41 protein-coding genes and 1 pseudogene are annotated in these 49004 nt (G+C 38.7%); 23 read left to right on the top strand and 19 right to left on the bottom strand.

The annotated features are described in order from the left end of the window. Positions 1-269 precede the first annotated feature (269 nt). From nspC to I3259_RS13685, 3 genes are all read right to left on the bottom strand, one after another. A complete protein-coding gene (gene nspC / locus I3259_RS13695) occupies positions 270-1388 on the bottom strand; it encodes a carboxynorspermidine decarboxylase (protein ID WP_255721170.1) in 1119 nt (372 codons plus the stop codon). A 78-nt stretch (positions 1389-1466) separates the two neighbouring features. Further along, on the bottom strand, positions 1467-2711 hold the full coding sequence (locus I3259_RS13690) for a carboxynorspermidine synthase (RefSeq protein WP_238030126.1): 1245 nt from the start codon (positions 2709-2711) through the stop codon (positions 1467-1469). Between the two features lie 40 nt (positions 2712-2751). Next, positions 2752-5661: a pyridoxal phosphate-dependent class III aminotransferase gene (locus I3259_RS13685; protein WP_238030125.1), complete on the bottom strand. Its 2910-nt coding sequence runs from the start codon at positions 5659-5661 to the stop codon at positions 2752-2754. A 780-nt stretch (positions 5662-6441) separates the two neighbouring features. Between I3259_RS13685 and nirB the strand changes: the two genes are divergently transcribed. From nirB to cobA, 4 genes are all read left to right on the top strand, one after another. Continuing rightward, positions 6442-8991 carry a nitrite reductase large subunit NirB gene (gene nirB / locus I3259_RS13680; protein ID WP_238030124.1) on the top strand — a complete coding sequence of 850 codons (2550 nt, stop codon included), beginning with the start codon at positions 6442-6444 and terminating at the stop codon, positions 8989-8991. Further along, positions 8988-9314: a nitrite reductase small subunit NirD gene (gene nirD / locus I3259_RS13675; protein ID WP_238030123.1), complete on the top strand. Its 327-nt coding sequence runs from the start codon at positions 8988-8990 to the stop codon at positions 9312-9314. Before nirB ends, nirD begins: the two co-directional genes overlap by 4 nt. A 112-nt stretch (positions 9315-9426) precedes the next feature. Further along, complete coding sequence (gene nirC / locus I3259_RS13670; protein WP_238030122.1) at positions 9427-10242, top strand: nitrite transporter NirC; 816 nt, start codon at positions 9427-9429, stop codon at positions 10240-10242. Positions 10243-10281: 39 nt separating this feature from the next. Then, entirely contained in the window at positions 10282-11136 is an 855-nt protein-coding gene (gene cobA, locus I3259_RS13665) for a uroporphyrinogen-III C-methyltransferase (protein ID WP_238030121.1), read from the top strand. Positions 11137-11228: 92 nt separating this feature from the next. On the opposite strand, the gene I3259_RS13660 is transcribed toward cobA, so the two are convergent. The 5 genes from I3259_RS13660 to I3259_RS13640 all read right to left on the bottom strand — a co-directional run bounded on the left by I3259_RS13660 (position 11229) and on the right by I3259_RS13640 (position 13869). Next, complete coding sequence (locus I3259_RS13660; RefSeq protein WP_238030120.1) at positions 11229-11633, bottom strand: MAPEG family protein; 405 nt, start codon at positions 11631-11633, stop codon at positions 11229-11231. A gap of 12 nt (positions 11634-11645) precedes the next feature. After that, a complete protein-coding gene (locus I3259_RS13655; RefSeq protein WP_238030119.1) occupies positions 11646-11933 on the bottom strand; it encodes an antibiotic biosynthesis monooxygenase in 288 nt (95 codons plus the stop codon). Positions 11934-11964: 31 nt separating this feature from the next. Next, a complete protein-coding gene (locus I3259_RS13650) occupies positions 11965-12417 on the bottom strand; it encodes an NUDIX domain-containing protein (protein WP_238030118.1) in 453 nt (150 codons plus the stop codon). A gap of 110 nt (positions 12418-12527) precedes the next feature. Next, a complete protein-coding gene (locus I3259_RS13645) occupies positions 12528-13019 on the bottom strand; it encodes a permease (RefSeq protein WP_238030117.1) in 492 nt (163 codons plus the stop codon). A gap of 58 nt (positions 13020-13077) precedes the next feature. Beyond that, positions 13078-13869, bottom strand: a complete 792-nt coding sequence (locus I3259_RS13640) for an SDR family NAD(P)-dependent oxidoreductase (protein ID WP_238030116.1) — start codon at positions 13867-13869, stop codon at positions 13078-13080. 188 nt (positions 13870-14057) lie between these two features. On the opposite strand from I3259_RS13640, the gene I3259_RS13635 reads away from it, so the two are divergent. Then, entirely contained in the window at positions 14058-14813 is a 756-nt protein-coding gene (locus I3259_RS13635; protein WP_238030115.1) for a siderophore-interacting protein, read from the top strand. 98 nt (positions 14814-14911) lie between these two features. Then, positions 14912-15157 carry a hypothetical protein gene (locus I3259_RS13630; RefSeq protein ID WP_238030114.1) on the top strand — a complete coding sequence of 82 codons (246 nt, stop codon included), beginning with the start codon at positions 14912-14914 and terminating at the stop codon, positions 15155-15157. Positions 15158-15235: 78 nt separating this feature from the next. Here the strand turns inward: I3259_RS13630 and I3259_RS13625 are convergent, their stop codons facing one another. From I3259_RS13625 to uvrY, 4 genes are all read right to left on the bottom strand, one after another. Beyond that, positions 15236-15709 carry a hypothetical protein gene (locus tag I3259_RS13625; protein ID WP_238030113.1) on the bottom strand — a complete coding sequence of 158 codons (474 nt, stop codon included), beginning with the start codon at positions 15707-15709 and terminating at the stop codon, positions 15236-15238. 124 nt (positions 15710-15833) lie between these two features. Further along, a complete protein-coding gene (pgsA, locus tag I3259_RS13620; RefSeq protein ID WP_005368388.1) occupies positions 15834-16391 on the bottom strand; it encodes a CDP-diacylglycerol--glycerol-3-phosphate 3-phosphatidyltransferase in 558 nt (185 codons plus the stop codon). 109 nt (positions 16392-16500) lie between these two features. Beyond that, a complete protein-coding gene (gene uvrC / locus I3259_RS13615) occupies positions 16501-18351 on the bottom strand; it encodes an excinuclease ABC subunit UvrC (protein ID WP_346015696.1) in 1851 nt (616 codons plus the stop codon). Beyond that, a complete protein-coding gene (uvrY, locus tag I3259_RS13610) occupies positions 18351-18995 on the bottom strand; it encodes a UvrY/SirA/GacA family response regulator transcription factor (RefSeq protein WP_008987315.1) in 645 nt (214 codons plus the stop codon). Before uvrY ends, uvrC begins: the two co-directional genes overlap by 1 nt. 938 nt (positions 18996-19933) lie before the next feature. On the opposite strand from uvrY, the gene I3259_RS13605 reads away from it, so the two are divergent. From I3259_RS13605 to I3259_RS13595, 3 genes are read left to right on the top strand one after another with little or no spacing between them, the layout of a single operon-like run. Beyond that, a complete protein-coding gene (locus I3259_RS13605) occupies positions 19934-20485 on the top strand; it encodes an ECF-type riboflavin transporter substrate-binding protein (protein WP_005368393.1) in 552 nt (183 codons plus the stop codon). 2 nt (positions 20486-20487) lie between these two features. Further along, the gene (locus I3259_RS13600) at positions 20488-22182 is read left to right on the top strand and encodes an ABC transporter ATP-binding protein (protein ID WP_238030112.1); all 1695 of its coding nucleotides are present in this window, start codon (positions 20488-20490) and stop codon (positions 22180-22182) included. A gap of 2 nt (positions 22183-22184) precedes the next feature. After that, entirely contained in the window at positions 22185-23027 is an 843-nt protein-coding gene (locus I3259_RS13595; RefSeq protein ID WP_238030111.1) for an energy-coupling factor transporter transmembrane component T, read from the top strand. 102 nt (positions 23028-23129) lie between these two features. Here the strand turns inward: I3259_RS13595 and lgt are convergent, their stop codons facing one another. Both lgt and I3259_RS13585 read right to left on the bottom strand, forming a co-directional pair. Next, positions 23130-23930 carry a prolipoprotein diacylglyceryl transferase gene (lgt, locus tag I3259_RS13590; RefSeq protein WP_238030110.1) on the bottom strand — a complete coding sequence of 267 codons (801 nt, stop codon included), beginning with the start codon at positions 23928-23930 and terminating at the stop codon, positions 23130-23132. 156 nt (positions 23931-24086) lie between these two features. Continuing rightward, entirely contained in the window at positions 24087-25595 is a 1509-nt protein-coding gene (locus tag I3259_RS13585) for a sensor domain-containing diguanylate cyclase (RefSeq protein WP_238030127.1), read from the bottom strand. A 283-nt stretch (positions 25596-25878) separates the two neighbouring features. Between I3259_RS13585 and I3259_RS13580 the strand changes: the two genes are divergently transcribed. From I3259_RS13580 to I3259_RS13560, 5 genes are all read left to right on the top strand, one after another. Beyond that, entirely contained in the window at positions 25879-26256 is a 378-nt protein-coding gene (locus I3259_RS13580; protein WP_238030109.1) for a hypothetical protein, read from the top strand. Positions 26257-26417: 161 nt separating this feature from the next. Further along, complete coding sequence (locus I3259_RS13575) at positions 26418-27767, top strand: TolC family protein (protein WP_238030108.1); 1350 nt, start codon at positions 26418-26420, stop codon at positions 27765-27767. A gap of 9 nt (positions 27768-27776) precedes the next feature. Next, positions 27777-29492 carry an efflux RND transporter periplasmic adaptor subunit gene (locus I3259_RS13570; protein WP_238030107.1) on the top strand — a complete coding sequence of 572 codons (1716 nt, stop codon included), beginning with the start codon at positions 27777-27779 and terminating at the stop codon, positions 29490-29492. Beyond that, on the top strand, positions 29492-32614 hold the full coding sequence (locus I3259_RS13565; RefSeq protein WP_238030106.1) for an efflux RND transporter permease subunit: 3123 nt from the start codon (positions 29492-29494) through the stop codon (positions 32612-32614). Before I3259_RS13570 ends, I3259_RS13565 begins: the two co-directional genes overlap by 1 nt. Positions 32615-32683: 69 nt before the next feature. Beyond that, positions 32684-33202 (top strand): copper-binding protein, encoded by a 519-nt coding sequence (locus I3259_RS13560; RefSeq protein WP_238030105.1) that lies wholly within the window; start codon positions 32684-32686, stop codon positions 33200-33202. A 118-nt stretch (positions 33203-33320) separates the two neighbouring features. On the opposite strand, the gene I3259_RS13555 is transcribed toward I3259_RS13560, so the two are convergent. The 3 genes from I3259_RS13555 to I3259_RS13545 all read right to left on the bottom strand — a co-directional run bounded on the left by I3259_RS13555 (position 33321) and on the right by I3259_RS13545 (position 35838). Beyond that, positions 33321-34229 (bottom strand): cation diffusion facilitator family transporter, encoded by a 909-nt coding sequence (locus tag I3259_RS13555; RefSeq protein ID WP_238030104.1) that lies wholly within the window; start codon positions 34227-34229, stop codon positions 33321-33323. 143 nt (positions 34230-34372) lie between these two features. Beyond that, on the bottom strand, positions 34373-34858 hold the full coding sequence (locus tag I3259_RS13550; protein ID WP_238030103.1) for a DUF1456 family protein: 486 nt from the start codon (positions 34856-34858) through the stop codon (positions 34373-34375). A gap of 77 nt (positions 34859-34935) precedes the next feature. Further along, complete coding sequence (locus I3259_RS13545) at positions 34936-35838, bottom strand: hypothetical protein (RefSeq protein WP_238030102.1); 903 nt, start codon at positions 35836-35838, stop codon at positions 34936-34938. A gap of 189 nt (positions 35839-36027) precedes the next feature. On the opposite strand from I3259_RS13545, the gene I3259_RS13540 reads away from it, so the two are divergent. The 5 genes from I3259_RS13540 (at position 36028) to budA (ending at position 43185) form a co-directional block, all read left to right on the top strand. After that, on the top strand, positions 36028-37221 hold the full coding sequence (locus I3259_RS13540; RefSeq protein WP_238030101.1) for a vWA domain-containing protein: 1194 nt from the start codon (positions 36028-36030) through the stop codon (positions 37219-37221). Next, entirely contained in the window at positions 37218-38684 is a 1467-nt protein-coding gene (locus tag I3259_RS13535) for a lytic transglycosylase F (RefSeq protein ID WP_238030100.1), read from the top strand. The genes I3259_RS13540 and I3259_RS13535 overlap by 4 nt, the downstream gene beginning before the upstream one ends. 675 nt (positions 38685-39359) lie before the next feature. Continuing rightward, positions 39360-40550: a NupC/NupG family nucleoside CNT transporter gene (locus I3259_RS13530; RefSeq protein WP_238030099.1), complete on the top strand. Its 1191-nt coding sequence runs from the start codon at positions 39360-39362 to the stop codon at positions 40548-40550. A gap of 238 nt (positions 40551-40788) precedes the next feature. Further along, positions 40789-42453, top strand: coding sequence for an acetolactate synthase AlsS (gene alsS, locus I3259_RS13525; RefSeq protein ID WP_238030098.1), 1665 nt, complete (start codon positions 40789-40791; stop codon positions 42451-42453). A gap of 12 nt (positions 42454-42465) precedes the next feature. Next, entirely contained in the window at positions 42466-43185 is a 720-nt protein-coding gene (gene budA / locus I3259_RS13520; protein ID WP_238030097.1) for an acetolactate decarboxylase, read from the top strand. A gap of 65 nt (positions 43186-43250) precedes the next feature. Here budA and I3259_RS13515 read toward each other — a convergent pair whose 3' ends face one another. Beyond that, complete coding sequence (locus I3259_RS13515; protein ID WP_238030096.1) at positions 43251-43919, bottom strand: hypothetical protein; 669 nt, start codon at positions 43917-43919, stop codon at positions 43251-43253. Positions 43920-44331: 412 nt separating this feature from the next. Further along, positions 44332-44565: pseudogene (locus I3259_RS13510) on the bottom strand (PhoD-like phosphatase N-terminal domain-containing protein). Positions 44566-45185: 620 nt separating this feature from the next. Here I3259_RS13510 and I3259_RS13505 point away from each other — a divergent pair. The 4 genes from I3259_RS13505 to I3259_RS13490 form a co-directional block, all read left to right on the top strand. Continuing rightward, positions 45186-46412 (top strand): NAD(P)/FAD-dependent oxidoreductase, encoded by a 1227-nt coding sequence (locus I3259_RS13505; RefSeq protein ID WP_238030095.1) that lies wholly within the window; start codon positions 45186-45188, stop codon positions 46410-46412. 140 nt (positions 46413-46552) lie between these two features. Then, positions 46553-47158 (top strand): S-(hydroxymethyl)glutathione synthase, encoded by a 606-nt coding sequence (gene gfa, locus I3259_RS13500; RefSeq protein ID WP_238030094.1) that lies wholly within the window; start codon positions 46553-46555, stop codon positions 47156-47158. 179 nt (positions 47159-47337) lie between these two features. Further along, positions 47338-47907, top strand: a complete 570-nt coding sequence (gfa, locus tag I3259_RS13495; protein WP_238030093.1) for an S-(hydroxymethyl)glutathione synthase — start codon at positions 47338-47340, stop codon at positions 47905-47907. A gap of 592 nt (positions 47908-48499) precedes the next feature. Next, positions 48500-49004 (top strand): alcohol dehydrogenase catalytic domain-containing protein (locus I3259_RS13490; protein ID WP_238030092.1); only part of this gene is annotated, 505 nt, incomplete at its 3' end.

Genomic DNA, 49004 nt, shown 5'->3' with positions numbered 1-49004 from the left:
GAACCGAGGTCCACGGATTTGCAATCCGCTGCATAGCCACTCTGCCAACGCGCCAACGTTGTTTCTGAAGAAGTTAACTTTTTCAGAATCTTTTGTCCTTTGCGAGTCACCCCGCTGCGGTACGTGGTGTAATTTACTGATTTTACAGAATCAGTCAACGAAAAATTATGACTTTTTATTTAATTGGTCATTTTCCATTACATCAACCTATATTTCAGCCCGTAAATGATCAAAAACCAGACAATCTTTAATTATTAACTTTGTCTCATTTACGAAATTGAAAAACGCGACAATGAAGACTCAAAGTCTTGATAAGTAAATTCGTTTAATTTTTCCACGCCACCATCGATTCTACGGCAATAAATACTAGGCATTCTTAAGCCATTGAACCAATTAAGCTTCACCATGGTATATCCCGCACTATCTGCTATGTGTAATTTCTGTCCAATAGCTAATGGCTGTTCAAAGTTAGCTACACAGAATTGGTCACCCGCTAAACAAGAACAACTGCCAATCACGTATTGATAACTCCCCTTTTCAGAAGCTTCACTAATTGTGGCGGGCTCATTATAAATTAATGTATCGAGTCGATGCGCTTCTGTCGCACTATCTACAATTGCCGTTTTCATTTTATTTTCGACAATATCAACCACAGTCACAACCAAATCTGCTGTTTGAGTAATAATGGCTTCGCCTGGCTCTAGATATAATTGGACATTAAATCGGGAAGCAAATGCTTTTAATGCAAGAGATAACTTTTCTAACTCGTAATCAGGCCAAGTGAAGAAAACACCGCCACCTAAACTCACCCAATCAAGTTTTTCCAAATAACGCCCGAACCGGTCTGATATAGAATCTAATAACGCAATAAACGCATCCGCACTTTTATTTTCACAGTTCATATGAAACATCGCGCCATCGAGATCATCAAACAATTCATCTGTTAATAGGTTTTCTTGCACTCCTAAACGCGAATACTGACGAGCAGGATCAGCTAAATCTTGCCCTGCACAACTTATCCCCGGATTTAAACGTAAACCAACTGACGCTTTGCCGTCAGCCAAATGGCGATGGGCTTGCAATTGAGAAACGGAGTTAAAAATAATTTTATTACAGTACTCTAGTACCTCTTCTACATCTTCTTGGCTATACCCAACGCTATAAGCATGAGTTTCACCACCAAATTTTTCAGCGCCTAACCTGACTTCAAATGGCCCACTACTGGTTGTACCGTCAAGATAAGGCTTCATGACATCAAACACACCCCATGTTGAAAAACACTTCAACGCGAGTACCAGTTTTACACCAGATAATTGTTTTAACTTTTTGGCTTGCTCTAAATTATCGATCAGCTTCTGCTCATCAATCATGAAGTAAGGGGTTTTCAAGATGGCTTTCTCTTCTTTTATGTAGAAATAAGAAAGCGAGCTTGGATCATCATAAAAGCTCGCTTAAATAGGATTGTCTTATTTTAAAATTTGAATATCAGGCTGACCGACGGGCAATTCTTGTACATGCCAATCTAAGCCAATTGTTGGCATTGTCGCTAAGAATGGGTCAGGGTCTAGCTGCTCCATATTGAACACACCTTTATCAGCCCATTTACCATTAAAGAACTGTAATGCGGCAGTAATAGCAGGAACACCTGTTGTGTATGAAATTGCTTGATGCTCTACATCTTCATACGCCACTTCATGATCAGCGTTGTTGTAGATAAACACACTGCGTTCTTTACCCTCTTTCTTGCCTTGTATCCAAGTACCTATACAGGTTTTTCCTGTGTAACCCGGCGCTAATGATGTCGGATCAGGCAATAACGCTTTTAAAACATGAAGTGGTTGTACAACAGTGCCATCATGCAGCGTTAGTGGATCTGGACTTAATAAGCCAATATCACGCATACAATTGAAGTAATCTAGGTATTTATCACCAAAGCCCATCCAAAACTCAATACGTTTTGCTGGAATAAATTCCTGCATTGAACGTACTTCATCATGCGCCATAGAATAAACTTTATGTTTCCCCACCAGCGGGAAATCAAATTCAAGCATACGGCTATGACAACCCACTTGTTTCCATTCACCATTTTCCCAATAGAAAGAATCGCCTTGGATTTCTAACATATTGGTTTCTGGATCAAAGTTAGTCGCAAACTTCTTACCGTGATCGCCTGCATTGACATCCATTACATCAATGCTGTCGATTTCATCAAACAAATGCTTTACTGCATACGCTGCAAAAACACTCACCACACCAGGATCAAAACCCGCACCTAAAATACCTGTAATGCCTGCTTGCTTGAATTTCTCACGGTAACCCCATTGCCAATCATAAGCTTGAGGCACTTGCTGACCTTCAGAGCATAAATCAACAGCAACAGAAGTATCGAGATAAGAAACTTTCGCTTCATAGCACGCTTCCATTATCGACATATTGACCCACGGAGGCCCTGCATTAATAACTAAATCAGGTTTCACGTCTTCAATTAAAGCAACTAATGCGTCAACATCGTCGGCATTGACAGCACGTGCTTGAATTGTCTTTGTCGGATCTTTTAAATTATTTTTCTTATCAATCGAGCTAATGATCTTTTCACATTTGCCAATTGTACGAGAAGCTAATGTAATATCGCCAAGTACGTCATTATTTTGCGCCGCTTTATGTGCGACAACCCAGCCAACACCACCAGCACCAATTTGTAAAATAGCCATTATTTATTTCCTTCTAAATTCATTTATCTGTGTGGTTGTATTACTGAGTCGAAGACAATAGCGATTGACCTAATTGAGAGACTTTATTCAATAAGGTTTTAAAATCGTTAATAGTTAAACACGGGTTTAAAATCGTGAACTTTAATGCCACTTTATCGTCAACAACAGTTTCACCCAGTACGGCTTGTCCTTGTACTAAGGCATCTATGCGCAATTGTTTATTCAGTTGGTTAAGTTGTTGCTCATTTAAGTTTGCTCCTTCACCTACAAAACGGAATAACACTGTAGATAAAGCAGGATCGGCCAATAACTCAAATTGCGGTTGTTGATTAACTAAATCGGCGACATGTTGCGTTTGATTAATAAGATGATCGTACATTTCACCTAATGCATCAGCGCCAACGCTTTGCATTGTCATTAACACTTTTAAAGCATCAAAACGCTTAGTTGTTGCTATTGATTTATCCACTAAATTTGGCAGTAAATCATCTTCACGATTAAGATAATCTGCATGGTGGAGCAGGTATTTAAAGTGCGCTTTATCTTTCACTAACACTGCACCACAGCTAATCGGTTGAAAGAAAAGCTTATGAAAATCAACGCTTAACGAATCAGCTTTTTCAATACCATGCAAACGACTTTGATGACGACTTAAAATGAGAGCGCCACCGTATGCACCATCAACATGGAACCAAAGATTGTGACGAGCAGAAATATCTGCCAATCCTGTAAGATCATCAATTGCGCCGTGATCTGTTGTTCCTGCTGTTCCAACAACTGCAAACGGAATAAGATCATCTACTTTTAATGCTTCAATCGTGGTAATTAAAGATGCTAATTGAATAGTGCCATCAGGATTAGTATCAACACAGACTACAGATTGTTCACCAAGCCCCATCAACGACGCTGATTTTTGCACCGTGAAATGGGATTTTTTCGAACATAATATACGTAGTTTATCCGCGTATGATGGCAAACCTTGTTGCTGAATATTATGACCAGAGATAGTGTCGGCAGCCCAATCACGTGCTAACAATAATCCCATCAGGTTGCTTTGTGTTCCCCCACTGGTGAATACACCATCCGCTTGCTGACCTAGTTGATAAACATCGCACAACCAATCAACGATTTTCTGCTCAACAAACGTTGCTGCACTGGCTTGATCCCAAGAATCCATTGACTGATTCAATGCTGCAATAAAAGCTTCTGCAGCAATAGCAGGGACAAGTGGCGGAGTATGTAAATGCGCAATACAATACGGGTGTTGCACCATAATTGAGTGCTTCGCGATAAGATCGCCTGTTTGATCAATCACAGCATCAAGTGAGGATTGCGGCTGATTTAGGTCAATGCCATTTATTAGCGTTTTTAATAATTGAGGATCCATCCCCGAATAAGGCTGATTAGTTTGTTCAAAGACTTTTTTCAGCACTTGAGTCGTTTGATTCAGCGCCGTTTCAAAACTCTCAGATCCGCCTTTACCCGTTTGAATAAAGTACTCCTTCCAATTAGCTTTATTATCCGACTCTAAAACCAATCCTTGTTCAGTCGGTTCAACATGTACCTCAATAGCCTCTTTAATCGTATTAATAACAAAATCAAGCTGTTCAAAACTAATAATAAGAGGCGGTAAAAAACGTAATACCGAGCCTTGACGCCCACCTTTTTCAATAATCAAACCGCGCTCTAATGCAGAGCGTTGAATTGCAGCAGTTAACTCAGGATCGGCGACTGGCTCACCAAACTTATTTTTACTACCATCAGATTGAACAATTTCAATGCCCAACATTAAACCTTTACCGCGCACTTCAGCAATACAACTGGTTTGAGCCGCCACTTTTTCTAAACCGCGACGCAGATACATACCGGCTTTTTGAGCATGCTCAACTAAACCATCCCGTTCAATTATTTCTAACGTTTTAGCCCCTGTTGCCATCGCTAACTGGTTGCCACGAAATGTGCCGGTATGCTCTCCAGGATTCCAACTATCAATCTCTTTATTAAAAATAAGGACTGACATTGGCAAACCACCGCCTACCGCTTTTGATAAACAAAGAATATCGGGCGTGATCCCTGATTCTTCAAACGCAAAATTGTGACCCGTTTTACCAATACCACATTGGATCTCATCAAAGATAAGAAGAATGCCATGCTCTTGCGTTATTCGACGCAATTCTCGCAGCCAAAAAGCAGGCGCAGGAATAACCCCGCCCTCACCTTGAACAGGCTCTACAATGATGGCTGCAGGTTTTTGAATTCCGCTTTCATCGTCACTCAGCATACGTTCGATATAACGTAAGCTTTGTTTTGCGCCTTCATCGCCAGACAAACCATACGGACAGCGCAATGAATATGGGAATGGCAGGAAATGTACATCAGCCATTAACCCTTGACGGCGAGATTTAGTGTTCAAATTTCCCATCATCGCCATCGTGCCATTGGTCATTCCATGATAAGCACCATGAAAAGCTGCCATGGTATTTCTACCTGTTGTTTGTTTGGCTAGTTTAATCGCAGCTTCTACAGCATCAGCCCCTGTTGGACCACAAAATTGTACACAAGCATTATTTGCAAACGACTCGGGGAGAAAGTTCAACAATTGCTTAATAAATCTATCTTTAACAACCGTTGTTATATCAAGAGTTTGATATGGTAAGCCTGATTCTAATTGTTCAACAATTGACTTATTAATTTCTGGATGATTATAGCCAAGTGCTAGCGTTCCCGCCCCAGCTAAGCAATCAACAAATAATTGCCCTCGGGTATCTTCAACTAATACACCTGCCGCTTTCGCGATTGCTAACGGTAAACGTCTTGGGTATGAGCGTACATCAGATTCATAGTGCTCTTGGCTTAATAACAATTCATCAAGCGTTAAGTCATATAAACCATTAACAACAGGCACTGTTGTAGATAGATCAGTGTCGCCAAAATTAAAAAGTGTAGACATATTTCGTTCCTGTCATCACTTAACTTTTGCACAAAAAACGTAACAAAAGATAAGTAAAAACTATATTAATAACGATATAAATACCGAGTTAAGATATTTTTAAAGATAAAATCACACTCAAAATACAAATGTGTAGAAGCAACAAGCATCTGCAACAATATGCATCGTAATATTCAGTGTGATTTTCGATCAGAAACGATCAAGGCTCCGTAATAATACGGTATTTCGGTAAATGAAAACCAAAATGAAATGAAAGTGATAACAGATTCACTGTTGGGTTCCTTAAATATGTGTCAGCTATTAAAAAACTGAACATCGTATTAATTCCCTTCTATTTATGCTGCTAAGCACAAATACCTACTGCGTAATTACTAAGTGAACTACTTTATTATCTTACTCAAGCGAAGACCGAGCAAAAATACCACAACATATTAATAAAAAACAATATTAACAAATAAAAAGATACAAACTTTTACAAACCATCAGCTCGGTTAATTTTCACACAATAGGGCCATGAAATGATTTAAAACAAGCTTTAACATTGCGCCCATAAAAGTATAAAAAACATAAATATCATTAAAATTCAATAATATAAAAAAACAACAAACAAACACACGAAAAGACGGCAATACATTTTTCATCAAGGTATAAATCTAATTCATTGATTTTATTTGAATACCTCTAAAGTAGTATTTAGAATGCCACTTGATTTAAATCATATTTCTTCACATTTTGTCTTAATACACTACAACCAATTTAAGGCATGGTGAAGTAGGTGTTATGAGTAAAGTTAAATTGGCAATTATCGGCAACGGTATGGTCGGCCACCGTTACATCGAAGAATTAATTGATAGATCGGATATCGAAAACTACGAAGTAACGGTGTTTTGTGAAGAGCCTCGTGTCGCATACGACAGAGTACATTTATCTTCATATTTCTCTCACCACACGGCTGATGAGCTTTCTCTTGTTAAACAAGGGCTTTACGAAAAACATGGAATCAATGTTTTGCTCGGTGAACGTGCGATTAACATTAACCGTGAACAAAAACTTATTCTTTCCAATACCGGCCGTGAAATTCGCTACGATAAACTCATCATGGCAACCGGATCTTACCCTTGGGTTCCACCCATTAAAGGTAGCGAAAACAAAGACTGTTTTGTTTACCGCACGTTCGAAGATCTTAAAGCGATTGAATTAACCGCTAAACGCAGTAAAAGTGGCGTTGTTATCGGTGGCGGACTACTTGGTTTAGAAGCGGCTGGCGCACTAAAAGCACTGGGCGTTGAAACCCATGTTATTGAGTTTGCTAATGTCCTTATGGCTGAGCAGCTTGATCCTCAAGGTGGTCAGCAGCTACGAAATAAAATAGAACAACTCGGCGTAAATGTTCACACCGGTAAAAATACCCAAGAGATCATCCCTTCTGGTCAAAATGCACGTAATACACTCCAATTTGCAGATGGCACTTCTCTTGAAGTTGATTTCATCGTGTTCTCTACCGGCATTCGCCCACAAGATAAATTAGCCACACAATGTGGACTAACAACAGGTCAACGTGGTGGTATTGCAATTAATAACGTTTGCCAAACATCAGATGCTGATGTTTACGCCATCGGTGAATGTGCCTCTTGGAATAACATGTTCTTTGGCTTAGTGGCGCCAGGTTACAAAATGGCACAAATTGCGGTTGGTCACTTATTAGGTGAAAAGCAGCAGTTTGAAGGTGCTGATATGAGCGCTAAGCTAAAGCTACTCGGCGTAAAAGTTGGCAGTATTGGTGATGCTAATGGTCGTACTGAAAACTGTAAAAGCTACGTCTATTTAAACGAGAAAGAAGAAGTCTATAAACGTATTATTGTTTCTGAAGATGGAAAATATCTTCTTGGTGCTGTACTTGTTGGTGACACATCAAATTACGGCAACCTTTTACAATTATCGCTAAACAATATTGAGCTACCAGAAAACCCTGACAGTTTAATCTTACCTGCTCATGCGGGTGCAGAAAAACCAGCCATGGGCGTGGAATCCTTACCAGAAAGTGCAGTGATGTGCTCCTGTTTTGACGTGACTAAAGGCAAGATTGCAGCAGCTGTTGCTGAAGGACACACAACATTAGGCGAAATCAAAGCCGTTACCAAAGCGGGTACAGGCTGTGGCGGTTGTTTACCTCTTATCACGCAAGTATTAAACAGTGAATTAGCAAAAGCCGGTATTGAAGTGAATAATCACCTCTGTGAACACTTCGCTTATTCTCGCCAAGAGTTATTCCACTTGATCCGAATTGAAGAGATAAAATCCTATGATGAGCTACTAACTAAATACGGCGAAGGTTACGGCTGTGAAGTATGTAAGCCAACCGTTGGCTCTATTTTAGCTTCTTGCTGGAACGATTATGTACTCACACCTCAAAATACCCCACTGCAAGATACCAACGACATTTTCCTTGGCAACATGCAAAAAGATGGCACTTATTCAGTGATCCCTCGTATGGCTGGCGGTGAAGTCACACCAGCAGGATTACTCGCCGTTGCACAAGTCGCTAATGATTATAATTTATATACCAAGATCACAGGTGCACAACGTATCGGTTTATTTGGCGCACAGAAAGATGATTTACCTGCCATTTGGCAACGTTTAATTGAAGCAGGATTTGAAACAGGACAAGCCTATGCCAAAGCGCTACGTATGGCGAAAACCTGTGTCGGAAGCACATGGTGCCGCTTTGGTGTACAAGATAGTGTCGGCTTAGGTGTTGAACTAGAAAACCGCTACAAAGGTATTCGTACCCCTCACAAAATGAAGTTTGGTGTATCAGGTTGTACCCGCGAATGTGCTGAAGCACAGGGCAAAGACTTAGGTCTTATTGCAACAGATGCAGGCTGGAATATGTATGTTGGTGGTAACGGTGGTATGAAGCCTCGCCACGGTGATTTACTGGCAGCCGATCTCGATCACGACACCTTAATCAAATACGTTGATCGCTACCTCATGTTTTATGTACGTACAGCAGACAAGCTACAGCGCACTTCAACATGGTTAGAAAGCCTTGATGGTGGTGTTGAATATCTACGTGAAGTAATTATTAACGACAAACTGGGCATTAACGATCAACTTGAAGCTGATATTGAAAAGCTGATTAACTCTTACCAATGTGAATGGTCAAATACGTTAGATAATGAACAACAACTAAAACGCTTTAGTCACTTTATTAACAGTGATAAGCGTGATGATAACGTCGTGTTTGTACCCAGCCGTGACCAACATCGCCCTGCATCTAACGAAGAAAAAGCCCACACCTACACCATTTCATTGGAGGAAAATGTATGAGTTCTTGGATCACTGCATGCCAATTAGACGATTTAATTCCAGGTACTGGCGTGTGCGCCCTTATTGAAAACAAGCAAGTTGCCATATTTCGTCCTGATCATAGCGAACAAGTCTTTGCGATAAATAACATGGATCCTTTTTCAAAATCCAATGTGTTATCTCGCGGGCTTATTTGCCAGCATAAACATGAATTATGGGTCGCTAGCCCATTAAAAAAGCAGCGCTTTTCACTGCTTGACGGTCGTTGTTTAGAAAATCCAGCCATGAGCATTGAAAGCTACAACGTCAAAGTTAAAGACGGCAATGTGTTAGTCCAACTGTAACGATAAAAATGGGAAGTAGCCTCAGTACTACTTCCCACTTTTTGGCATAAGTAACAAGCCAGTATCGAACTTATTTATGCCAAAGAGTTTAATTTTATACAGGGACAAAACTATGTACGCAGACACAATCAAAAAATGTTCAGCCAATGCCGCACGTATCGTTGAATTCGCAGATAAGGAAAAATTCGGGTTTTGGTTAAGCTCAGCCATGGCAGGTGCTTATGTTGGTCTTGGCATCATTCTGATTTTCACTTTAGGGAACATGGTTGATCCCTCTGTTCGCCCCCTTGTTATGGGAGCAACCTTTGGTATTGCTCTTACCCTAGTAATTATTGCGGGATCTGAGTTATTCACCGGACATACTATGTTTTTAACTTTTGGTGTTAAAACAGGCCAAATCACTGTCGCCGATACACTTCGTGTTTTACCACAAACTTGGATGGGAAACTTACTGGGCTCGGTTGGCGTCGCTTTACTGTTTTTCTACGCAGGTGGCGGAAAGCTATTACCTGATACAAATAGTTTATTAAATAACGTCGCTTTTGCAAAAACAGACGCTTCAGCATCGGTGCTTTTATTTAAAGGTATATTATGTAACTGGCTCGTTTGTTTAGCTATTTGGATGTGTCAGCGTGTTGAAGGCTCAGCTAAATTTATTGCTATTTGGTGGTGCTTACTTGCCTTCATTGCATCAGGTTATGAGCACTCTATTGCTAACATGACCATCTTTGCTCTTTCATGGTTTGGTCAACATAAGGAAGCATTCACCCTAGCGGGAATTGGTCATAACTTATTCTGGGTAACGTTAGGTAACACAATTTCAGGTGTTGTATTTATGGGCTTAGGCTACTGGTTCACTACACCTCGCAACCAACGCCCATATTTAGGCTCTGCACAGAAAACAGAACCCCAGCAGCAAGCCGCTTAATTGACGACCTAAAATAAAAATCAGCCTGGAGCTAATAGAATGACAACAAATGAAACTGTGTTTTCACTGCCAACCTCAGAAGAAAAACCTGCTGCTATCGGTAGAGTAATACTTGTTGGTGCAGGTCCTGGTGATCCTGATTTGTTAACAGTAAAAGCATTACGTTGTATTCAACAGGCTGATGTCATCGTCTATGATCGCCTTGTATCTAAGGAGATTGTTGAGCTATTCCCTCAACATTGTGAGCATATTTTTGTAGGTAAAGAAGCGGGGAATCACTGTGTGCCACAAGGTGATATTAACCAAATACTGGTAGCGCAAGCACTCAGCGGAAAATTAGTGATTAGACTTAAAGGCGGTGACCCGTTTATTTTTGGCCGTGGGGGTGAAGAACTAGAAGCCTTATTGCCGTTTAATATTCCTTTTGAAGTGGTACCTGGTATTACAGCAGCATCCGGTTGTGCGGCTTATTCTGGAATTCCATTAACCCATCGCGATCATGCACAAAGTGTTCAATTTATTACCGGACATCTAAAAGAAGGTAAAGATCAAATTGATTGGTCATCACTGGCTCGCGCTAACCACACATTAGTCTTTTATATGGGGTTAAATCAGAGCCATGTTATTCGCCATAAACTCAGTGCGTATGGCATGTCGCTGGCAACACCTATTGCTATCATTGAACGTGGTACCAGTTCACAACAACGAATACATACCGGTGATTTAGCACATTTAGAGACATTAGCCAAAGAGGCAGAAAGCCCAGCTCTTATTGTGATAGGCAGTGTGACGACCCTCACTCATCGCTTAAATTGGTTTCAAGCAAAACAAGAGATCAACACACAAAGCTATCCTAAAGTTTATCAGTATCAAGTAGCCCGTAAGGTAAGCTAACACAACCCAATAAAAAGGCACTTAAGACTAAACTTAAGTGCCTTCTTTAATACGTTTTGTAACTATTATTTTTACAATCAAAATAACTCAATTTACAGCCAAGCCATAACTGCGGTAACAAATAGTCCAATGAGACCCAATAAACTCACCACAAAAAAGATGCTGCGTAATATTTTCATATTAAAGTAATAACACAACATATGCCCTATTCGTCCGAATAAATAAACCACAGCGAAACCATTAATCCAGTGAGCAATGGGCTGAGAAAATAATGCAAACAGGACGAATACAATAAAGATCCCAAGGCTTTCATTGCTATTAGCTAATGCTCTATTAGCACGAAATAAAAAGCATTCATGATTAGCTTCAATAGTAAAACCGGGGATATGCTTTTGACTAAGAATAGCAATATCTAACACAATTAATTGCAATAGCAACAACAATCCCACAGAGCCAATAACCCAAATTGTCATTTTATAGGGAAACAAAAACTCCATAGAATTGTCCTTTTATTCGTTCTCGGTTTGCCACACCTCATAATGACGCTCAACATTTGAAGTGACTTTTCCCCACTTAGATGCTTTGACTCGCCTTTGATGATGTTCGAACGCAGTATTACTAGAAAACTCTTCGTAAACATCAAAATAACAAGGAGAATGTGAGCGCTGATGAACATTAAAAACTAAACAACCAGATTCTTGCTTCGTTAATTCGACATGCTTCTCAAGTGCTTTACTAACAATATTAAGTTCTTCTTCAGGAACAACAATAAATCCTTTTAATATCACTTTTCCCATCTTTTTAATTTCCTCAATAACTTGAAAGACTCTACTTAATATCTACTTTAAAAAGAGACTCAATCGGCCTATCTACAAAATAAGCCCATACATGATCAAAAACACGATGCTGATTGGGAAATGGCGTTAGTGCTTTTGCTTCTTCTAGTGTGCACCATTGATAATCTGTATGTTCATGGTTAAGTATTACGTCTTGATTGGGTGGGCATATAACGACGAAAACAGGAATAATTTGCAACACATTAACGTTAGCTTCAAAAAACTGTTGCAGATATTGGGCATTATAAAGATCTACCACTTCAATTTGGGTTTCTTCTTTAAACTCACGGACAATGGCTTGCCAACCTGTTTCATTACCTTCGATAGAACCACCAACATGGCACCAATATCCACCTTTCACACGCTTCATCAGTAGCATCTTCATTACGCCATCAATTTCTGATAACGCAACGCCCGCTACAATAGAAGAATCAATGGGGATCATCTCTTTATCTCCGTCACTAACAATACTTTCACCTTAGCAACTAATTAAGTGCAATCCTGACTAATCCCCATTAAATACTATGTACAAGTCCGCATTTTTAAATGATTTATTTACACAACTTCTTTCCAGCGCTGAAGCAAACTACTTTTCGTTTTTTGCTCTACTAATATCGTCACAAAAAATGCTAAAGCTGCAACAATGAATGAGGCATACATAACAGGGACAAGAATCACACCGAAATAATGCGTCCACAGTACTGCAAGAGCAACAAACCAACCAAATAAGAACATAGTGTTATTCAGTGAGATCGATAACAAACTAGAAAATTTAACCGCTGAAATTTGCGGCTGTAAATACGGCGCTTGTTTTAAGGTATGTGAGCTAAATATTTTAGCCGTAATGAAAGACAAGATAGCGCCAAGACCAAACGATAATGATACTGCTTGCCCCCACACTGATACTTCCGTTGTCGAAATTAAATCTAAAGACATTGGAACATGCAATTTATCCGCAAAAGCATGAGCAGCAACAAAGTAGTTAATCACAGCATTGATAACCGCACCTACCAGTGAATCTTTAAATGATATTTTTACAGAATTCATAAAAGCAACTTAAAACGGCCGCATAATGCAGCCGTTAATGATAAATATAAACTAAGGGTTAAAAGCTGACTTTATCAGCATCAAAATAATAACGTGCTGGTGCTATATTCATGCCCCCAGTCACAGGTAAACAAACACCTGTAATAAAACCTGCAAGATCACTTGCTAAGAAGCTTACTGCGTTTGCGATATCTTCAGGCTCACCCATGCGTTTAATTGGCTGAGTTGCTAAGAAGTTATCAATGAACTCTTGGTTCAAGTTGTTCTTCACCGCATCTGTTGCAATCATTCCTGGCAATACTGCATTACAACGGATGCCAAAACTAGCATATTGAATAGCTATTTGACGTGTCATATGGTTAATTGCATTTTTTGCAGTACCGTAAGAGATACTCGACATTTCAGCACTTAAAGAAGACAGTGATGAAATGTTTACAATGCTACCACCGCCATGCTTAACCATTGTTGGAATAATCGCTTTTGATGGAATGAATACGCTATTAATGTTAGCAAGCATATTCTTTTCCCAATCAACCAGTTCAGTATGAGCTAAATCACGATCTTTACGTAAATCAACACCACCAAAGTTGTTAATCAATACATCGATCTTTCCTTCTTTTTCAAGAATAGAGTCAATCAACGGCACGTAAGAATCGTTATCAAAAGCATTAAAAAACATGCCTGTTGCTTTACCGTTATTTTGTTTAATTTCTTCAGCTGTTGCTGTTGCTTCATCAATATTCCAATCAGCAACATAGACATTTGCACCTTGAGAGGCCAATAACTTACTACACGCTTTACCAATGCCTTGTGCGCCTGCAAGTACTAACACTGTTTTATTTTTAAACATAAACCACCCAATAATGAACATTGTTTTATTGCATGTATTATACCTATCCCTTCTAGAGAATAAATATAGATATTCACTCAAATATTTCCATAGCCTTTCCCAATAGACATGTAAAAACACGTAAATAACATACCTTGTTACACTCCACCCTGTTAATATAAATAAAAATCATTATCAATTACTAAAAAATGAATAACGAAGTTAGAGTGATAAACAACATACAAATTACACCGAATATGCAACGAATTACTTTACAAGGAGAATGCTTATCTGCATTTTCTAAAAATTGTGCGGGTAACTATATAAAATTACTGTTTGCCGAAAATGGCAGCACCGATATCAGTATTATGCCGAAAGGGCAACGTCCTATTATGCGTACATACACCATTAAAGAATTTCTGCCTGAAGACAACAGTATTAAAATTGATTTTGTTCGCCATAGTACACATCAAGACGATCACAGCTATGCTGCTAAATGGGCGAAACAAGCATCATTAGGCGATAAAATTAGTCTATTAGGCCCCGGTGAAATTAAAGATCTCAATCAAGATGCTGATTGGTTTTTTATGGTTGCTGACATGACAGCCATGCCATCATTAACGACAAAAATAAAAAGGCTACCAATCAATGCGAAAGGATACGCTGTTATTCAAGTTATTGATAAAGATGATATACAACCATTAATAGCACCTGAGAATATTGACGTCATATGGATAACAGCCACTGATTCGTTAGCTAATATCGTAAAGTCATTAGTTTGGAAAGATGGCAAAGTCTCTATTTGGGCCGCCTGTGAATTCGATACGATGCGTGAGCTACGACAATATTTCCGTAATGAAAAAAATGTTGAGAGAGAGTTCATCTACATTAGTAGTTATTGGAAAAAGGGGGTGTCAGAAGATGGTCACAAAGACATTAAACGGCGAGATGCTACAAACATATGAAAAGTCTTTAGCACTTATATAAGCAACAAATGGTACCAACGTTTTTTATAGTTATGAACTAGACTAATAAGCGAAATCTACTGATAACAGAGGCGTTCATGGCTACTCAAAAAACTAAAAGTTCAACGCATGAAAAAATGGAACACCGTTACGATGATGATGTAGAGCATAAACATAATAAAGATCATGAAGAATATCGCGCCCATGAGCCCTCTCATGGACATCATATTCACGGTGGAACAGGATCTGCACATAAAGATACACATCACCACCATTATACCACTCATCACCACCACCATTATTATGGTCCTGTCACCATTATTAATAGTGACGATGAAGATTAGCTTTCAATTAAAACAAGAAATCAACATGCAGATTATATACTTTCAACAAGAAAGAGTTTTAAATCTGCATGTTGAACATTAATGAGTACTATCTTTTATACACAGATTAGGATCTAACACTTGCTTATCAAACGCAGGAAAATAAGGTGCTTGTAGATACCCCCAAGCAGCAAGTAATAAAAGTACAAGGGGAATAAATAAATGCATGCCAGATATTAACAAAGCCAAAAATCCTGTTTTTACTTTCGTTGGTCGATAGACTTTTACGGCTTTAGGTGGAAAGCGCCTTTCACGAATTCCTGCGATAGCTCGCGGTATCAATATCCAACTCATAGTAAAAGCAAATAGTGGTACACCAACCATCACCAAATACCAAAAATAATCAGCGAGATTAAAACCTAACCATTCAAAGCAATGTGGACGAGATACAACATCATTAATAATAGGTATCAGCCAGCTTATATGAATAAAGTAAATGACTCCCCCAACGAACACCCCAGTTAAGATCCGAACCGTTTTTTCTTTCTTTGAGTATTCTTGCGCGTATTCCATTACGCTGATCCCTCATCCTTAATCGTTTAAATTTCACTCAATATAAACAAGAAAAGATGTCTTAACAAATACTGGAGATATAAAAAAGGCCTGATTAATCAGACCTTTTCAAAAAGAAGACTTACTAGTGATTTTCGGCGTTAAGCAAATCACCTTTGGCTGCTTTTAAATATTGCACCATTGACCAGTACGTTAATACCATTGCTACATACAAAGATACATAACCTAACCATACAACGTATTCATGCGGGTGCCATAACAACAATAATAGAGCAAACATCTGAGAAGCTGTTTTCACTTTACCTACCCAAGAAACAGCAACACTTGCACGTTTACCAATTTCCGCCATCCATTCGCGTAATGCTGAAATAATAATTTCACGGCCAATCATGGTCACAGCAGGGATCGTAACCCAAACTGAATGATAATGCTCAACCACTAACACTAAAGCGGTTGCTACCATGAGTTTATCAGCAACAGGATCGATAAAAGCACCAAATCGTGTTGTTTGATTTAATTTACGAGCAAGGTAGCCATCGAACCAATCGGTGACACCTGCGACCCAAAAAATTAACGCTGTTGCAAAAGCAGACCACTCGTACGGCACATAAAAGGCAATAACAAAAAATGGGATAAGCATGAGCCGGACGAAACTTAAGATGTTAGGTATTGATAAACGCATAATATTATTCTTATGTTCAAAATCAGAGTTTAATCTACTTCCCTAGCCTACTCCAAAGTCTGCTTAGGTGCGAATTTATCAGTAAATTAAACCAAAAAAGTGCAGCGAACTAATTATGTTGCAATGCATCGACTATTTTTTCTGCTAAAGCAGGGCTAATGCCTGGTACTTTGGCAATTTCTTCTTTACTTGCTTTCTTCAGCTCTTGCATACCACCCATATATTTGAGCAACGCTTGGCGTCTTTTAGGCCCAATACCTTCTACATCTTCTAGGCTACTACGCTTACGCACTTTTGCACGTTGCGCGCGGTGACCACTGATAGCATGGTTATGACTTTCATCACGAATATGCTGGATCAAATGCAACGCTGGTGAATCGCTTGGCATAGAAAACTCTTCACCTGTAACAAATATGAGCGTTTCTAAACCAGGCTTTCGTGTTGTACCTTTTGCCACACCCACTAACAAAGGTCGCTTTGGCCAATCAGCAATATAAGGTTTAACTACATCATACGCTGTTGATAACTGACCTCTACCGCCATCAATGAAAATTATGTCTGGAATTTTATCCAATTCCATATTTTTACCATAACGACGTTCTAAAACCTGCGCCATCGCTGCATAATCATCACCACCGGTAATACCAGTAATGTTATAACGACGATACTCTTGCTTTAATGGCCCTTCTTGATTGAAAACAACACAAGATGCCACAGTTTTTTCACCCATGGTATGGCTAATATCAAAACATTCCATACGCGAAATTGGCTTTAAGTTTAAAGCTTGTTGAAGAGCAAAGAAACGCTCTTGTATCGTTAAACGGTGATTAATTTTACTCGTCAGTGCGGTTTCTGCATTCGTCTTTGCCAATTTTAAGTACTGAGCACGACTCCCTCGTGGGTTGTATTTAAAACTGATAGTACGACCAGCCATTTCGGTTAGCGCTTTAGCAATCGTTTCGCCTTCTTCCCCCAACGTTTCACTTAATAAAATGACACTCGGGATCACTCGACCTTCCACTTGGTTGAAATAGTATTGGGTAACAAACCCTGAAAGGACTTCTGTTAACGTTGCATCAACGGGCACTTTAGGAAAATAACTACGACTACCTAAGATCTTACCTTGACGAATATATAATCCATGAATACACGCAAGCCCATTACTGTATGCTATACCAATAACATCAATATCATCTTCATTGTCTTGGCTTACAAACTGCTGCTCTTGAATACGCCTTAGTGCTTGAATTTGATCTCGATACTTAGCTGCTTGCTCAAACTCTAAAGCTTGACTTGCTTGCTCCATCTTCTCAACCATAATACTAATCACTTGGCGATCTTTACCCTGTAAAAATAACCGAACTAATTGTACTTGCTGTTGATATTCATCGTCACTGATCAAACCTTCAACACAAGGGCCTGAACAACGACCAATTTGATACATTAAACAAGGACGACTACGATTAGCATAAACGGAATCTTCACACTGACGAACAGGGAAAATTTTCTGCATCAAATGCAAGCTTTCTCGTACTGCACCTGCATCAGGATATGGGCCAAAGTACTCCCCTTTACGACGTTTAACACCACGATGAATCGACAAGCGTGGATGCTTACTCGCGCTAAGAAGAATATAAGGATAAGACTTATCATCACGCAGTAATACATTATATTTTGGTAAATACTGTTTGATGTAGTTGTGTTCAAGGATAAGCGCTTCAGTTTCAGTATGGGTAACCGTCACATCCACATTACAGATATTTTTTACCAATGCGCGAGTTTTTTCACCCGTAACATTAGTTCTAAAGTAGCTAGAAAGGCGTTTTTTTAAATCTTTTGCTTTACCGACGTAAATAACCACACCAGTGGCGTCATACATACGATAGACGCCTGGCTGGTGTGTTACTGTTTTCAGAAAAGCTTGAGAATCAAAACTTTTTTCGTTTGGAACATCTGACACTATAACGTCTCTGTATCAAGCATTCCATGTCGAATAGCAAGGTGGGTTAATTCAACATCACCACTAATATCCAGCTTGTTAAACAAACGATAGCGATAACTATTAACGGTTTTCGGACTCAAGTTTAACTGCTCCGAAATATCAGTCACCTTTTGCCCTTTTGTGATCATCATCATTATCTGAAGTTCACGCTCAGAAAGCTCTTTAAAAGGGTTCTCGGAATTTGATGCAAATTGACTTAACGCCATCTGCTGCGCAATTTCAGGTGAAATGTAACGCTGACCACTGTTTACCATTCTAATCGCATTAACCATTTCATCAGGCCCAGCCCCCTTCGTTAAGTAGCCTGCAGCACCAGCTTGCATTACTTTCGTTGGGAATGGGTTTTCAGTATGAATCGTTAAAACAATAATTTTTACATCAGGATTGAATCGTAAAATCTTACGGGTTGCTTCAAGTCCACCAATACCAGGCATATTCATATCCATAAGAATAATGTCGGCATGATTGCTACGGCACCATTTTACGGCTTCCTCACCACTGACGGCTTCCCCTACCACTTTAATACCACGGACATCTTCAAGAAGACGTCGAATCCCTGTGCGAACCAGTTCGTGATCATCTACAAGGAATACATTAATCAAGCTGTATCTCCAATGATTTGGCTCTGCACCCAGCCAGAATGGCAGGATAGCTACTACTAATACTACATAATTCTACCTTAACTTAACACTTCGCCAAATGCTGATTCTGTGTATCAGTGCAAAGTTTAGTATCAAGTTAAAGCTTGACAATAAATTGTTTCATTATTCTTTAATACACGCTTCAAAATAAAAAACGCACGCTAATTATTTCCTATTTCGAAAAAAAAATAAAGTGAAAAATATAATATTTCCAATTAGTTATAATTATCAATCAAATAACAGTTTGTTATATTACTTATAATTTATAAAATTTAGAACTAACGCTATATTTATAATGAGATTTGATGCCGCTACTCTATTGAGTGTAATTGATTATGTGATTTTTTTTACTTAAACGGCTAAATAAACGCAAAAAAACACTAATAACTAACACGCATCACACATCTAAAATCCCGACGACTCTTATTTGCCCATTAAAATTCCATTTCTAGCCTTATAAAAAGAACAACCAATATATTGTAAAAAATAAACCATCAATGAGAACTCTAACCCAATGAAAAATCGAACAAAATAACAGCAAGTTACCAGGTGAATTTGAATTGCCATTTTTTATTTAAACAAAGTCGTTCATTCTTTAGACGTCTAGATGTAAAGCATTCCCTTCATCAACTTAATAGAGTATTATGTGCGCCGCTTTTGGTTCTACTCTTATTTCGACTTCTCGAACTCAGAAATTAGGCCGACACCGCTCTTGTTTTATAATGGATTATTCGCGTTGAGTGGCAACACCTAGCATGACTTGCTTTCGGTTGCCGTCAACTTTGGCATGGCTGCTAAACCGGTGACATTTACTTAACCATAAAGCATACGCGAATCCAGTATTATATGTGTTGTTCACTATACGTTGAATAATTATCAAGAGTTTACAAGGTTTAGTTATGAGTCTTTCAGCCAAAACGGTTGTTTTGATTGCTATCGGTGCTGCACTTTACGGCATTGGTGGTTTACCTATGTTTGGTATTCCTGTTTTTGCAAACACAACTTTAAAGCCAGCTATGGCTGTACTAGCACTATTCGCTGTCCTATTTGGCCCATTAGTTGGTTTTCTCGTTGGTTTTATCGGCCACTGGGTTACTGACCTATTTGCCGGATGGGGTGTCTGGTTCACTTGGGTGTTAGGCTCAGGTATTGTCGGTATGATCATTGGCTTATATCCAAAACTAACCCGTGAACGCTTGGAAAAAGGCTTATTTTCTAAACTTGATTTCACTCTATTTGTAGTACTCGCATTCTTAGGCAATGTGATAGGTTATGGTTGCTCTGCCTTTTTAGACTCTATTCTTTATGCCGAACCTTTTGCCAAAGTCTTAGCCCAACTTGTCATTATTGCAGCAGGTAACACAACGTTAATTGCTGTTGTGGGGCACTTTATTTTGACATCTGTTGCTAAACGTAAACAGCAAAGCTACAACCTCAAAGAGGCATATTAAGCATGGCTATTCAATTTACTGATTTCTCATTTAAATATTGGGCACTTGAAAAGCCAACGCTAAAAAATATCAACCTCACTATTCATGCTGGTGAAAAAGTGGTGATTGTAGGTCCCAGTGGTAGCGGAAAATCGACATTGGGACAATGCCTAAATGGTTTAATTCCCCATGCAATTAAAGGTGATTGCGCTGGTTCTCTTACTATTAATAAAAAAGATACCCAGAAGATGGATCTTGATCACTGTACTAGTATGGTTGGTACCGTATTACAAGATACAGATGGTCAATTTGTCGGATTAAGTGTAGGTGAAGACATTGCATTTGCGCTTGAAAATCAAATGATCCCGCAAAAAGAAATGCATAACATAGTGCAAGCAACCGCTGACATGATTGATTTAAATTCAATCATAGATCACTCACCATTTGATTTAAGTGGCGGTCAAAAGCAACGTGTATCTTTAGCTGGCGTGATGGTTGATGACGTTGATATTTTGCTATTTGATGAGCCTTTAGCAAGTCTTGACCCTAAAACAGGCAAAGCCGCTATCGAGATTATTGATAATCTTCATAAAGACACAGGTAAAACAGTGATCATCATTGAGCACCGTTTAGAAGATGTTCTTCATCGTCCTGTGGATCGGATCATCATGATGAACCGTGGTGAGATTGTCGCAGATATGACGCCTGACGAATTATTATCAAGTACAGTACTTGAACAGCACGGTATTCGTGAGCCACTGTATATTTCAGCGCTCAAAGCAGCGGGCTGTACGCTTGCAAAAGATGATCACCCAGCTTATTTCTCTACTCTTGGGCTAGATAAATTTAAACCACAATTAGAACAATGGTTTCATCAAGTTGCACCAATAAAAGAACCTGAATTTAAGGATATCTTATTAAGTGTTAAAAACTTGTCTTACTCTTATGATGGCGTAAAAAACACCCTTAATGATGTTAGCTTTGATGTTCATAAAGGTGAATTTGTTTCTATCATGGGTAAAAATGGCTCAGGAAAGTCAACTATCACCCGTTTAATCATGGGAGTATTAGAGCAAGATAGCGGCACAATATCGTTAAATGGTAAAGATCTTGCCAATTGTTCTATCTTTGAACGTAGCCATAAAATTGGTGTGGTGTTACAAAATCCTAATCATATGATTTCACATCACATGATTTTCGATGAAGTAGCCTCTGGGCTTCGTAACCGTGGTGTTGACGAAAACACAATAAAAGAAAAAGTAAATCACATGCTTGAGTTATGTGGTTTAGGTCGCTACCGTGAATGGCCCATTGATGCGCTGAGTTTTGGTCAAAAGAAACGTGTAACTATTGCTACGATGCTTGTGTTAGAACCTGAATTGTTGATCCTAGATGAACCAACAGCAGGACAAGATTACTATCACTACACCACAATGATGGCGTTCATTAAAGAGCTGAATGAAAAGCTTGGTATCACCATCATTATTATCTCTCATGATATGCATTTAGTACTGGAATACACGCAACGTGCCATTGTTATAGCAGATAGCCAATTACTTGCTGATGACAGTGTTTACCGTATTTTTAGCCAACCATCCCTACTCGATAAAGCTAACTTAACAGTAACTAGCCTGTACACATTGGCTGAAGCTATGGGTATTACACGTATCGATAACTTTATCCGTTGTTTTATTGAGCACGAAGCAAAAACGAAATAATCATGAAAACCAATAAATTAAAATTTGGTATTAGCTATATTAATACCCATTCATGGCTACACTCGCTAAACGGTATTACTAAACTCATTCTCTTTATGGCTTGGGTTACTATGGTATTACTGACTTTTGATCTACGCGTTATCTGTGGATTGATTATATTAGGTTTGTTCTTACTTAAAGAAACAAAAATACCTTTCAACGTTTATAAACCGTTACTTATGGGTACTGCTGTCGTTTTATTGATGAATGCATTATTTATGTTCTTAATTGCGCCGCAACAAGGCACAGATTATATGCATAGTAAAACAATTTTGATCCATCTTTTTGGTCATTATGATATTACACTTGAAACGTTGTTCTACTTGTTAACAGTAACACTTAAGTATTTCAGCATGTTCCCTATTGCATTGGTGTTTGTGTTTACAACCCACCCAACAGAGTTTTCAGCGAGTTTGAACAAACTGGGAGTACCTTATCGTGTTGCTTACGCTGTTAGCTTAACCTTACGTTATCTGCCAGAGGTGATGAAAGACTTCACCAACATTATGCATGCTCAACAAGCACGTGGCGTTGATATTTCAAAAAATGCACCTGTGATGACACGTATTCGTAATGTAGCAAAGATTCTTGGTCCGCTTATTTTCTCAAGCTTAGATCGTGCTGACGTCATTTCCAATGCAATGACTTTACGTGGTTTTGGACGTAATAAAAAACGTACTTGGTATAGCTTAAAGCCAATGACAAAAAATGATTTTATTGCTTTAGCTATTATTGTTGTAATACTTGGTTTTGGTATTTTCCACCGCGTTGAGTCCATCAGTTTGTTTTGGTATCCATTCCACTGATTTAGCTTACAAAATTATTAATCTTATCGCGTCATTTAATAACAACAAAAAAGCCGATCATAAAAGATCGGCTTTTTGATATCTATAACATAGACAATCGCTTTAGCTTTGTTTTTCTAGGGCTAATCGACGTGCCTTTTGACCTTTGATAACAAGGAAAATACCAACAAGAATAAATGGGATACTCAATAATTGACCCGTATTAATTACCATGTCAGTTGAGTAATCAGCTTGGTGCACTTTAATAAATTCTAGCAAGAAGCGTACAGTCATCACTAATACTAAGAACCAACCTAATAGTAGACCCTTGTATTTCCCAATGTCGGTTTTACGATAAAGCGTAAACAATAGAATAAAGATAGCTAAGTAAGAGAAACCTTCATACAACATAACAGGATGACGTGGGATCATATCAACACGTTCGAAGATAACCGCCCAAGGAAGATCGCTTGGCTTACCTAAAATCTCTGAATTAAAGAAATTACCAGTACGGACAAAGAAACCAAATAGTGCTGTAGCTATAGCTAAACGATCAAGCAGCCACATAAAGTTAATCTTGTAACGCTTGGTGTAAAAGTAAACAGCTAGAATCACACCTAAACCACCGCCGTGACTCGCTAACCCACCATTCCATACTGCAATAATTTGACCTGGGTTCGCCCAGTAATAGTCTGGATCGTAGAACACGACATGAAATAAACGGGCGCCAATAATAATCCCAACCACGGCGTACATTAATAGTGAATCTAAACTTTCTACAGGTTTATCTTCACGTACATATATTGACTTCATAACTTGGAAGCCAGCTGTGATTGCTAACGCAAATAGCACACCATACCAATGAATCTTCAAACCGAAGATTGACACCATAACGGGGTCGATATTCCAAACAAAATGGTCCAAACGAGATTACCTTCTCAGTAACATAGAGCTCAAACAATATGAACTACTTACAATGCTGTACAGGTTATCAAGAAAAATCATTCTGGTGAATAAACGTTAGCTTAATTTTGGTAAATTTAATCGGATAATACATGTTTAAAAAATCAGAATTTCAACTTAATCTGATATAAAAAAGCAATTGCGCCCTTTGTTCTTACTCTCATATAACGCATGATCTGTACGCGTCATTAAGGTTTCAACATCGTCATTATCATGAGAAATAGCCGCACCAATACTTAAGGAACAATAAATTTCATTATCTTTGTATTGCAGAATTGTATTATTAACCGTATGGCAAACCTTAAATAACATCTGATCAAGTTCATTCACATCAATTTTCTGAGTAATAATAGAAAACTCATCACCACCAAGGCGAAATAATCTATCTTCTTTAGCTAATAATCCTTGTACTATTGTTGCAACATGAATTAATGCTTGATCTCCAAAAACATGTCCATAGTTATCGTTAATAGATTTAAATTTATCAATATCAATACTTATCAAGGTAAATACCTTTTTCTTAGTAAACATAGCATCGATATACTTATTAAATGATCGGCGATTCCTTAATTTAGTTAATACGTCACGATTAACAAGAAATTGTAACTCTTTCGTTTTTATTTTTAATTGTGCTTCAATTCTTTCTTTTTCACCGCGTTGAAAAGCAACGATAAAATAAACAAGAATAGCAATAATGACACCAGCACAAGCAATGCCAATTAATACCCATAAATCTTGTTCTTTTTTATCATTTGATTGTTTAAATTCAACAAGCCACACTCGATTAGGTAGCGTTACCTTCCTTGTGAATGTCATTCCCGTTGCTAAATCCCAACCTTTACTCTTATACATAATTGGAAAATCTTTTGAACCGATACCAGTATCAATAATTTTAATTTGACTATGAATACCATTTAATGAATGTTGAATAATTGAATTCATATATACGCTTAAATCTACCACACCAACAACAACGCCTATCATCTCATTGTTATTACGATTAAAGACCGGATAATAAATCAATAAGCCTCGCTTTTCTTTTTGTGGATGTACGTCATCTCTTCTCGCTTTTTTATTTATATCATTATATTTAATTGATGCTAACGTATCTGAAAGTATAGCAACGCTATCTGAAACATTCGGCTGCTTTGTCGTTCTTATATTATCGAAGAAAAACTGAGTACGCTCACTAATAGAATAATAACCTAACACATCTAAATTATGTTTAGATATTGGATAAATATCGCTAACAACATAAATAACAGACATACCAGAAAAGTGACCATTAATTTTTAACTTTTTATTTTTAGTTATTGTATAAATATTAAAATCTGAACTGGCATATTTTTGTGCCTTGGTGAAATTTGTTATATTTTCAGGTGTCACTTTTTCAAGCCACTGAAGGCTTATCAAACTTTTTGAACTTCCTACAACCTCTTTGGCAAAGCGATCAAAATTAATCCAATTAGAAGGTGAACTTGATTGAAAGAAGTTAGCGGCGGATCCAATAAAATCAATATCACTATTTACTTGATCACGCAATAAATCAGCTTGACGAGAAGCCGCAGACTCTAATACTGCTTGCTGATTATGATTTTGTATCTGATTAATCACACCAACTAACATCACAGTCAATACTAAAACTATCATTGATACAATAAGAGGTATCTTTTTTAGTCTTGTTACTGATCGTAAGTAGAAGTAAGGCAAAATCAATATTCCTAATGTGGTTTATAGTGACATTTTACATTATTTTTGTTCTATGCAAACAATAGAACTATAGACTGATGCAATAACAAACAAAAACACTATAATTAGCCGTTATTATCATTATTAACAAAGATATAAAGCTTGACTTTAGTTGGGGCTAAAGACGTATAATTAATTACTTTTGTTTTAAAGGATTAAAATGTTAAATCGTCATCTTCGCACTACTTACATAGCAGTTATCACACTTATAGTACTTATGCTATCAAGTGTTGCGACTAGTGCACCTTTGATGGCGTTAAAAATGGTAAACATGACAAATAGTGCAATGGTAAGCAATAGTGATCATTGTGCAGAAATGATGAGTCACGACACAGATACAACAAACAGCAAACAATGTCATCAAGATACTGCTGATGTTGACACTTGTTGTTCAATGGCATGTATTAGCTTCTTTGCTTACCTTCCAAGCTACGACACCTATTTCTCTCGCTTATCACAACATCTAAAAATCCCGCAAGACACACTTGTATCTAAAGTTACCTATCCCCGCTCTCTCTATCGTCCTCCAATAGCATAATTCTGAACAAACCTTATATTCCGTACTACCAAGTGCCTGTCACTTGCTGTAGTTAAGATTTGTTGCATCTCTAAACCTGTATTTGAATTTAAAAACAGATTGATAGAGTGCATATAGCATCACTGAATTCATTCAGATGTTATAATTGTTCGGATTAAAATATGAACATAAAAACCGTATTACAGACATGTTTTGTCGTAAGCTGCTTCATTGTATCTGGTATTTCTCAGGCAACGATACCTACCATTAGTACCAGTAAAAAATCACTTACACAGCTCATTGAAACAGCTGTGATTAAAGATCAAAAACGCAGCGAAATTACTGCGCAAATGCAAGCAACATTAGAAAACAGTGTTGCAATTTCTAGCCTGCCCGATCCAAAACTTAAAATGGGATTTGGTGGTCTACCTCTGAATAGTTTTTCATTTGATAGCGATCCCATGACCATGCTTTCTGTTGGCTTAATGCAACAGTTTGGCCGTGGTGCAACACTCGATTTGCAACAACTCAAAGGTGAAATTCAAGCCAAAGGTATTGAATTACAACTTGGTGTACGTGAATTAGACATTGCTAATGCCATCACACAGCGTTGGATAGAACTTGGTTATTTGCAGCATGTTGAAGCCATCATCAACAAAAATAAGCGTTTATTTTCCGAGTTAGCACAGGTAACAAAAACCAATTACGCCAACGGTACGAATGAAGCGCAAGATGTTCTACAAGCCCAACTGCAAATCAGCAAAATTGATGAAACGCTAAATAATAATCTGCAACAACAGCAACGCTTAATTTACCAGTTGTCTGAATGGTTGGGTGCACAATGGTTATCCAGTGCTGGCACAATGAATGCCAAACAACCATTACATTGGCAAAAGCTCAATACGCTGCTTCCTCAATTAGAAAATCGGACAGAGCACTACGCTATTTTGCGTCATCACCCGATAGTGAAGATTTCTGATACGGCGATCTCAGCCAGTGAAACCCAAGTGGATATTGCAACCGAAGCCTACAAACCCCTGTTTGGTGTCGAAGTGATGTACGGTGCCCGTTTTGCCAATGGCATGAATGGAAAACCAGCATCAGACATGCTGTCAGCTTATCTCACCATGGATGTCCCGTTGTTCACAGAAAACAAACAAGACCGCACCTACAATGCCGCTCAGCAGCAAGTTATCGCAGCGAAATCTCAGCGTGATTTATTGCTACAACAGATGAACGCCAAGGTAAATACGCTGTTGATTGAACGCCACAATCTATTAAGTCGAATTGAGCGTTACAAGAAGAACCTACAACCCCAAGCAAAAGCTCGCACCCAAGCCGTCGAGCGCGGTTATCAAAACAATACAGCCTCATTTAAAGACGTGATCACCGCAGCCAATGATGAGTTAAACCTTAATACCGAACGTGTACGTATCGAAACCGATCTGCAATTAACGAATAGTCAATTGGCGGCATTAACCAATGGTTTCGACATTCAATCTTCAACATTAACCAACAATAATAATCAGTAAGGGTTAACCATGAAAACGCATTCTACTTTTGCCATCGCAGCACTCGCTCTTGTTATTGGTGGTGTTATCGGGGGTATGGCTGCACCGTATTTTTCAAGCCACTCAGGGCATCAAAATCAAGAAACAACCTCAAATGATGAGCCACTTTACTGGGTTGCACCGATGGATCCTAACTATCAACGAGATAAACCGGGTAAATCGCCAATGGGGATGGATTTGATCCCTGTTTATGCTGATGACTTAAACGGCAACAATGACAAACTCGGTACGGTCAAAATCGATCCCGCCGTTGAAAACAACCTAGGGGTTAAAACCGCACTGGTGACAAAACAAGTGTTGTCACCACAAATTGCCACGATCGGTTACATCGCCTTTGATGAAAGCCAATTATGGCAAACGAACTTACGTGTTAGTGGTTGGGTTAAAAAGCTGTATATCAACGCCGTGGGTGAAAAGGTTAAGAAAGACGATGTGCTATTTACCCTTTATTCACCTGAATTGGTGAAAGCCCAAGAAGAATTGCTGAACGCATACCGTAGTGGTCGTTCAGGATTAGTATCTGGCGCAAAACAGCGTCTGCTTTCAATGGGTGTCGATAAAGCTCAAATCAGCCAAATACTACAAACAAAAAAAGCCAAACAAACCATAGATATTAAAGCGTTAGGCAATGGGATCATCGCTAGCTTAAATGTGCGAGAAGGTGGTTACTTATCACCAAGCCAAACCGCAATTAGTGCTGGTACTATCAATGAGGTATGGGTCAACGCAGAGATTTTTGAGCGCCAAGCCCACTGGGTAAAACAAGATACCCCAGCCACCATGACGTTAGAAGCGATTCCAAACCAACAATGGCAAGGTAAGGTGGATTATATCTACCCTATTTTAGATCCCAAAACACGCACGCTGCGTGTACGGCTAAAATTTGCCAATGATAATGGTGATTTAAAACCAAACATGTTTGCCAATATCACCTTGCAGCCTCACTCAGAAGACACCGTACTGACTATCCCTTCTCAAGCAATTATTCGATCTGGTGGCATGAGCCGTGTGGTGCTATCTGAAGGTGATGGTAAATACCGCTCAGCCAAAATCATTGTGGGTCGAGAAGCTAACAATATCACTGAAGTCGTTAAAGGCTTAAAAGAAAACGATCGGATTGTTACTTCGGCACAATTTATGCTCGATTCTGAATCGAGCCAATCAGCCGATCTGTCACGCATTAATGGTCAAGATGAAAAACAAGCATCTGTATGGGTCACAGGTACCATCACAGACATCATGCTTGATCATAATATGCTCACTATCAACCACCAGCCAGTACCAGAGTGGAGCTGGCCGGGCATGGTGATGAATTTTGATCTTACTAAAAATATCGACACGTCAACGCTGGCAAAAAATCAAAATATTGAGTTTGAAATTCAAAAAACGCCACAGGGTAAATATGAGATCCTTGCGTTAAAAGTATCTGACAACCAAGCAGCAAAAGCGCATTGGATCACAGGCAAAATCACTATGCTCATGGCGGACTTTAATATGATCACCGTCAGCCATGACGCCGTCGATGATTGGCAATGGTCAGCCGGCGAAATGAACTTCACCACTGATGGCAGCATTGATTTAAATGCCTTTAAAGAAGGTGAATCTGTTTCCTTTTTAGTCGAAAAAGAGAACGCAGATTACGTATTAAAAGCGCTTACACCTGCCAATAATAAGGGAGATAAATAATGATCCCTGCCATTATTCGATGGTCGATCAACAACCGCTTATTGGTGTTGATTGCGACGCTATTTCTCACTCTGGGTGGCTTATATAGCGTTAAGAATACGCCTGTTGATGCCATTCCTGATCTTTCTGATGTACAGGTGATCATCAAAACCAGTTACCCCGGTCAAGCGCCCCAAGTAGTCGAAGATCAGGTGACCTATCCGTTAACAACAGCCATGTTAGCCGTACCGGGGGCTGAAACCGTTCGTGGTTATTCTTTCTTTGGTGACTCCTATGTCTACATTATTTTCAATGATAAAACCGACATGTATTGGGCTCGCTCACGGGTATTGGAATATTTAAGCCAAGTTGCGCCTAAACTGCCCGCTAATGCCAAACCAACATTAGGCCCAGATGCCACCGGTGTAGGTTGGATTTACAGCTATGTATTACAAGATAAAACAGGCAAGCACGATCTGGCAGAGCTTCGTAGCCTGCAAGACTGGTTCTTAAAATACGAGTTGCAAACCGTTGAAGGGGTCTCCGAAGTTGCCACCGTTGGCGGTATGGTGAAGCAATATCAAGTGGAAATCGATCCCGCTAAGTTGCGTGCTTACGATTTGACGTTGCAACAAGTCAACATGGCAATCCAAAACGGCAACCAAGAAACAGGCGCATCGGTAATTGAAGTCGCTGAAGCTGAACACATGGTGCGTACCACAGGTTACTTAACCAATATTGATGATATTAAATCACTACCATTGAAAGTCACGGCGACGGGAATCCCGTTACTGTTAGGTGATGTCGCAACCATCAATCTTGGTCCACAAATGCGTCGTGGTATCTCTGAATTTAACGGTGAAGGTGAAGCGGTTGGTGGCGTTATCGTGATGCGATTTGGTGAAAATGCCAGTGCCGTGATTGATAAAGTCAAAGCAAAACTCGAAACGTTACAACGTAGCTTGCCTGATGGTGTTGAAATAGTCGCCACTTATGATCGCTCTACCCTTATCGATCAAGCGGTAGAAAACCTATGGCAAAAACTGGCTGAAGAATTCATCGTTGTTGCCATTGTCTGCGCCCTCTTTTTATTCCATATACGCTCATCGCTGGTGATCGCCATTAGCTTGCCGATCGGTATCTTATCTGCGTTCATCATCATGCATTGGCAAGGTATTAACGCCAACATCATGTCATTAGGCGGCATCGCTATCGCCATTGGTGCCATGGTAGATGGTGCCATCGTAATGATTGAAAACTTGCATAAGCACATTGAGCGCACGCCACTGACCAATGAAAACCGCTGGCAAGTGATCAGTAAAGCGGCTGAAGAAGTCGGCACACCTCTGTTCTTCTCACTACTGATCATCACATTAAGTTTTGTGCCTGTGTTTGCGCTTGAAGGTCAAGAAGGCAAGATGTTCTCTCCCCTCGCCTTTACCAAAACCTATGCAATGGCGGCAGCCGCAGGGTTAGCGATCACCTTAGTGCCCGTGTTAATGGGCTACTTTGTTCGAGGTCGAATTTTACCTGAAAGCAAAAATCCGATTAATAAAGCCCTGATTGCGCTTTATCGCCCAATGCTCAACATCAGCTTACGTTTTCCTAAAACCATCATTGCAATAGCAATTGCGTTAATGGCGTCGTCTTACTACCCCATCACCAAGTTAGGTAGCGAGTTTATTCCGCCATTAGACGAAGGCGATCTGATGTATATGCCGACTACCTATCCGGGGATCTCAATTGGTAAAGCCCGTGAGTTATTACAACAAACTAATAAATTGATCAAAACCGTACCGGAAGTAGCAACCGTGTGGGGCAAGGTGGGACGTGCAGAATCGGCAACCGATCCCGCACCTTTAACCATGATCGAAACGGTGATCCAATTAAAACCGAAAGATCAATGGCGAGAGGGCGTCACTAGCGAATCTCTGCGTAAGGAATTTGATCAATTAATTCAATTTCCGGGCTTAACCAACGCATGGGTCATGCCAATCAAAACTCGTATTGATATGTTGGCAACGGGGATCAAAACCCCTATCGGGATCAAAATTGCAGGCCCAGATCTGCAAGTGATAGAGAAAATTGGTGCGGAGCTTGAGCCGATTCTCAATAACATCACAGGGACTGCTTCTGTGTATGCTGAACGTGTTGCTGGCGGTCGCTACATCACAATCGATATTAAACGTCGTCAGGCGGCACGATATGGCTTGTCCGTTAAAGATATTCAACAGGTGATTTCGACTGCTGTGGGTGGTATGAACGTCAGTGAAAGTGTCGAAGGTTTAGAGCGTTATCCTATTAACGTGCGTTACCCACAATCTTACCGTGACTCAGTGACTAAGCTGCAACACTTACCGCTAGTCACCCCCAACGGTGCACGTATTGCGTTAGCTGATGTGGCTGATATTCGCTATGAAGACGGACCACCGATGATCAAAACCGAAAATGCTCGCCCTAATGGTTGGGTGTTTGTTGATATTGATGATCGCGACTTAGGCTCATACGTAACTGAAGCACAACAAACGGTGGCAGAGCAGCTTAAATTACCTGCGGGTTATTCACTGGCATGGTCTGGTCAATATGAGTATATGGAACGTGCAAAAGCCCGTTTAAGTATTGTTGCGCCATTAACCATTAGCATCATCATGCTACTGCTTTACTTTAGCTTCCGCCGAGTCACTGAAGTGCTGGTGATCATGGCAACCCTACCTCTCGCCATGGTGGGTGGATTATGGCTGATGTGGTACTTGAACTTTAACTTCTCGATTGCCGTTGGGGTGGGTTTCATTGCCCTTGCTGGTGTTGCCGTCGAGATTGGCGTCATCATGTTGGTTTATCTCAACCAAGCGTGGAGTTTTAAACAGCAAGATTGCGCAGAGAAAACGCTCACCACTGACGATCTCCATGCTGCGATTCATGAAGGTGCCGGACAACGTGTTCGCCCTGTGATGATGACAGTACTTACCGTGATCATCGGTTTAATTCCCATTATGTATGGTGCAGGAACCGGCTCTGAAGTCATGCAGCGTATTGCGGCACCTATGATAGGTGGCATGGCATCAGCGTTAATTCTCACCCTACTTGTTATCCCTGCTGTATTTAAACTTTGGAAAAATATGGCAATGAAAAAGTCAGTATAAACAAGCTCAATCACGTGGTTATCCAATATGGGTAACCACAATATCGACTTCACTATAAAGGAATAGAGAATGAAATTATTCAATCACACATTCGTTGCGCTTTTACTTACCACCTCAAGCGTTGCATTGGCTGAAATGGATCACAGTAAGATGGAGCATGGTGCAATGAAAATGGATCACAGCACTATGGATATGAAAGGTATGTCTGCTGTGGGTATGCCAGCAAAAGGCGCAAAACCCGACAAGGTGGTTCATGTTATTTTATCCGATGACAACAAGATCACTTTTAAAAAAGACGTTGATATCCAGCCCAATGATGTGGTGCAGTTTGTTGTAATGAATACAGGCAAGATTGATCATAACTTCACTATTGGCTCAAAAGAAGAGCAAACTAAACATCGTAAAATGATGGCAACAATGGATCACAGTAACCATGAACATAACCACGATGACGGTAGCAGCGTAACCGTCGCACCAGGCAAAGCTAAACAAGTTTTATGGCATTTCCATGGTGATAATAATGTTGTTCTATCTTGTAATATGCCGGGACACTCTGAAGCCGGTATGACGAAAACATTAACGCTTTAAACCAGATTAATCACTGCATAATTTACCGTGGCTGCAATCTCTTCAGCCACGGTTTTTATATAATGAAATAAGTAAACCTAACGATAGTATTGGTCACAATGCTATATACAGATGTGTGTTAATTACTCGTAACACCACAAGATTGATGTTCTGTTTTACATACACAATCAGCCGCTTCTATTTGCACCGTAACATGCTCAATATCAAAGTGCTCGTGAACATGATGTTTAATCTCATCAGCTAATGATTGTGCTTGTAAATAATCGTCAACGACTAGGTGTACCGTCATGGCATTTTCAGTGGTACTCATCGGCCATACATGCAGGTCATGGAAAGTGGCAACATTTGGCAATGCCGCTAAATACGCTTTTAATCCTGCCATATCAACATTGCTTGGTACTGCATCTAATGAATAGTTAATTGAATCTTTTAGTAATCCCCATGTACCAATTAAAATGACCACCACAATAGCTAAACTGGTGGCTGGATCTAACCAATCCCAGCCTGTCATATTAATAATAAACGCTGAAATAATGACACCAAGCGATACTGAGGCATCCCCTGCCATATGTAAAAATGCCCCTTTCATGTTCAGATCATGCTTTTGTCCTTTCGCAAATAGCATCGCTGTCGCAGCATTTATAATGACACCAATAAAGGCAACAACCATCACCGTTATACCAGCAACTGGACGAGGATCTGAAAATCGCTGAACCGCCTCCCATGCAATGGCTCCGAGTGCAAATAACAACAATATAGCACTGGTTAATGATGCCAATATTGTGGCTTTACGAAAGCCATAAGTTCGTTGATCGGTTGCGGCTTTTTTTGCTAAGGCAAAAGCGCCCCATGCTAAAACTAACGTAACAACATCGCTCAAGTTATGGCCTGCATCAGCCAATAAGGCTAAAGAATCAGTAACAAAGCCATATATTGCTTCGACAATGACATAAAGAAGATTAAGTACAATTCCTAGTGCGAATGCAGAATTGTAATTTGAAATAGAGTGTTCATGTGAGTGCGCCATTAGCCGTTTTCCATTTTTATCATCTCTATTAATGTTACTCTTTCTGATAAGAATCACATGCAACCTGATATTACAGATGTAAAAAAAGCAGCCAACGCTGCTTTTTATTACTTTCGATTTATTCTGTTACGTCTGAAATAACGTTATTCTGCTTCTGCCGTCGCAGGCTCTTCACCACGAAAGTTAATTTGTAATGCTTGCAAAAAGTTACGTAGCACCTGATCTTTGCACTCACGGTAATGCTTATGATCAAGCTTGCGGAAAAAAGCACTTAATTCATGCTTACTTAAACGGAAATCCACCAGCTTAAACAAATCCAATACATCATCTGCTTTTAGATTTAATGCAATTTGAAGCTTACGGAAAATAATATTATTAGTCAGCTTTTTCTCTGGTACTGGTTGTGGACCTTCTTTCTTGCCACGCTTTTGATTGATAAAGCCGTTTAGAAACGTTGCAAATTCTTCGTCAGAACAACTTTTGTAATCGTCGTTATCTTCTGGCTTTAACCAGTTACATACTTGCTCACGAGTTACCGTAACGTCTGCTTGTGCAAAGATTTCAATTAGTTGGCTATCATTTAAATCAAAGATGTAGCGTACACGGCGTAAAATATCGTTATTAGTCACAATTTTTCCAGTTTAGTAGGCTGCCCCTTATAGGGATAACAGCTAAATTTGGGCTGATACTAGCAGATGTTGCAAGGTTATTCACTTGCATTAATCAAAGATGACACATCTACCGTAGCTATCATCGCTTTCGTTAATGGGTTTTTCTCACTGGTGATTAGAAGCTTATTGTTGTTATACCAATGCACCGCTTCCCACTGAGAATAAATTCTTAACCGCTTATATTGCGCTGTTGACCAATCTAATTGATTGCCTTTGACTTTCACTAACCAAATAAATGAATACCCTAAAAAGACATCTTTACGATACCCCAACAACACAAGCGTAGACGTTGTGGCATTGTAATCAGCGCTGGTGATTAACCCTTCTGTTGGATAATCCCCAGCAGGTGTAACAGTCTGATTAACTTTAGTTGTACTTAAACGGTATAGTTTAGTGTGCTCATTTTGCCAATTTTTACTAAATAGCCAAAGTTGATCTCCTACTACCGTTATCGCTTCACTATCATAATTATGTTGATACGTTTTACCCGGTTTAAAATCTTTAAAGCGATAGCGAATTGTAGTAATGGGTGACACTGACGAGCCTTTTTTAAGCGATGTTAGTGGGACTTTATAAATCACACCACCATTACGACGAGTCGAATTATTTCCTGTATCACCAATATATAGATAGCGCTTACTTTGTGCTAAATCTTCCCAATCATAGTTTTTACTGTGTTTTACCGTCACTGTTTTTGTGACCGTTTTAAAATCAGAAGACAGTTGGTAAATCTGATTTTGACTGCCACTGTCATTATGAGACCATATCTGTCCATTAATAAGGGCAAGACCTGATGATTCATTCAACACTTCAGGTAAATTTGCCAGAACATCAACATCTAATGGCTTACGTACAGAATACGTAGACGCTGAACTACAGCCAGATAAGCTGAGTAAAGCCACTACCAGATAAATATGTTTTTTGAATATATCTACCACTAAAACAAACCTATTAAATTTAAAAGTGAGTTACTACTTACTTTACATTTATAACCGCTACTTTGTTCTTGAAGACTACAAATGTTGCCGCGAAACTCTGCACAAATAGCACTTACCAACCATACTTAGAGAATTAGTTTCTAGAATACGCTGACATTTAGCACTCAATACATTGATATGCGAGATATTATGCTAATACGACTATTATTGCTCAGTTTTCTTTTGACCATCTCTATTCCTGCCTATAGTAGCAGTGATAAAAAGCCGCCTGCACTCGTACTTCCAGATATTCTACAACCTGAACACGCAAAAAATAAAACTACCCCCATGCCTTTTACTCGCACCGGCCCAACAATTCAAGTCGCGATTTTACTTGATGCCAGTGGCTCTATGGGAGGATTAATCAATCAGGCAAGAGAACAAATCTGGTTAATCATCAATGCCATTGCAACAGCTAATAAACATGATCACCCTGTTACATTACAAGTTGCATTGTTTGAATATGGCGTTGAGCATCAGTCAAAACATGATGGTTATTTACGTCTACTCTCACCACTCACATCCGATCTTGATCAATTTTCAGAAGCACTTTTTGCAATCAAAATTGGGGGAAGTAAAGAATATGCACCACAAGTGATTCAAGAAGCAACAAACCGGTTACAGTGGAGCAAGCACCCAGACGATCTACGTTTGATCATCATTGCAGGTAATGAAGAGTTTCAACAAGGGGATATTCCTATTAGCCATGCTATTCCCCTTGCGGTAAGTAACGGTATTGTCGTAAATACCTTATATTGCGGCCCTCATTTAAAAGGCCGAGAATTACAATGGGCAACACCTGCATTGTTAGGTCATGGCAATTACTTAAATATCGATCATAAGAAAAAAGCACCGCAGATTGAGACCCCTTATGACGATGATATTATCGAGCTGGGTCGTCAACTTAACGAAACTTACATTGGTTATGGTGCAAAAGGATCAAGTAAAAAAAATCAGCAACTCGCTCAAGATACCAATGCATCAAGCCTTTCTAAATCGAGTAGCGCAGAGCGCAGCATTGCCAAAGCAGGTAAACAGTATAAAACTCAGGATTGGGATTTAATTTCACTCGCACAAGAAAATTTAGAGCAAGGTTTAACGTACGCAAAAAAAGATCAACAGCACTACCGTGGATTAAATGACCAACAAATCATCGGAAAGCTTAAACGACAAATAGCGCAAAGAGAAAAGCTACAACAACAAATATCGGCGTTAGAACAACAACGAAAAACCTTTATTAAACAATCAAAAAACACAAAAAAAACTCAGAAAGATGACTTGGGAAATGCGATTATTTTAACCATACAGGATCAAGCTAAATCAAAAGGCTTTAGTTTCCTATGAACGTCCAACTAAAAAAGCGGCTATTACCTTTATGGGTATATATGGCTTTACTTTTAACATCTAGTACCATCTTAGGCTTAACACTATCACCACTTACAGGCCCAACTTACACAGGTGATCTCAGCGCTCTTGAAAAAAAAAGGGTGGTAAGAGTATTAGTCTCGGCTGATCTGGGTTTTTATTATATTGAAGATGGTCTGCCGAAGGGCATTATTGCTGAATTACTTCATCACTTTGAGTTAGATATTCATAAAACTTATCCAAAGCTCAATATTCAAGTGATCCCTGTTCATCGAGATCAACTCATACCATTCTTGATTGCTGGACACGGTGATCTCGCTGTTGCCAATTTAACCATTACTGAACAACGAAAAAAGCAAGTCGCATTTAGTGAACCTGTACTTAGCAATATTTCAGAAGTCATCATTAATAATATTGATTTTCCTGAAATCACCCAAATAGAACAACTCAGCGATAAAGAGATCTGGGTAAGAAAAAGTTCTAGTTATTACCAAAGCCTACTTGAAGTCAACAATCGTTTACGACTGCAACGCCTTGATCCAATGAAAATTCATTTTATAGAAGAAACGCTTCAAGACTATGAGTTGCTAGAAATGGTCAATCTTGGATTGATGAATATGACTGTTTTAGACGAACATAAAATGAAAATATGGCAAACAGTATTACCTAAATTACGCATGAACTCTGCCTTTGTTTTACGCAGTAATGGTGAGATCGCATGGGCGATGAGAAAAGAAAGCCCTCAATTAATGACATTAGTTAATACCTATATTGAACAAATAAAATCAGGCACATTATTAGGTAATGTCATTTATAATAAATATTTAGATAATCAAGGTTGGATAACTAACCTATTGAGTGATAATAACATTGATAAAATGGAAAAGCTTTCTGATCTATTTTTTAAATATTCATCCGAATATGACTTTGATTATTTAATGATGATGGCACAAGGCTTTCAAGAGTCAGGTCTAAACCAACATAAGGTCTCAAATAAAGGCGCTGTAGGAATTATGCAAGTACTACCTAGTACGGCAAGAGATCGATATATTAATATTCCTAATATTTATACCTCAAGTAACAATGTTCATGCTGGTATTAAATATATGCGTTATATCCAAAATAATTATTTAGATGATAACCGCTTAACTTTTGATAATAAAATGTACATGACACTTGCCTCTTATAATGCAGGGCCAGGTAATATTAGAAAAATGCGTCGTTATGCAAAAGAAAAAGGCTATAACCCTGATATTTGGTTTAATAATGTTGAAATTATTACAAGAAAGCACATTGGCAAACAACCTGTCGTCTATGTCACCAATATCAATCGTTATTATATTGTTTATAAACAATTAATGAGTTTAAAGAAATACCGTGAAAAAGGAATCCGGCCTTTTGTCCCTCCTTACCGGTTTGATGCCCCTACTGTCCTTGAATAACGGCTATTACTTACGTTGAACGTCATTAAACCTAGACGATCAACGTAAGTTTGCCACCTATACATTATTTAGACTTTAGGCTTTTATTAAGTCTTGTTTCACTGCGCTGTTCGTGTCGATGGAAGTACCATAATTTACGATTTTTAGAGGATTTTTTCATCATTTCGATTCCACTAAACTATCACGAATAAAATATTTGTTCGCAATACACTTTAATATTTAGCGCAGCATTGAATCATATTTAAAAAAATCTGAAATTTATTTATCTTAAATATTATTTTCCATATTTAATGAACACAATTAAAAATAACATTCATCATACACAGAAACTACATTTGGCTATTTAACATTCGGATTTTTACCAACTCACCTACTGTTATATTCTAAATTTCATAAAAAAGTCTTTTTACGTCAGATTACAAGTGAGATTCAGCTCACACTTATGCTCATTGGGTATATTGCTGATACCGCTATTTGAGCGTATAACGACAACCCTGTAACTACGGGGCTCTTTCAAACTGCAATCGTTTGCCGCAATCGTGATTCATCTAAGTAATGAATAGAGACAAGAAAATGACGTCACTAAAAAATGAGATTTGAATCACTTTTAGAAAGAAAGAAATGATTAAACATAAATACATTGATTGATAAGTATCACACTGAGAGCAACCGAATATGGTCTATCTACATTTCATTTTAGGGTTAGTTGTTATCGCAGCCCTAGCACTTGTTGCAAGTAATAACCGTAAAAACATCAAATATCGATATATTATCCAGCTACTGTTTATTGAAATGGGATTAGCCTACTTCTTGCTTAACTCCTCAATGGGTACAGGCATCGTTAAAGAATTTGCTGATGGCTTTAATGGCTTACTTAATTTTGCTGCAGAAGGGACTAATTTCGTCTTTGGCAACCTCTCGAATAATGATGGCTTTAACTTCTTCCTAAGTGTCTTAATGCCAATCGTCTTTATTTCTGCACTCATTGGTATTCTTCAACATATCAAAGTATTGCCTTACGTAATCAAAGCTCTTGGCTATTTATTATCAAAAGTGAATGGCATGGGCAAACTTGAATCATTTAACGCTATTAGCGCATTAATGGTCGGTCAATCTGAAAACTTCATTACCTATAAAGATATTCTCAGCAAGATGTCAGAGAGACGCATGTACACGTTAGCGGCAACAGCCATGTCGACAGTGTCTATGTCTATCGTCGGTTCTTACATGAAGCTTATCGATCCTAAATATGTTGTTGCTGCCCTATTTCTTAACATGTTTAGCACCTTTATCATTCTTTCGATCATTAACCCATACGATCATGAAGCCGAAATGAATATTGATGAGATGATGGCCGCTGAAAGTGGAGAGAAACTCACGTTCTTTGAAATGCTCGGGGAATACATCCTTACCGGTTTTAAAGTTGCAGTTATTGTAGCTGCCATGCTGATTGGTTTTATTGCTATAATTTCAATGATTAATGCTGGCTTTGATGCTGCATTTGGTATTAGCTTCCAAGATATTCTTGGTTATGCATTCTACCCATTCGCATGGATTATCGGTATTCCTGCCCATGAAGCATTACAAGCCGGTAGTATCATGGCAACAAAATTGGTCGCTAATGAGTTTGTTGCCATGATCTCGCTAGAAAAACAAGTTGGTGGCTTATCTGCTCATACCACAGGTATCATATCTATTTTCCTTGTGTCATTTGCCAACTTTAGCTCTATCGGTATTCTTGCCGGTGCTGTTAAAGGTGTTAATGAAGAAAAAGGTAATATGGTAGCGCGTTTTGGTTTACGTCTACTTTATGGCTCAACTCTAGTAAGTTTCTTATCAGCGCTAATCGCAGGTATCATGCTTTAACCGTTATACTTTTACCTCTTCAAACGCCAGTCTTTTATCATATAAAAGCTGGCGTTTTTTATTTCAATATTTACTTCTTTTTTAAATTTATTCCTCTTGATTGAAATATTAACTTTCATTTTCAGTTGTTTGATTTGTATGATGAATGTATAGAATTGTGTAACTCATCACATAAAATTCGAATTCACGAACAATGTCCTGAGCCTATTAACTAAATAACTATAATTTTGAGGCTTATATGTCGGATAAAACCGTCTCTGGTGCTGAACTAGTCGTTGAAACGCTAAAAGCGCACGATGTACCACATATTTTTGGCATTCCAGGTGCAAAAGTTGATGCAGTATTTGATGCTGTTTGTGATAACGGACCAGAAATTATAATTTGCCACCATGAACAAAATGCGGCATTTATGGCTGCTGCAACAGGGCGTTTGACCGGTAAAGCGGGAATTTGTTTAGCGACCTCAGGTCCTGGGGCATCAAATCTTGTCACAGGCGTTGCAACAGCAAACAGTGAAGGTGATCCTGTTGTTGCCCTAGCCGGTGCCGTTCCACTTTCAATGTATTCTCACAATACGCACCAATCAATGGACACGCGTTCATTGTTTAATCCCATTACCAAGTTTTCGGCTGAAGTCATGGACAGTGGTTCTGTACCGGATGTCGTGCATAAAGCTTTTCGTATCGCTGAACAACCAACACAAGGGGCAAGCTTTGTAAGCTTACCACAAGACATTTTAACTAATCGTATTCCCTACCAGCCTGTACAGCAGCCAAATCCAATTTTGTTTGGTGGTGCTCACCCACAAGCTGTTCGTCAAGCAGCTGATCATATTAATGCCGCAAAAAATCCGGTGCTGTTGCTAGGCATGGATGCAAGCCAACCTTTTGTTGCAGATACTATTCGCCAACTACTAAAACAAACACCAATTGCGGTTGTGAATACGTTTGCAGCAGCTGGCGTTATCTCTCATGATTTATACAACTGCTTTTTAGGTCGCGTTGGCTTATTTAAAAACCAACCTGGTGATATTGCATTAAATAACGCAGACTTGATCATCACCATTGGTTACAGCCCAATTGAATACGATCCTATTCTTTGGAATAAAGATGCCAATACGCCAATTATTCATATTGGTTATCAACAAGCAGATTTAGAAATCAGTTACAACCCTGTCTGTGAGGTGGTTGGTGACTTAGCGGTATCAGTGGCGTCTATTGCGAGTGAATTAGATAAACGAGAATCACTAGAAAGTAACCAACAAATCCAATTATTACGCCACGATTTGCAGCATATTATGCAGATGGGTAGTAATAAAACCTCATCAATTGGTGTTCACCCATTACGCTTTGTTCATGATTTACGCCGCTTTGTCAGTGATGATACCACTGTATGTTGTGATGTAGGCTCAATCTATATTTGGATGGCACGTTACTTCCATAGCTTTGAGCCTCGCCGTTTATTGTTCAGTAATGGTCAACAAACATTAGGTGTTGCACTGCCGTGGGCTATTGCAGCATCTCTCCTTCATCCTAATGAAAAAGTAATTTCGATGTCTGGTGATGGCGGTTTCTTATTCTCATCAATGGAATTAGCGACAGCCGTTCGTCACAAATGTAATATTGTTCATTTTGTTTGGACAGATCACAGTTATGACATGGTTAAAATCCAACAGCTTAAAAAATATGGTCGTGAGAGTGCTGTGAGCTTTATGGGTCCTGACATTGTTAAGTACGCAGAAAGTTTCGGTGCACATGGTTTAGCGATCAATACTGCCGATGACATCGAACCTGTGATGCGTAAAGCAATGAGTTTAAGTGGCCCAGTATTGGTCAACGTAAATGTTGATTATAGCGATAACAGCCGCTTGCTAGACCAACTACACCCTTGCCAGCAAGATTAATAGGAGCATCAAATGAGTACAGAGACAAATAGCAAAACGTTTTACCAAACCTCTATGATGAGTGCCTTAATTGCAGGCTTATATCACGGTGATTTCACAATTGGTCAGTTATTAGATCATGGTAACTTTGGTATTGGTACATTTAACGATCTTGATGGTGAAATGATTGTAATGGGAGATGAAGTTTACCAACTTACGAGTACTGGTGACATTCATCTTGTAGATCACGATATCACGACACCTTTTGCTTCTATTGTTAACTTTGAACCTAAAGAAAAACTCAGTTTAATTGAGCTTAATAAGCAAGAGTTTGAAACTTGTCTGGAGCAAGATCTACTGGCCCATAACGCAATTAATGCCATCCGTTTAACAGGTAAGTTCTCGTATGTAAAAACACGTACCGTACCTGCTCAGCACCGTCCTTATCCGCCTATGGTTGAAGTTGTTAAGCATCAGCCTATCGCCGAAATTACGCATGTTTCAGGTGTAATGATTGGCTTTAAAATTCCAGATTACATGATTGGTATTAACGTTCCCGGTTTCCACTTCCACTTCATCAGTGATGATCGCACTCAAGGCGGACATGTGAGTGACTTTATTCTCACAGAAGGTAGTGTGGAAGTTGAAATATTTAAAGACTTCCATCTTCGCATGCCTGCATCACAAGAGTTTGATCGCGCAGATCTCCACCCTGAAGATCTACAAGCGGCTATTCATGTGACTGAGAAGTAATCAACTAAAATATCTGTTTGTATAAACTCAAAAGGAGCGCGTCATCATCGCTCCTTTTTTATCTGTTATTTTTCATATAATCTAAAGTTATTCAGATCAAATAACCATGTTTGTGCAGGGTTACCTGGCAATGCCACAGTAATTGTTTTATTGTCATTAGTAATCGTTGGTATGTCGCTGCAATTACCAAACTCACTCGTTATTAAAGGTAATGAGTTCTGTCTTGCTACAACATACATAAACATCGCAGGGCATGCCGTACCACCTGTCGATAGCCAAACTAAGCTAACTTTACCGTTATCGATCGGAAATTCTTTTTCTATTCCTAAATTACCGTATTCATCTGATGAATAAATTTCATTGCTATCAAGATATAAGCTCGCATTACCATCGTCAGTACTCTTGGTAAATTTTAGTGGTTTAACTTGTGGGCCTTCTTCAAATTTAGGTTGAAAATATTGACTTTTATCCGAATAGGTTAATATCGCACCATTCAAAGTTATCTTTTCCCCGACCTTATCCATAATGAAAGGTTCATTTGTGTCATTGATGCGTAGTTCATAGCTCTGACCATCTGGCATTTCTAACCAATAATTTAAGGTCGCATAATTTAATGTTCCAGTTAACGTTATTGGGATCATCGATTCAAGCTCTGTCGCATTCACATTTGTTGTTACTACAGAGCTAAGTAATAAGAGGGATTTTAAAAAAAATTGTGATTTTTTTAGCATCATTCAGCCTTCCAATGACATAGATACGAGAAATAGCAGCATTCCACTGCTCACAGAGGTATCTTACGCTTTAGGTGGCTGTCTTTTATGATATAAGTCAAAATATTAACGTCCACAGGAAAAAGCATTGATTGCTTATATTTTTTCAGCAAATATTGATATTTAGATAAAAAACTGACTTAGTACCAAACAATAATTAATCAGGTTATGCATTATAAAGTTTAAATTGTTTTAACTGACCACTAAGCCATTTTTTGTCACTAGCTGTTAGCTTTCTATCTGATATCTAATCACCTAAATGTAGTACCGCATTCATAGATGATGTTTGATGCTGTTTAACTATTTCTCGATAGACATTAAACTAACCCGCAGGAAAGTTAGAACATGACACAACAGCTATGGCGGCTTTATCCAATCAACCTTCAGCTAAAGTCTGAGTCTGTGCTACTGGACTTATCATGTTATTTGACACAAAACGATAATAATGTTGATTCGGTTTGAGTCCGTCAACATCTACTTTAACCGTTAAATCTTTTATGCTCTCAGTAGTAACCTCACCCGACGCAACAATATGAGTAAATAGCTCATCTGTTGTTACTAGTCATAACACATCAATTAAACGCGCTTGCGTCGTTAAACGGGTCCAAATAATAACGGCATGCTGTAAAGGATCGCCACTAGCAACGCCGTGATTAAAACCGACTTCAATATATGACTGATGCTGCTGCTCATCCTTACTTTTGCACCCAAAGCGAAGTAACCACCACTGTAGATGATAGTGCTTTAACGAATCCTCGACGTGATAACGACATATCTATTCCTTTAAATACGACAACTAGTCAAACCAGATGGATATCGCATCTCTTTATGACGTTTTTGTTGATCCAAGGTGTAACTTTTTTTAATAAAAGCCTAAAAAAGCCCCCATCACCAAATTTTGAATCCCTACTAGGAATTTTATTATTACACAGCAGTAAAAGTAATTTGACGCTATAGGTTATTATCATCTTAATAGAAATAAATATAATACCACTCATCGCAGAAAAGTGAGGTTTTGAAAATATATACCTGCTTTATCTCACAAAACTTGAATTTTGGTGGATTTCATTGTCTTATATCAAGGAAATTCATCTAATAAATGATAGAGCATGCCATTCCATATAGGCATTCTCAAAAAAAATAGAGTAGCAACGGATTAGCTCATTAATTTAATGATGGTCAAACCATCCCCTGTGGAATGAAGTCCAGGGTGCCTTTTGAGGAATTCGTATGTCACGAATCGTTATTGTAGGTGGCGGTGCCGCAGGCTTAGAGTTATCAACTCTATTAGCAAAAACCGTACGTAAAGAAGACGAAATTATTCTTGTAGAACCAGAAACGCATCACTTCTGGAAACCTCGTTTGCATGAAATTGCAGCAGGTACTTTTGATAGCGACTTAGATACAGTTTGTTACTTCACCCACGGTGCTCGTCATGGCTATCAACATTATCAAGCCGCGATGACTGATATTGATCGTGATAATAAAATGCTTTCTGTTCGTCGCCCTGATGGTACAGAGGCGGGATTAAAATACGATTACCTTGTTATTGCAATTGGTGCGGTAAGTAACGACTTTAATACTACGGGTGCGAAAGATCATTGTTTATTCCTAGATTCAGCAAGCCAAGCACGTCAAGCATGGCATCAAGTTAGCCAAATCCTACGTGCTAGTGAAGATCGCACGGTAAACATCGTAGGAGCAGGAGCAACAGGTGTTGAACTGGCCGCTGAGCTTGCACGTGTTAGCCAAAAGCTTCAACGCTATAATGGTGCACCACTGCATATCAACTTGATTGAAGCTGCAGGCCGTGTATTACCAAATAGCCCTGAAAAAATGTCGGAAAAAGTACAAAAAGAGCTTGAGCGTAATAACGTAAATGTTCTTCTTGATACCCGTATTCGTGAAGTCACTGAAAAAGGTATGCTAACAGTTGATAACCGTGAGTTAGATGCTGATGTACAGTTCTGGGCTGCGGGTGTTAAAGCACCAGATTGGCTAAACGGTATTGGCGGTTTAAGTTATAATCGTATGAACCAAATTCAGGTAAATGCGAACTTAACAACAACCGTTGATGACAGTATCTTCTCTTTAGGTGATTGTGCGTCAATCCCTCAAGCTGATGGCAGCTTTGTGCCACCAAAAGCACAAGCGGCTAACCGTGCAGCGGTTCACTTAGCAAAAAGCCTTGGTGGTATGCTACGTGGTAAACCATTAACTGACTTCGAATTTAAAGATGGCGGTATGGTTGTTGCTGTAGGTCACCATTTTGCAGTCGGTTCATTTGCACCTGGCTCAAAAATGGAAGGAAAAATGGTACTGCAAGGACGTCTAATTCGTCGTCTATACGATACGATTTTCCGTCTTCACCAACGCACAGTAACAGGTATGTTTACCGTATCTCGTTTAATGATTGCAAAACGTCTTAAAGCAGTATTTAAACCTAACGGTATTTAATCTTTAATTCAGATCCTCAATAATGGTCAATATAATAAATATATTGACCATTATTAAAAACTTTTAAAATTTCAACTTATATTTATCAACTATTTTTATTAATAGTGTATTATCACACCTTAAATTAAATAAGTATAATAATGCTAAAACTATTCGCAAAACTATTTAATCGAAATAACCAACCTACTATTATTAACATTCATCCTGCCGTTAATCGTGGTATCACACCAACAAATAACACCTTAAAAGGTGGAAAATTACAATGTCACTGTCGTTCAAATAAAATAACGGTCTCTTTAGACGGTCAAACAGCACATAACCATATTTGTGGTTGTTCAAAATGTTGGAAACCTAAAGACGCATTATTTTCACAAGTTGCCGTTATTCCTCGCGATAAAGTAACGGTTACAGCGAATGCTGATAAACTAAAAATTGTTGACGATACGGCAGTGATTAAACGTTTTGCATGTAAAGACTGTGGTGTTCATATGTATGGTCGTATTAAAGATACAAACCACCCTTTCTATGGCTTAGACTTTGTACATACAGAATTATCTTCGACACAAGGTTGGTCAGAACCAACTTTCGCAGCATTTGTTTCTTCTATTATAGAAACAGGTACAGATCCAAAAAATATGGAAACTATCCGCGCTCGTATTGAAGAATTAGGTATGGAATCTTACGATTGTTTATCACCGGCATTAATGGATACAATTGCTGCTCACGTAGCACAACAAAACAAGTAATAATAAAAATATGATTATTCCTAATGAGTAATAATCATTTACTGTAAAACAGATTGTTTAAATCTAATAAAACTTTAGAATACTTTCATCCGTTAATTAATCTTTAATTAACGAATAGAAAATAAATAAAATAACACTCTCACTCTACATTTAATTATAAATAATATAAGAGCATCTTTATGTCTATTAAATTACACCCATCAATTGATAATGGTTTTGCTGCAACTAAAGAAAACTTTGCTGGTGGCGTATTAAGCTGTCAATGTAATACTAATACTGTACGTGTTAAGCTTGCTGGTCAAACAGCACATAACCACGCTTGTGGTTGTTCAAAATGCTGGAAGCCTGAAGGCGCTGTTTTCTCTCAAATCGCTGTGATTTCTCGTGACAATGTTGAAGTTATTGCTAATGCAGACAAACTAGTGGTTGTTGACCAAAATGCAGCAATCAAACGTCACGCTTGTAAAGAATGTGGCGTTCACATGTACGGTCGTATCGAAGATACTAACCACCCATTCCACGGTTTAGATTTTGTTCACACTGAACTATCAACTGACGAAGGTTGGTCTGCACCTGAGTTTGCAGCATTTGTTTCTTCTATCATCGAAACAGGTACTGATCCAAAAGATATGGATGCAATCCGCGCTCGTCTAAACGAACTAGGTCTTAAACCATACGATTGCCTATCTCCAGCATTAATGGATGCAATCGCAACTCACGTTTACGCACAAAATCATAAAAATGCATAAGCGATAAAATAAATCCAATAACGTTTAAAGCACATGTTAACTATTCTGGTTACATGTGCTTTTTTCTTATCTCCCGTTCAAATAATTTATCAACACAATGACGCATCTGTTGTCATTTCTATTGTTTATCACAAATGCCTAATATTGGCTCCACAACGGTTTTAAAATAATCAACTCGCCTCTAACTACCTATACCATTTTGCTTTCTATTCGGCCATTTAGTTAATTGATTATTTACACTTGGTTCAATACACCCACCGCATAGCCAATCGTGCTAAAAACAACCAGTTAGAATTAAGAAACAAATAATTATAACAATAAGAACAGAATAACTAAGAATTCCTTTAAAACATAAACTACAATGGCGTATAGTTGTTTACTAAAATTTAATATTAATTTTATGCTTATAAATCAAGTGATAACCTCAATTATTACTAATTGGTAATAATAATTTTCCATATCATGGGATTATCAGTAGGCAAGAAATAAATATAATAGTGACATCAAGACGACATGAGTGATTAGCTTTTTTATGTCGTTTTCAATAAGAATTATCGCCAGAATTAAGTTGGCTTAACGGAGTGAAGTAACGATGACTGATAAATTTATCAAATCTAAAGCAGCGATTGCATGGGGTCCAAAACAACCTCTTTCTATTGAAGAAGTAGATGTAATGTTACCTCGTGCAGGTGAAGTTCTAGTTCGCATCGTAGCAACGGGTGTATGTCACACTGACGCATTCACATTATCAGGTGACGATCCAGAAGGTATTTTCCCAGCTATTCTTGGTCACGAAGGTGGCGGTATTGTTGAAATGGTTGGTGAAGGCGTTACCGATCTTCAAGTTGGTGATCACGTTATTCCACTTTACACTGCAGAATGTGGTAAATGTAAATACTGTCTATCAGGCAAAACAAACCTTTGTCAGGCAGTACGTGAGACTCAAGGTAAAGGTCTAATGCCAGATGGAACAACACGTTTCTACAAAGATGGTCAGCCTATCTTCCACTACATGGGTTGTTCAACTTTCTCTGAATACACCGTTCTTCCTGAGATTTCACTAGCGAAAATCAGCAAAGAAGCACCACTAGAAGAAG

It is taken from the genome of Photobacterium sp. Ph5 (assembly GCF_022129445.1).
In the GTDB taxonomy this organism is placed as follows: domain Bacteria; phylum Pseudomonadota; class Gammaproteobacteria; order Enterobacterales; family Vibrionaceae; genus Photobacterium.
This window is presented reverse-complemented; position numbering and strand designations above follow the sequence as displayed.

What these genes read in the sequence shown, in the direction of transcription:
- I3259_RS13635 (WP_238030115.1), top strand. Translation starts at nt 14,058, where the DNA reads ATGAATAACGAAGTTAGAGTGATAAACAACATACAAATTACACCGAAT.
- nirD (WP_238030123.1), top strand. Translation starts at nt 8,988, where the DNA reads ATGAGTTCTTGGATCACTGCATGCCAATTAGACGATTTAATTCCAGGT.
- I3259_RS13685 (WP_238030125.1), bottom strand. Translation starts at nt 5,661, where the DNA reads ATGTCTACACTTTTTAATTTTGGCGACACTGATCTATCTACAACAGTG.
- I3259_RS13600 (WP_238030112.1), top strand. Translation starts at nt 20,488, where the DNA reads ATGGCTATTCAATTTACTGATTTCTCATTTAAATATTGGGCACTTGAA.
- pgsA (WP_005368388.1), bottom strand. Translation starts at nt 16,391, where the DNA reads ATGCGTTTATCAATACCTAACATCTTAAGTTTCGTCCGGCTCATGCTT.
- I3259_RS13690 (WP_238030126.1), bottom strand. Translation starts at nt 2,711, where the DNA reads ATGGCTATTTTACAAATTGGTGCTGGTGGTGTTGGCTGGGTTGTCGCA.
- I3259_RS13630 (WP_238030114.1), top strand. Translation starts at nt 14,912, where the DNA reads ATGGCTACTCAAAAAACTAAAAGTTCAACGCATGAAAAAATGGAACAC.
- I3259_RS13640 (WP_238030116.1), bottom strand. Translation starts at nt 13,869, where the DNA reads ATGTTTAAAAATAAAACAGTGTTAGTACTTGCAGGCGCACAAGGCATT.
- I3259_RS13505 (WP_238030095.1), top strand. Translation starts at nt 45,186, where the DNA reads ATGTCACGAATCGTTATTGTAGGTGGCGGTGCCGCAGGCTTAGAGTTA.
- I3259_RS13580 (WP_238030109.1), top strand. Translation starts at nt 25,879, where the DNA reads ATGTTAAATCGTCATCTTCGCACTACTTACATAGCAGTTATCACACTT.
- I3259_RS13555 (WP_238030104.1), bottom strand. Translation starts at nt 34,229, where the DNA reads ATGGCGCACTCACATGAACACTCTATTTCAAATTACAATTCTGCATTC.
- I3259_RS13655 (WP_238030119.1), bottom strand. Translation starts at nt 11,933, where the DNA reads ATGGGAAAAGTGATATTAAAAGGATTTATTGTTGTTCCTGAAGAAGAA.
- I3259_RS13650 (WP_238030118.1), bottom strand. Translation starts at nt 12,417, where the DNA reads ATGATCCCCATTGATTCTTCTATTGTAGCGGGCGTTGCGTTATCAGAA.
- cobA (WP_238030121.1), top strand. Translation starts at nt 10,282, where the DNA reads ATGACAACAAATGAAACTGTGTTTTCACTGCCAACCTCAGAAGAAAAA.
- I3259_RS13565 (WP_238030106.1), top strand. Translation starts at nt 29,492, where the DNA reads ATGATCCCTGCCATTATTCGATGGTCGATCAACAACCGCTTATTGGTG.
- I3259_RS13575 (WP_238030108.1), top strand. Translation starts at nt 26,418, where the DNA reads ATGAACATAAAAACCGTATTACAGACATGTTTTGTCGTAAGCTGCTTC.
- I3259_RS13595 (WP_238030111.1), top strand. Translation starts at nt 22,185, where the DNA reads ATGAAAACCAATAAATTAAAATTTGGTATTAGCTATATTAATACCCAT.
- I3259_RS13605 (WP_005368393.1), top strand. Translation starts at nt 19,934, where the DNA reads ATGAGTCTTTCAGCCAAAACGGTTGTTTTGATTGCTATCGGTGCTGCA.
- nirB (WP_238030124.1), top strand. Translation starts at nt 6,442, where the DNA reads ATGAGTAAAGTTAAATTGGCAATTATCGGCAACGGTATGGTCGGCCAC.
- I3259_RS13535 (WP_238030100.1), top strand. Translation starts at nt 37,218, where the DNA reads ATGAACGTCCAACTAAAAAAGCGGCTATTACCTTTATGGGTATATATG.
- gfa (WP_238030094.1), top strand. Translation starts at nt 46,553, where the DNA reads ATGCTAAAACTATTCGCAAAACTATTTAATCGAAATAACCAACCTACT.
- I3259_RS13540 (WP_238030101.1), top strand. Translation starts at nt 36,028, where the DNA reads ATGCTAATACGACTATTATTGCTCAGTTTTCTTTTGACCATCTCTATT.
- I3259_RS13625 (WP_238030113.1), bottom strand. Translation starts at nt 15,709, where the DNA reads ATGGAATACGCGCAAGAATACTCAAAGAAAGAAAAAACGGTTCGGATC.
- I3259_RS13530 (WP_238030099.1), top strand. Translation starts at nt 39,360, where the DNA reads ATGGTCTATCTACATTTCATTTTAGGGTTAGTTGTTATCGCAGCCCTA.
- alsS (WP_238030098.1), top strand. Translation starts at nt 40,789, where the DNA reads ATGTCGGATAAAACCGTCTCTGGTGCTGAACTAGTCGTTGAAACGCTA.
- I3259_RS13645 (WP_238030117.1), bottom strand. Translation starts at nt 13,019, where the DNA reads ATGAATTCTGTAAAAATATCATTTAAAGATTCACTGGTAGGTGCGGTT.
- gfa (WP_238030093.1), top strand. Translation starts at nt 47,338, where the DNA reads ATGTCTATTAAATTACACCCATCAATTGATAATGGTTTTGCTGCAACT.
- budA (WP_238030097.1), top strand. Translation starts at nt 42,466, where the DNA reads ATGAGTACAGAGACAAATAGCAAAACGTTTTACCAAACCTCTATGATG.
- I3259_RS13660 (WP_238030120.1), bottom strand. Translation starts at nt 11,633, where the DNA reads ATGGAGTTTTTGTTTCCCTATAAAATGACAATTTGGGTTATTGGCTCT.
- I3259_RS13560 (WP_238030105.1), top strand. Translation starts at nt 32,684, where the DNA reads ATGAAATTATTCAATCACACATTCGTTGCGCTTTTACTTACCACCTCA.
- nirC (WP_238030122.1), top strand. Translation starts at nt 9,427, where the DNA reads ATGTACGCAGACACAATCAAAAAATGTTCAGCCAATGCCGCACGTATC.
- I3259_RS13515 (WP_238030096.1), bottom strand. Translation starts at nt 43,919, where the DNA reads ATGATGCTAAAAAAATCACAATTTTTTTTAAAATCCCTCTTATTACTT.
- I3259_RS13570 (WP_238030107.1), top strand. Translation starts at nt 27,777, where the DNA reads ATGAAAACGCATTCTACTTTTGCCATCGCAGCACTCGCTCTTGTTATT.
- I3259_RS13585 (WP_238030127.1), bottom strand. Translation starts at nt 25,595, where the DNA reads ATGTTAGTTGGTGTGATTAATCAGATACAAAATCATAATCAGCAAGCA.